The following is a 56,016-nucleotide window of genomic DNA, read 5'->3' as shown; positions in this document are numbered from 1 at the left end:
CGTCGATCCTCAGCTCCAGGGCGTCCAGACGCTGTTCATTCAAGGCCGGTACGAAGTCGTGGAGGAGGTCCGCGGGGAGATCCGAGAGCGGTTCGCCGCGCCACAGTGCCAGTGCCTCGCACAGCACCTGTGCCGCGCTCGCCGCCATTCCCTCCTTGAGCGCGGTGCGGCCCTGGAGGGCGAGGACGGTGAAACGGTGCAGGTCCAGTATGTCCGGGTCGACCTTGATCACGTAGCCGCGAGGGTGGGTGACTACGGGGGTACCGTCTGCGGGGCAGTCGAGAACACGGCGCAGGCGCAGTACGTAGTTCTGGAGCGTGTTGCGGGCCTCCTTTGGGGGCCGGTCGCCCCATAGTCGGCTCATCAGCCTTTCCACGGTGACCACTTGGTTGGCCTCGACCAGCAATGCGGCGAGCAGCAGCCGGAGTTTGGCCGCGCCGATGACCACCGGGTGCCCGTCACGCCGGACTTCCAGCGGCCCCAGGATCCTGAATTCGTACCGTGCGCTCACTGCTCCCTCGGTGATCCATTTCCCAGGTTCCGCGAGCATACGACACCACGTGACCGGAGCGCGACTGCGCGTAACCGTCGCGCGACTGGGAGGTGACCGGGGCGACGGCGGCGACTGAAACGGTGAGGCCTGTCCCAACGGCGCGTGTCTCTGGAGCCCGCAATGGCCTCAACCGGTCCCTCACAGCTGAACTCCTCGTCCCAGGCCGCAGCCGACCTGTCTCGGCCCGCGGTCACCTTGGGCGAGCACCTGAGTCACCAACTGTCGGAGGTATGCGACGCCGTGGGTGTCAGCCCGCCCGACGGCGGTTCCACACGATCCCTGCTCGATCTTCTGGGCCCCTCGGCCCAGCGTCCACTGGCCGCCGGCCCACCGTCGCCGTCCTTCGTCTCCGACGACCACTCTCCGGCCGAGTTCTCCGTTTCGTTCCCCACCGGAGACGCTCCGACCGTGCGAGTCGTGGTCGAGCCCGGGTGTGCCACGCGCTCCTTCGCCGAGAGCGCACGCGTGGGCCGACGGGCTCTCGAGGCGCTGGCCAAACGCTGGAGTTTCTCGACCGAGCCGGTGAACCGGGTGGACGACCTGTTCTTCCCGGCCACCGCCCAAGGTCCGTTCGCCTTGTGGTGCGCGATGGATCTACGCAAGGACCGGGCGCCCGGCGTCAAGGTCTACGTCAATCCGCTCTGCCACGGCCGCGGGCTGTCCGCACAGGTCACCGAGGAGGCGTTGACCCGGTTCGGATTCGGCCGGGCGTGGCCGGCACTGCTGGAGCATGCCGCGTCCCGGGGTCCCGACAGCGACGAGTTTCTGTTCTTCGCCATCGATGTGGGGGACTGGCAGACACGGCGGGTGAAGGTCTACATCGCCCACCACGGCTTCACCGTGACCGGCGCACAGGCGGTTTCCCGCCTGCTGCCAGGTGGCTGCACACAACGGTTGGGGGAGTTCTGCCACACAGTCGGCGACACCGAGTTCTTCGGCCGCCGACCGCTTGTCTCCTGCCTGTCCTTCACGGAGTGGGACATGGAGCGTCCCAGCGGTTACACCTTGCACGTGCCGGTGCGTGACTACGCCAGGGACGACCGGGTGACCCGGAACCGCGCCGCAACCGCCCTGCGGCGCTACGGCATGGACACCGGTGCTCTTGACCGCGCACTTGCCGCCATGACGCACCGCGGCCCGAGTGAGGGGGTGGGACTGATCTCGTACGTCTCGCTCGTCCAGAGCACCCGGCAGCCGCCTCGGCTGACGGTCTATCTCTCACCCGAGGTCTACGAAGTCCGGCCGCCCCAGGAGCCGACGCCCCCGCTTACCGATGCCTACGGGCAGTGAGCGACCTGCCGTCGCGCCAACGGATGCGTGGAACTCGCCCCGCGCCCAACAGGAGAACAGTCCTCATGGAGCCATACAGGATCAAGGCCGTCGAGCCCCTGCCGATGACCACGCGAGCACAGCGGGAAACAGCCTTGCAGCGCGTGCACTACAACCTCTTCGCCCTGCGCGCCGATGAGGTCACGATCGACTTGCTCACCGACTCGGGGACAGGTGCTCTCTCAGCGGCGCAGTGGGCCGCGGGCATGGCCGGTGACGAGTCCTATGCCGGTTCACGGTCCTTCTACCGCTTCCAGGAGGCGGTACGCGAGCTGACCTCCTATCCCCACATCCTCCCGGTCCACCAGGGCCGGGCGGCAGAACGCATCCTCTTCTCCACGCTGCTCGGCCCCGAGGGAATCACGCTCAGCAACACCCACTTCGACACCACCCGCGCGAATGTGGAACTGAGCGGCGGCCAAGCCGTGGACCTGCCCTGCCGTGAGGCGCAGGACCTCGACAGCGACGAGCCGTTCAAGGGCAACATCGACCTGCAGCGGCTCCAGGACGCTCTGCGCGGCCCGGACGCCTCCCGTATCGCCGTGGTGATCATGACGCTGACGAACAACGGCGGAGGCGGCCAGCCCGTCTCCATGGACAACCTCTCCCGCACCGCCGCGCTGTGCCGAGAACACGCGGTCCCCTTCTTCCTGGACGCCGCACGCTTCGCCGAGAACGCCTGGCTGGTCACCCAGCATGAGCCCGCTTACCAGGGCGCCAGCCCGCGCGAGGTCGCCGAAGAAGCCTTCCGTCTGGCCGACGGCTGCCTGATGAGTGCCAAGAAAGACGGAATCGTGCACATCGGCGGGTTCCTGGGCCTACGCGACCCCGCGCTCGCCGAACAATGCCAGCTGCTGCTCGTCGCCACCGAGGGGTTCCCCACGTACGGCGGACTGGCCGGCCGAGACCTGGACATGATCGCCCACGGCCTGACCGAGGTGACCGACCCCCACTATCTCCGCTCCCGGGCCGAGGCGGCCCTTCACCTCGCCTGCCTGTCCCGCAACGCAGGCATCAGCATCCTCGAACCACCCGGCCTGCACGCGATCTATCTCAACGCCGGCCGCCTCCTGCCCCACATCGCGCCGCACCGCTTTCCCGGCCACGCGCTCGCCTGCCAGCTGTACTTGGAGGGCGGCATCCGCTCCGTCGAACTGGGCTCCCTCTACCTCGGCAAGGAAGACGAGAACGGAAACCCGGTCACCACAGCCCCCTTCGAACTCCTGCGACTGGCCCTCCCCCGCAGGACGTACACGCTCAGCCACTTGAACCACGTCGGCGAAATCCTGGCGAGGACCGCGAAGAACAAGAACAGGATCCCCGGCTATCGCCTGGTCCAGCAGAGCCCGGTCCTCCGCCACTTCCACTCCGCACTCGAACCGTTACCGCTGTGATGGCAGCACCCGGTCGGTGCGTTCGGAGGGCGTACCCCAGCCGCGCGGAGCGCCTACGCGGCCATACGCTCGGCGATCCGCTCCCTGCCGGCCACCGTACCCATCAGCATCACACCGACCGACGACGAGATCTCGGACGACATCGACGACGCGGAGTGCGGAGAGCTGCGCCACACCGCCACCGTGGAAGTCACCCTGCCGAACCTCATGTCCGAGGAATCGGTCACCGCTGTGTACGAGATCGACCTCACGGCCCCGAACCCGGACACTCGCGGCGCCTTGGACATGGACCTTGGCTCGTGCACCTACGGTTGCCGACCACCCGGCCCCGTACCACCGTGCACGGTGCTTGCACAGTGAAAGGGACCGTGCTGCGGAAAGAGGTCGGCGAGGCGACGGACGAGCACGGATTCATGCACTTGCGCTTCAAGACCGAGGCGACCCGTCAGCTCTCCCGGATCACCCGGCCCAGCCACTCCGACGACCTGTTGAAGAGGCTCGACTCCAACGCCGATGACGTCCTGGGCACGGGCTGACCATATACGTGCAGGAGGGTGGCGTGCTCCGGCCAGAGGCCCAGGGCGGTTTCAAGATCCCGTGGTTGCGGGGCTGGTTGACGGTTCGTGGGGGGGGTGGGGAGCAGTGCAGGCGCGGGATTCCTGATCATTGTGGTGCTAAAAGGGGCCTGTGGGAGACTTTCACTTACGAGGCGCCCTGCTGTGAGCGGCGGATGGAAGCGTAAGAACTGTCATTTCCGCAGGTCAGCGGGTACCTCTTCTCATTTCGCCGTCCACAGGCCGACCGTTACGCGGTGGATCCAGGCTGAACAGCTGCCACAGTGGCGCGATTCCTCCCATCCCGTTCGGCGCTGATCGTCGCGATGACAGCTCCGCCGCCGACTGGGAGCGACATGTCAACGAGCAACGCCCCTGCCATCGGGCAGGGGCGTTGCTCGAGATGGTCTGTTTCAGGATGCCTTTTGGTCGGCGGGCTTCTCGATCTCGGTGGTCACCCGCGCCCCTCGGAAGAGCACCGGGAGCCACAGGAGACATGCCAGCAGAGGGACCGCGGCGTAGGTGGCCATGCCCACACTGGAGCCCAGCCCGTCCATGAGCGCGCCGAGGACGAGATAGCCGATGCCGATGAGCGCCGACTCCACGAATGCGATCATCGACAGCAGGCTCGCCCGGGCCACCTTCCGCGACCTCGCCACCGGCGTCCTGAAGATCCTGGGAGCCGACAACATTGCCAAGACCACCCGAGCCATCCGCGACGAACCCACCCGAGCCTTCACAAGTGAATCCTCGGCATCCCCAACACCTAGACCAACCAGGGAACTTGAAACCAACCTGCCAGAGGCCGTCGGCATGCTTAAAGGCGAAGGACTTCATGTCCTGCCATGGTATCGGCCCCGTCATCAACCCGCCTACACTGCATCCAAGTTGGCGTTCGTTCGTAAGAACCCCTTGCTGGGCCCCTCATTCCACCGGGGGGACCGGCCACCGACCCTGTTGATGCAGGATTGCGGCGGTGACCGTGACCACTGACGTGTGATGTTGATCGGTGTGAGTTCTGGTATCTTCCCCAACTCCTCCTCCGGCAACGATTCGACGTGTGCTTCGTCTCGGGAGCGTCCGACCGGGAGAGCAGTCGGGTTGATGCGGCGCCAAGTCCAACTCGACGATGGACAGTGACGGATTGGTCGCCGAGGGCAGGTCCTAATTGGAGGAGACGCTGCGGCTCACTTCTGGTCCGTCGTTCATACTCCAGCAACTGGTCAGGAAATGACTGGTGTTCGTTCAACTTGGGGAATGCGTCGGGAATCTGCCATAACAACCACGGTACATGTGGCCTCGCTTCGCGCTGAGAATTTGGTCAAGCTTCCATTTTCCGTCGTAGCGCACGAACATCAGGATTCCGTCCTCCTGGCCCCTGTTGTAGCATTTCGCCTGGCGGATCTCTCCATCGAGGACAACCGCGGCGCTTGGATCAATGGGAGCCGGTTCGTATCCATCTGGTGTGATGGCGGCGCGATCCTTCGTTACGAGAACGTGCGAAGCGTCAACGCGCGCGTTGCGCAGAGCGTGGGATCTTCCGGTCAGCCATGGATTTCTGTCGATGTAAGCCCCCAACCAGCCTTCGCATGCGTAAAATTCATCTACAGCAACATACAGCTCATTCGTATTCTGCACGTAGCCTTCGCGGAGCGAAGTGCTCAGCAGGGCACAAATATCTCTAAATTTTGCATGCCTGTCGCCACCCGGCCGCTCCGATATCGCCTCCCCGAGCAGCCGCAAATAGGTCTGGCCTACACGAGCAACCTGCTTTTGGCTTTGAACCGGCCGAGAATCCTTCCAATGCCCACACCCCAGAAATTCTTTCACCGCAACCGGAGAAGCCTTCACTTGGAGGTTCTCGCAGCTGACCAGATAGTTCCAAGCTGTGGCCGGATTTGACGGTCGCGTCGATTCGAGTTTCCCATTGCGCCACACCGCAAGGTCATACGAATGGAGTCTTAGGTCGCTGTCCAGGATTTCCATCGCGACATAATCGCCTACGCATAGGGTAGCTTCGATCTCGAGTACCGCCTCGTCGGGCAACTCGCGCCCGTAGATTGCCTTCTCCATTTCGGAGACCGAAGGGCACTTCTTGATGGCCTGCGGTGTCGGCCCGCTGCCGTTTCGACTGGCGGCAGCGGCAGGGTCTTTCGGGCTTCCTCCGTCACCGTTTGTGCATGCGGCGAGGGTAATACTCAGAAGTGCATGGGCGGCAAGCACGCCAATAATCTTCTTCATTCGCCCCCCAGGCGAGTAGAGCGCGTCTATTTCTTGCGATACCAGCCACTCTGATCAGACCCTAGGACCTGAACCCAAATTTCATCTGCATCACTCGGAGCGGGCGCCGCCCGAAGTTCTTTCGAAATCGGCTCACTCTTCATCTCTTTCGCCCCGTCCGACAGGTAGAGGACATCCAAAGTCCAGGTACAGAATCTGTCGGAAATAACATCCAACTTGAACGTAGAAGGCTTGGCCGACTTGCCGAGAACTTCTCCGCCGACTTGACTGTATGGTACGGATCCCCCGTTCTCCGGGTCCTCCACTGTGAAAACAGGGTCGTCCTCTCTGAGGTCGACTCGCAGCGGCGTTGGTACACTCTGCTCGCCCTGCACAGGCTGAAAGATAGTTACGTGAGGGTCCTTCTTGCACTCTTTGCTTCGCACCTTGAAATCCGTGACATTGATGAATGACTCAGATTTCTGACTCGACAGCCTCATGTAGTACTGAACGAGCCCACAACCCTCAGCGCAGGAGTCTCGAACAGGTTTGGCGCCGATCTCCTCCAGCACATCCGTCCCTTGTGCCGCCTCAAGCTCTTCCCGCTCGCTGGGATTGAGTTCCCGATCGAGCACATACATGCTCGGAGAACGCCTGCGCCAGTCTTCGGTGACGGTGGGGTCAAATACGGCTGCTTCATCATCTCGCTCCTGCGCTACATCCGCGGTCTTTTCTGCTCGTTCGCCTGTGCTGAAGATGTCCATCTTGATCTGAAGCCACGTTCCGATGACGGTGACCAATACGAGTGCTACCAGGGTGACGATGACTTTCTTTGCACCCCACTTCCAACGAGCTGACCCGCGCTCCGGGAGGGGTGTGTCCCCGAAAAATGCGTCAAAAATAGCGTCTGCGGCTCGACGTATTTGATTTCGGGCCCGCTGGGCCGGGGAAGGCGGCAGTTGAGGCGCTGGTCGGCCTGTGGATGGTTGAGGCACCGGTTGGCCCCCTGAGGCAGGGGATGGAGTCGGCTGGCCAGAATGGCCTGGCTGGACCGAATGCCCTGGCCGACCCTGGTCACCAGGTTGACCCGGCTGTTGAGGTCCTGTGGGCTGACTCACTAACCCGCTCCTCCGGCCTGGCCGCCTATCGCAAGCCTGCCGAGTTCGAAAGGAGTTCGGAGGGCAGTGGTCACGTCCACGGGAGTGGTGTATCGACGGCTACTGGGTGATTTCGCTTTAAGGTTATGTGGTGAGTTCGGTGGGCAGAGAAGTGTCGCCGGTTTCTGACCCGATCGGGTGAAGGCGGGCTTTTATCGAACTCGCTGACCTGTGCGACCCGTAAGCCATCGTGAACCACCCCGATGTCCGCCGAGTCATCGACTTCGGCGAGCAGGTCGCCCTGCTCCTTGTCGCCATCGTCCACTTCGGCACCATCGCGGAGAAGTCCGCGCAGGTCGTCGCCACCCTGCGCGACGCGCTACCGGAACGGCAGCTTCCTGGTGCTCCCGCACGCCATGGGTGAAGACAAGTCCACCGACTCGGCCTGGACTGCGGTCTCTGCCGGCCGAGCCTCTCTCTGTCAGCCTTGGGTGAGACGTCCCGTTCTGCGGGCTTAAGCCTGAGAGGGCACAATGAGCCCGTCGGGTCCGACCCGGCACCGAGGCCGAAGCGCCGCACTTTCACCTCGGAGTACAAGCTGCGGATCGTCGCCGAGTACGACGCCGCGCCCAGGAACGAGAAGGGTGCGGTCCTGCGTCGGGAACGGCTTTGCCACTCGCATGTCAAGGAGTGGAGGGCCGCCCGGGATGCCGGGGTATCTGCGGCAACGACGCCAGGAAGTCCGCCGCGGAGGCACCGTCTCGACTGGCGGATCAGGCAGATGCGCCGCTATCACCCGCCCGGATGGCCCGACCCGCTACGAACCACCCACGGCCATCAGTTCGCCGGCAACCAGCCCCAGCGCATCCAGGCCGTACAGACCCAGTGCGTGGTCTGCGAGCATCCGCCGGGGACCGCCGACTCCTGCACGAGCACAACGGTCGGCACTCCCCCGCCGCGGTCCACTTGCTGTGTGGGCCGCCTCGCCCACAGATGGGTGCATTGGGATTCAATTGCACAATTGATGATGATATGGGCCTGTCCAATGTTCCACGCTCGAACGGAGAACGCCCCACATGCGCATCCGCAAGTTCCTGACCGTATCCGCTGTGGCTGCCGCAGCAGTCCTCGGCAGCATTGGCCCAGCCACCGCCGAGGACGAAGAGAACAGCGGCAGCATCCTTCAATCCGCTTCCGGGAACGACCAGCCAGAGCGTGCCGGACATGAAATGCCGAGCTCGCTGCCTGAGCAAATCTCGAGGATTTCCCACCCCGGCGTGAATCGAATCGGGGGCGTTTCCGATCAACGCGAGATTCCGGCCGCAGAGAGTCCTGACGAAGGCGCAGCCGGAGGCCTACTTAGCAGGCTGATCGGCTGAGCGAATGGCGCAGGGCTCTGACCGCGACCGGCACACCCTTGATGTTCGTGGAGCGCCGACAGGGCCCGCGACGATACATCGTCAGATGCCAACGACGGCCACCCAAGCGGACGCCGTCATCGCACTCAGCCTGCGTTCGCCACGCGGGTTGCCGCAGAGTCAGCGGTCGACATAGCCCTCGCGGAGGGGCCGCCTGTCAGGTCCAGCACATGGATGACTGAGGCCGCCCACGGTCCCGGGTCAATCACGTGATTGACCCTGCGGGCCACCGTGATGGCACACACAATGGCTTCCCGAAATTCCTGCTGGTCTCCCTGCGCCTCCTCCAGGAGTTGCGATGCTTCTCCGCGAGTTCCAGCGCCCTCCAGCTACGTCCCAGTTGCCTGCCACGAGCCTCATCGCGGCTCGTCGAAGCCGATACGGCACTTCAGGGAACCCCTGATCAGAGCTGCACGCGCAGTGTCCTGCCGCAGTTTCCATTTTTCACCCGACCAGGGCGTGGAGCTCGAGGCTTCGCCGCGCACCGCCGCGCCGCTGGTCGGGGCGGGCCTGGACCGCATTGTGCACGCCGCGTACGCCAAGGCCTCGACCCGCTCGACCTGGCCGCCCGCGCCGAAGTCTCCCTTCACCTCGTCAATGGCGCGACCGGGCTCTCCGTCGTCGACCTCCTGGAACCCGTCTGAGCGGATCCGCCATCACGGTTGGCGGAAGCCGCAGTTGGGGTCGCGGGCCTGCTCGGTGTCGAAGGCGTCGAACCAGTCCTGAGCTGCGAGGGTGACCATGCCGAGCGCTTGGTTGACCTGGCTCTCGCTGTCCTCGAGGCCGTCGAGGCAGTTGTCGAAGCGCATCAGGACGTCGTGGTCCTGTTTACCGACCATGAGTGGGTCTGTGACGACTCTGAACTGCGGCGAAGCGTCACGGTCGCGTCAGCGATGCGGCAGTCCCAACCGGAGGACGGGGCAGGAGCTCAGGTCTGCTGGACGCGCGAACGATCGAGGCTAACGGCTTCCCTTGTCACTCCGCTCACCACGATGCCACTGCAAAACGCCATCCCGATCACCGCCAGGATCCACAACCACAAGGGCCCGGCCCCGAACAGAGCACCCTCGATCGCCACGAGGAGCGCGAAGTACGGGACCAAGGTGGATACGCCAAGGAACAGGCCGCCCCAGGTGAGCAGCGCCCAGACGTAGCCCGTGGCCACAACACCGGCGATCACCAGCGCGAACCAGGCTCCCAACAGCCACACCATCGGCTCGTACCGGAGGCCGAAGTGCGGACCCAGTCGCACGGTGTCGTCGCCTACGGTGATCCGGACCACCTTGTCGTGCCAGGCGTACAGGTCGAACCGGTCGCGGCGGTCGCGGCGGTAGGTGTCCTTGGACACGTCGAACCACTCCGTACGCTGTTCCTCGCGGAACCGTATGTCGGCCTGCACGCTGTAAGCCGGTCCGCACTTTTCCGCACCGCCGTAGCCAAGTGATTCGCATTCCTTCCGGGTCACTTTGTCCGTGATCAGACCGGTGCCGGGAACGAGGCAGTCGGAATCCGCGTCACCCTCGTCGGCCGGGCAGACGGACGCGTTGCGGTAGGTCTGCTGGCCCTCGTACTCGTCCGCCACCGGTACGGCGAGCAAGCCGGTCAGGGCCAGGAGGGCCGCGGTGACCATCGCGCGCAGCGACCAGGCTGTCCGCGGGCTCTCCCACAGGACGCGGCACCGCTGGAGCGACCCGGCGAGCCCGGGTTTCCCGCCCTCCACGACCCTCGGCGTACCGTCCATGTGCCTCCCCTCCCGACGGCCTCCCTCAACGGCCACGAGGACGCGGCCCCGAATGGTTCCCTCCGCTCGCGCGGCGATGACGATCTGTGCGTATGGGTTCAACTCGGGCACAGGGATGGGCATAATGCGGGGCAAGTAGGCTCGGCAACTCTCTTGTGCAGCGCGGGCGTTCGCATCGGACGTAGGCGTAACCGACGTACCGGCACACCTCGGGGGAGGTAGCCATCGCACCCTTACCGGAGTCACCTGACGACGGGCCCGAACAGGGCCCCCGGCCCTACGTGTTGCTCATGGCGGTCATCGGCGGGATCGGGGCCATGTGTGCCCTCGTCGCCGTCGTGCTCGGCGTCTCCACGGATCCCGCGTACCCGATGCCGGAGTCTTATCCGACCGGCACGGGACGGACGGCCCTGCCGAGCGGCTTCCCGACCGAGCTGCCCACCGACCTGCCCACGGACTACTGGACCAATCTCCCGACCGAGCTGCCGAGCGACCTGCCGACGAACCTCCCGACCGACGGCATCCCGAGCTTCCCCACCGACTTTCCCAGCCTGCCGAGCCTGCCCGACTTCTCGCTTCCGCCACTGGACGACGGCTCATGAGCGCCGGAACCGCGGTGGTTCCGCCGATGCCTACGCACCCGCCGGTGGCCCGGCGCGGGATGGCGGGGGCGATCGTGGTCGCGGTCGGGCTGTCGGTGGCATACGCCGTCGGGCAGATCCTGTTCTGGTCGGCGCCCGACCTGCGCCAGTGGTCCAACGTCATCATTGTGTTCCTGCCGCCTGAGCCGACGCCGTTCAAGGTGACGCGGGTGCTGCTGCTGAGCGGGTGGGGAGTCGCCCTCGTACTCGGCCTGCGGCTGTTCGTCCACTGGCGCGGCGGGGGCGGTGGGCGCGGCGGGATGGCCGTACGGAGCGTCCGTGCCTGCCAGTTCGGGATCCTCGGGGCGCTGCTGCTGCCGTTCGTCGCGATGCCGTTGGCGGCGTTCGGGAACGCTCTGCCGCAGCTGTTGCTCTGTCTGCTCACCAGCGGGGCGGCGCTGCTGTTCGTGCACCGGATGCAGTTGCTGCGGCGGATGCCCGGGTGGCTGTTGCTGAGCGGTTTCGGGTGGGGTGCGCTGATCGGCGGTGGCTTCGGGATCGTGATGATGACCTGGTACCAGCGGTACGCGCCGGGGTTTCTCCTCGACTATGAACGCCCGCAGGCCGAAGTACGCAGGTACATCACGCTGATGACGCTCAACGCGGCGGTGGTGACGGAACTGGGGAAAGCGGCCGGGGTCGCGGTCCTGTTCTTCCTCTTCCGGCGTCACTTCGACGGTGTGGTGTCCGGAGTGGTGATCGGTGCGGCGGTCGGCCTCGGATACAACCTCGTCGAGACGGTCAACTTCATGAGCCTGATCAACGTCGCCCATCATCCAACTCAGTTCTGGGACCGGCAGGTTGTCGGTCTTATGGCAACGCACGTGGCGTTCACGGCGCTCGCGGGGGCCGGGATCGGCGCAGCCCGGTGGCTGACTGAGCGGCGGGACCGGCTGCTGGTCGTCGGGAGCGGGCTGATGGCGGCGGTGGGCGGGCACTTCGAGACGGACATGGTGCTGATGCGGCTCGACCAGCACCGGTCGGGCTGGTTCGGGGACGACGACACGCTGAGTCTGCTGCTGGGCGTGCCGTTGCTGACGCTGATCACGTCGGGGGTGTTCGTGTTCCTGTACGTACTCGTACTGCGTCGCGGGCTGCGGGAGCAGGCTGCCGGGGTAAGCCGTGCGCTGGGCACGGAGGCGGCGTCCGGGCGCGGTGCGGTGACAGAGCCGGAGATCGGGCTGCTGCTGTCCCCGCGCCGGCGGCTGTTGCTGGAGCTGCAGGTGTGGCGGCGGGACGGTACGGCGGGGGTGCGGCATCTGATGCGGTTTCAGCAGGCGCAGCTGGATCTGGCGGTGCAGGGGTGGCATCGGGGGCGGGTGGGGGCTGATGCGTTCATTCCGTCCGAGCCTCAACTGCGGGCGCGAGTACTGGAGTTGAAGGGGCTTTCGGTGGGGGCGGAGGGGGTGTCATGAGGAGGACTGTGATCGCCGGTTTCGCTGTACGGCTGGCTGCTCTGTTCGCGGTTGTTGTTCTCCTCGTACTGGGTTCGCCCTCGTCCGCTTCCGCTCAGTGCGCGGCGCCCACGTACCACGGCGGGCTGCCAATGCGGGTCGGGAACTGTCCGGAGGGAGTGGCCAGGGGTGCGTCGGGAGTGGCGTGGGCGGTGGTTGTGACGGGGGTGGGGGTATGGCTGGCCCGTGTGGTGTGGCGGTCACGGTCTGCCGGTGACTCCGAACTCTCCCTGATTGATGAGGTATTCGGCGGGGAGGAGCGGGGCGAGGGCGGGGACGGCGAATGAAGCGGCGCTGGCTTTGTGCGCTTACGGCTCTGCTGCTGGCGTTTCTGGTGGGAGTCGCCGGGGCGCCGCCCAGCACAGCGGACGGCAACGACACGCGACCGCCGGGGGCGGCGGAGGGGACGAATCTCTCCGCGGACAAGGAATTCGGCAATCCCCTGCTGAGCCCGCCGCTCATGCCGGTCGAGCAACTGCGGTTCTTACTCGATCGCTTCCTCCCCAAGTGGCAGAAGGACGAGGCCTTCAACCGGTACCGCAACGGCGCCGTTGACTTCCTCAATCCGTTGCTGCTGACCGAAAAACAAATGAACAAGCTCCTGAACGACCCCCGCTACGTCTCCTTCAGGGCCCGCCAGGCCTGGCGGGCGTCGATGGTCGATCTCGAACCGATGAAGAGGTTCCTGGACCCGAAACTCGTCAGGCAGTTGAAGGAAGCGGGGGTCGAACAAATCCCCAGCATCGCCGCGCTGAGCGGTGACGGCCGCCACTCCGAGGAGTGGCTCCAGAAGCTGGAGGACGAAGTCGGAGCCACCCGGGAGGCGAAAATCGCCGCAGGGTCCGAACGCCAGCAGTGCGCCCTGTGCTCGCGCTACTACCCCCCAAGTACGCGAACCTTATTCGCACACTCGTACGACCTCAGCGTCAAGGAAACCGCCCAGCAGCCCAAGGACATAGCGAAGCTCGCCAAAGCAATGGCCGCTGCGGGAAAACCCGACGCGCAGAAGAAAGCCAAGGACAAGGTCGAGCGCGCGTACAAGAGGGAGAGGACGTATCGAAACGCCACCGCCGCACAGCAGTTGGGCGTGAATCTCGAAGGGGTGAAGGAGGCGGCGGAGAAAGAGAAATGGGACGTCAACGCGCTCAAGCCCCTCTTCGCCCTTCCCTCGGCTCCCCCATGCGCGCCCCCGAGCGCCCAGTCGCAGCGCCTCCCCGCACCGTCCACGCTCGTGCTCGCGGCAGCGAAGGCGGACGGCGCGTGCGACGAAGGCAAGGGCAAGGGAACGGCGGCTGCCAGTGCCGCCACCGGCCTGGGCGCCACCCTCACCGTCCCCGGCAAGAACAACGGCGGCATCGACTTCTCCACCATGGAACTGCGCTACCTGGCCGACCCCGGAGACGGCAGCGGCCTGCAGTACTCCTTCAGCGCGGACCGGAACCCCCTGAGGGGCGACATCCGCACGTCCACCGGCGTCACGGCCGCCACCCACACCTCCGACGCCTTCTTCGTCTGGCTCTCCCTGGACCCCGCCGACTTCTGGGTCAACCTCAACCCGACCGAACCGGACCGCATAGTCGACAACGAGCTGGGCCGTACGGACGCCGGACGAATCCTGCTGGAAGCCGACCTGCAGATGAAGAAGACCGTCGGCAAACTTATCCACCCGCACACCGCGCTCGGCCGACGGTACTGGGACAGCCTCCAAGGCGAGTGCATGTCGTCCCGCAACTGGATCACGCCCGAGCCGGCGACGGTCCACGAGGACGGCGACAAGCTGTACATCCTCGACGCCCCGCTCGACGTGAAGATGGAAACGCAGTACCTGTCGGAACTCGGTGGATCCGACGACGCCCCCATCACCTGCCCTCAGCAGGACCGTGCCTCCGACGAACACAACGAGGACCTGTACCGCACCCTGATCCTGCCCAAGCTGAAAAAAGCCGTGAACACCGCACCGGAGTACGCCGACCTGCGCCGCGTCTACCTCGCCCGGGTAGCGGCGGAGTGGTACCGCGAACGTAGCAGTACGAAGCACACGACGTACGGCGACCTGATCGACTCGGGCAACATCACGGACTGGCGCACCGCTGCCATCTGGAAGCCGAGGGACACGTTCGACAAGTACGTCGACTCGTACACCAAGGGCGAGTTCGATGTCACCGAGAAGACCGCGAACGGAGGCGCCAAGAACTACGTCTACGGCGGGGTCGACTTCTCCCGGGTTCCCCTCCAACAGCTCTCGGACACCCGCTTCGAAACGGACTTCGTGAACCTTCCGCAGGGTGTGGACCGTTCGCTGCGTACGCCATCCACGGACGCCGACACGGTCTGGCTCGGCGCCCCAACTCCCCGCCAGGCGGCAGGCCTCGGCCCACCCGGGAACTCGGTCGCGACAGGCACATGGGCCCTACGTCTCCTCCCGATCCTGCTGTTCCCCGGAGTCTTCCTCCTCTGGCGCCGCCGACGACGCCTGAACACAACCCCGTCAACAAGTCCGCTGCGACGGGCGGCAGTTGGGGGCACCCGGACACGGTCTTAGTTAGCGGTGAACCTCGGCCAACGTGACTTCAGCACGTGCCGACAGGTTGAGCGCAGGCAGGGCGGGTGCGAACCGGCGGGGCGACGACTCGGCTCGCGGAGTCACCCAGCTCGTCGCGCCAGATGCCGGCACAAGATCACCTTCTCCAACCCCTCGGCCTGGGGAACCCGATATCGACGCCATCACCGTCTCAGGCACCACGGCCTGACATGAGCGGGTCCGAGCCGTCCTGAAACCGCCGGATACAGGGGTTCCGTGCGGCGATGTGCCCTCGTCACCGTCCAACTTCACGCGACGCGGCCGCCCGAACCCCTCGACGGCTCGGCCGCTCCCTTGCCTGCCCGCACCCCGGGCACCATCCAGGCGTCCGGAGCGATCAGCCGACGAGCCGGACAGACCCCTGTCCGCTCATGGGCGACGCCCTAAGCAGGTCATACCGACGTCTCTCTCACCCTCTCAATTGATCGCACGTGTGCGCCTTAGGCTGTTGCGCAGTGCACGTTTGGTCTATGAGGGGTGCAAGTTATGCAGGACGGCGGCTCGTTAGGTGACCTGGTGGTCACGGCGCGGGACCGGGCTTTTTCCGGGCGGGTGGCGGAGCGGGCCCTGTTCCGGTCGGCGCTGGCGGGGGACCCGGAGGGTTCGCCTGTGCTTTTTCTGCATGGGCCCGGCGGGATCGGCAAGTCCACGCTGCTGAGGCGGTTTGCCCGTGAGGCTCGGGAGGCGGGGCGGCTGGTGGTCGAGGTGGACGGTCGTACGGTGTCCGCGACGCCGGAAAATTTCGAGGAGGCTGCAGGGAAGGCGGTGGGCAAGCCGGGAGCGGTGCTTCTGGTGGATACCTTCGAGCACTGCCAGGGTCTGGAGCATTGGTTTTGGGAGCAGTTCCTGCCGCGGCTGCCGGTGGGCTCGACGGTGGTGGTCGCTGGACGTGCGACTCCAGATCCACGCTGGGTGGCGGACCCGGGATGGGCGGAGCTGTTGCGTGTGGTGCCGCTGCGGAACCTGGCCGAGGACGAAGCCAGGACGTTTCTGCGCGTGTGCGGTGTCCCGGCCGGGGCACATCAGGCGCTGTTGTCGTTCACCGGAGGCAATCCGCTGGCGTTGTCGCTGGCGGCGGCGGTCGCTGTGCGGCAGGACGCGGACGGGACGCCTCGCGCTGCCGACTGGTCACCGGGCCGGGACGTGATCGCCACGCTGCTGCCGCAACTCGTCGGCGACTTACCGAGTCCGGCGCACCGCACGGCGCTGGAGGTGTGTGCCCAGGCCGATGTCACCTCCGAAACGCTGCTGCGGGCGATGATGGGCGAGGGTGCCGGCGAACTGTTCGCGTGGCTGCGCGCCCAGCCGTTCATCGAATCCACCGCGGCCGGGCTCTATCCGCACGATGTGGTGCGCGAGGTGCTGGCAGCCGATCTCCGCTGGCGTGACGCGGAGGGTTTCGCCGCCCTGCGCGGACGGATGTACAATTATCTGTTCGGCCGGGTCCGGGAGGTCCCCGCCGCACAGATGCTCCAAGCGATGAACTCCCTGGGCCACCTGGACCGGGCCGCCGGCAATCTGTCCGGCACCCTCGTGTGGCATGACCAGGGCACAGTGCGGGCTTTGCCATGTACGCCTGCCGATGAGAGCCGGGTGGTGGAGCTGGTGCATGAGGCGGAAGGCGCCGAGTCCGCCGCGATTGCCCGCTTCTGGCTGGACAGGCAGCCCGAAGCGTTCAGCGTCTACCGCTCGACCCGGACCGGTGACATCGTTGCCTGTTCCGCCCGGATGGAGTTCAGCGAGCCGGAGGGGGAAGACGTCGACCCGGTGATGGCCGCCGCCTGGGCCCACGTGCGCTCCAGCAGCCCACTGCGACCGGGCGAGCACATGGCCGTCACGCGATTCGTCGTGGACCCGGAGACGTACCAACGGCCCTCGGCCTTCATGAACCTGGTCACGTGGCGCGTGATCGCGGAGCTCATCCGGGCCGAGCGTCTGGGGTGGTCGTTCGTCGTGATGCGGGACGACGGGTTCTGGGACAGTTACTTCGAGCGCTGGGACGCGCTGCCGACCGATGTCATACCTGTGGTCGGCGACTACGGGTACCGCCTGTTCACCCACGACTGGCGCACCCAGCCCGTCGTGTGGTTGGAATTGCTGGAGGACACGGCTTCCGTCGCGGCGCCGGTGAGAACCTCGCAGGACCGGGAGGAACACATCATGCTGTCCCGGCCGGAGTTCGACACCGCCATAAAGGATGCCCTGCGTGTGCTGTGGTGGCCCAACGAACTCGCGGCGAACCCGCTCAGCCGCAGCCGCCTGGTCGCGGAGAACAGCGGAAGCCTCGACGACGTCGTGCTGAGCGCCATCGACACCCTGCTGGACGAGCGCGGCGGGGAGAAACGTCACCAGGCTCTCACGACCACGTACAGCAAGGCCGCCCCCACCCAGGAAGCCGCGGCCAGACGCCTCGGCATGTCCTTCAGCACCTACCGCCGGCATCTGACCGCCGCCGTGCAGCGCGTCAGCGACATCTTGTGGAGTCATGAACTGAGCGGAGAACCAATCACTGTCAGCCGGGATCGAACAGCCGAACGGTAAGGCACGCATTCCGCTGCCGACGGGGAACCTGACAGCCGGTGCCCCTTGATGATCTCGTCGCGAGACCGGTCCTGCCAAAGGCTTTGCAGCCAGCGGCTTCACCGCCTCGACGATGCGCTGTCACGTTGGCTGGTGACGTGGAATGATCTTCGCTCCCGCCATGACGTCACGCCGAACCGGAAACCTAAGTTGTCACCATGAAGCGATGTCGCCGGACTCGCTCCGGCCACCCGCAGCTCGGGCTCGTCGCTCTGCGGCGAACAACCCTCCCGACGCGGCAACCAACAGCTCATGCGGGCCTTCTTCCTGTCCGCGTTCGCGGCCCTGGCCGACCCTGCCTACTACGACAAGAAGATCAACCAGGGCCAAACACCGCCGAGTAGCCGAGGGGAGTCTCACCCCTCGGCTCTCACAGATCCGTGCGTAACAGTCTCCCGTTACACGGCTCTTGTCGTTCTGATCACCAACCTGACGCGGCCACCGTCGTGCAGCGCCAGTGCGTGAACATGCGGGGATACCGCTGAGCGATCTCCTGCAGCTTCGCAAGGGCCTTCCGCAGCGGCGCGAGCCGTTCGTACTTCTGGCGGATCCAACGCACCAAGTAGGCGTTGATGCGCTTCAAGAAGCGGGTCAACTCGCTCGGCCTGAACCGGCCGTAGTAGTTGATCCACCCCGCCACCACAGGATTGATCCTGCGGGCGAGGTCGGTGAAGGAAAGATCCGAGCGAGTATGCAGGTGCCAGGACCGCACCTCGCCGCTGATCTTCTTCAGAGCATCCTTGCTGATGCCGGGGTCGAACGACAAGAAGAGCTTGCCGTTGCGATCCTGACTGCACCTGGCGCGAAACGTGAACCCGAGGAATGTGAATGCCGTGGCTCCGAAGAAGCCCCGGCGCTTCCCGTCCTTGCAGTACACGATCCCGGTTTTGTCCGGATGCAGTCGTAACCCGACCTCGGCCATCCTGTTCTCCAGAGCGGACAGCACCTTGACGGCCTGCCGCTCCGAGACACAGTGCAGCACCGCATCGTCCGCATACCGTTCGAACCAGACGGTCGGGAACTCCCGGTCCATCCAGAGATCGAACGCATAGTGCAGGAACAGGTTCGCCAAGACAGGCGAGACCGGAGCCCCTTGCGGGGTCCCGCACTCGCGGTCCAGCAGGGAACCGTTGGGCATCTTGAGCGGGGCAGCAAGCCACCGCTCCACATACAACTTCACCCAAACGGCATCCGTGTGAGCTTCCACCGCCTTGACGAGGAGGTCCCAGGGCACGCTGTCGAAGAACTTGGCGATGTCGAACTCCACCACCCAGTCCCGTTTCCGGCAGCGTTCCCTGCAACGGTCCACCGCATTCAGCGCAGACCGCCCGGGCCGGTATCCAAAGGAATCTTGGTGGAAAACAGGCTCCACCCTTCGCATCAGATGCCTGGCCACCACGGTCTGAGCCACACGGTCGGCGACTGCGGGAATGCCGAGCATTCTCATGCCTCCGCCATGAGGCTTTGGAATCTCCACCGCACGCACGGGAGGAGGGAAGTATGAGCCCGATGACATCCGGTTCCAGACCCTATAGAGGTTGTTCCTCAGGTCCTTCTCGAAGTCGTCGATGCTCTGCCCATCCACTCCGGGTGCGCCCTTGTTCGCTCTGACTTCCTCCCACGCCTCCTTGACTTCCCACTTCGAGATATCGAACGGTTTGGCTGGTGACTTCAACTGGCCCATCGGACTCCTCCCGGAGATTCTCCGGTTGATACGACACACTCAGTCACGAACGACCCGGTCCCTTCGCTCCACCCCCGCTACAGGGGCTTCACCACTACTACGGACCGGTCCGCCGGCATGTCCCGCCCCGGTACTCAACCCCTCACAGTTTCGGCCGCTTGGAGCTCTCCCTGTCGCCCGCCCAGAAAGGCGGGCAGTGTCGGGACACGCCTTCTCCTGTTCCATGCGAAAGCAGCAGACTGGGCTCACGTCACCTGCATGCCGGACACCACCTGGCCAATAGACGGGCACCCGCCAGGCTTATCCCGGAGCTGGGTATACACCCCGGTTTTGATGCCACCTGAAGGTCTTACGACACGTCAGCAGTGATTCGTTTGCACTCGTCTTCCCAGTCCCCACCTGACACCTCTTGGGTGCCTTTTCCTCATCGCTCACCACGACGGTCTTCAGCCAACGCAGCATGAGGCGGTTTGAAGCCTCCCCCCGCAGGGCGACTCCGAAGGGCCACACCTTCATCTCTCGCACAGCATCGCTTCTGGGAGCTGCCCTACAAACAGATCCCTTTCACGTTCAGGACACAAACACCCAAGCCCTCCTCTGCCTCGCCAGACGACGAGCCGACGTGCTCTTCGCGATGCTCCGCGACGGCACCTTCTACGAACCCCACCCCACCCCCACGGGGTGACGATTCCCACAGGGGCACCCCCCGCACGCGGGCGCAAGTCCACAGGGCCAGATGTGCGAGGTGTGGCGGACACGACGGCGTAGCCGTGGAGCCGACTTCAGGCCGAATCCAAAGCGGGATCACGAGGAAAGGGACATGATGCGTTGCATAGCCCGGGCACGGGGCGGGGCGGCGTCATGGCAACGGGGGTCTGGCGATGCAGTTCTCCTATCCCAAACACGGCTGCCCTCCCCTTCGGCACCTCCCCCAGCGCACCTGGAAAATCGGGCTGCGCATGCGTGACCCCTTGCGTCACTGGCTAGCCGTCGCCGACGTACGACAGCAGGCCCTCTTCCTGCGGCGCCATCCCGAACTCCTTCGCCCCGACTGCCTCCGAGCCCTGCGGATGCGGCTGACCGCTCAGGACGCACGTACCCGCCACGGCCGGCAACTTGCCCTGGACCTGGCAGTGTTGACCAAGGCCGCAGCAACAGGTGCGGCGGGGATCGATGATGCCTATCTGGACGTCTACGGAGGCTTCGCCTCGGAGGAGCCGACCTGGCTGGCCGACACAGGCCGTCAACTCGGCGCCCTGCTGGACGAACGGTCACGGCTGCGCCGCACCAGCGAACGCATCCCGCTGCTGAGGGCAGCCCTGCAACGCGCCAACGGGCAGGCACTGCGTGCCGAGATCCGAGCCACCCTCCAACGCGAACTGGCCGACGCGCTCATCGAAGGAGTACGCGCCGGCCGAGCAGCGGCGTTCGAGGAAGCGGTCGACCTGTGCGACCGCGCCCTGGAGGTCTTCACGCCTCAGCGCTGGCCGCACCAGTTCGCGTACACAAGTCTGCTGGCATCGAGTGCGCAGATGGACCGGATCCTCGGCGACCTGCCCGCACACCACGAACGGGCTCTTGAGCACTGCCGCGATGCTCTCGGCGTGTTCGACCAGCACAGCTACCCCGTCGAACACGCCGACGTGCAGTCCGCTCTGGGCATCGTCTACCAGTACCGGCGCACGGGGGAGCGCCGCGCCAATCAGGAACGGGCCCTGGCCTGCTACACCGATGCGCTGGGCCTCCTCCTGCCGGACCAGTTCCCGCACGAGTTCGCCCGCACACAGAACTATCTGGCAACGGCCCTCTGGCAGCGCGAGTCCGACAGCCACGACGACAACCTGGAAGAGGCTCTGGCCTGCATCCACCGGGCTCTGACGGTCTGGAAAGCGCACGACTTCCCCATCCAGCACGCCCGGCTCCAGCACAACATGGGCATCATCTATCTGGACCGGGGACACGGTTCCCGGACGCAGAACGTGGAGCTGGCCCTGCACGCCGCGGAACAGGCGCTGTCCGTGTTCACTCAGGCCGACTTCCTCGTCCAGCACGGCCAGGGACTCCTCAACACCGCCGAGATGTACCTTGAGCGCCGTCAGGGCGAGCGGGAGCACAACGTCGAAGAGGCGGTGCGCCGCCTGCGCCACGCCGCCACCATCCGCACCCGGACGGCGTTTCCCAACGAGTACGCTGTCACTCAGTCGAGCCTGGCCGCGGCCTTGCGTATACGGGTCGCCGGCGACCGGGAGGACAACCTGCGCGCGGCTGCCGCCTGCTACCGCGAAGCCCTTACCGTCTGGACGCCCGAACAATCCACGCAGGACATGCGCGCCAACGCCCTGGCCCTGGCCGAGGTGCACGCCGAACTCGGCGAGTGGCCGGCCGCCCAGGAGACCTACCGACGCGCACTCGACGCGGAAGAACTCCTTCTTGCGGCAGGCACCGGCATCAGCGGACAGGACGCCGTGCTGCGTGGAAACCGTGACGCACCGACCCGGCACGGCTACGTCCTGCATCGTATGGGGCACAGTTCTCGGGCTGCCATCGAGATCGAGAAGGGCCGCGCCCAGAGCCTGACCCAGGCCCTCTCCCTCGATGCAGCACGCCCCGAATCCATCACAAGCCCATACCTACGCCACCGCTATACCGAGGCGCGCGCCGCCCTCTCCGAGGCACACAGACGCCTGAATGCTCCCCTGCCGCCGGGCGACACCGTGCAACGGCGTCAGACCGACCTGGAACGCATGCACGCCTTCCAGGAGACGAAGACGGTCTTTGACGACGTGGTAACGGCCGTTCGACAGGCCCAGGACCCGCCCGACTTCCTGTACGCCCCTCTGACCGAGGAACAACTCCTCGCGACGGCCGACAGTCTCGGGCCCGGCCACGCCATCGTCTACCTCGGCGCGACCCCCTGGGGCGGCCTCGCCGCAGCCGTCATGAGCGCCGGTGCCGACACCTCACAGCCGCCCGGCGTCCGGTGTCTCGACCTCCCTGACCTCACCTCCGACGCCATCGACGCACTGGTGGAGACGACAGATCAGGACGGCCGTTTCCTGGGCGGGTTCGCCGCCGCGCAGAGCGGGCGAGTACTGCAGCGCATCCAGAGGGAGTCAGCCGACGCCACCCTCGAAGAATTACTCCGAAGTCTGCCGCCCGGGCCACCGCACACCCTGCGCACCGCGCTGACGCAGGCGCTGGCCCACGCCCCCCTCGCCACGCGCCCCCTGAACACGCTCGGCGATGCGGAACGAAGGCTGCTCTCGGAGACCCTCGCTGAAGCACTCCTGCGGCTCGAACTGGCCAGGTCTTTCGCCGTCCTCGGCCGCATCGCCATGAAGCCGCTGGTCACCTGGCTCAGCGCCCATCGTGTCGACCACATGGTCCTCATCCCGTGCGGGCGGCTGGCAGCCTTCCCTCTCACGTCCGTCCTCCTCGACGATGGACGCAGCGTCAACGAATCCCTGCAGGTCAGCGTCGCCCTCAACGCACGCAGCCTGACACCGAGGCCCCTCTCTTCGCGACGCGATCACTTGAGCGCCCTGGGAGACCCGGCGGGAAACCTTCCCTGGGGCGAAGCCGAAGCACTCGCGCTGCACCGTCTCGCCGGCCACGCGCGTCTTGCCGCCGATGTGCGCACACACGACGCAGCCACCCGGGACTGGCTGCTGAACGCCCTGCGCACGAGCCGTGTCGTCACCGCCTCGTGCCACGGCTCCGTCGACCACGACCACGTCCTCGCCTCCTCTCTCCACCTGGCGCGACGTCAGAACCTCCTGCTGGGCGAGTGCCTCGACGGTGAACTCGACCTCACCGGTCTGGAGCTGCTCGTCCTTTCCGCCTGCCAGACCGCCACGCTCGACTGGAACGGCGCCCCCGACGAAGCACGCAACCTCGCCGCCGCCATGGTTCAGGCAGGAGCCAGGGGAGTCCTCGGATCCCTGTGGGCCGTAGACGACCGCGCTACCTATCTGCTGATGGTCCGCTTCGCCCAGGAATGGCTTCCGAAAATGACCACACAACGGCCCTCCTGGGCCCTGGCCCGAGCCCAGAAGTGGCTGCGGACCGTCACCAACGCCGAACTCAGCACATGGGAAGCTGGTGTTCCGGTATCCCCGCCCGGCACACCCCCGATCACCGCCGCCGCCCGTCAGGCAGCCGACCTGGGCCTGGACGCCTCGTCCGTCGGCATCCTGCGCGGACGAGGAGGCCGCCTCGCCGATGGAGATGCCCAACTCGTCATCCGCTTCGCCGCACGCCATGACAACGCTGAGGCCCGCCCCTACCGCGACCCCTTCTACTGGGCCGGATTCCAACTCCTGGGCCAGTGAGCACTCATCGCCAGCACGCCCGCGCCTCGGGAGGGACAGAGCATGACCAAACACACCGCCGCCCCGTCTCAGTCAGCACTACTCGTCCTTGAAGCCCTGACCGACGCCGCCAAGGAACGAGAGGACCACTTCCGGCAGAGCCCGCAGCGCCGGCAGGAGCCGGGCCAGGGCATGCCGCCCGAGCCTGACGGCCACACCCTGGCGGAACTGCAACTGTTCCAGGCCCGGTTGGAACATATACGTACCTGGGTCGCCGCCGATCCTGAGCTGCTGCGCATCGTCGACGCTCACCTCGGCCAACATGTCCGCCAGGCCGAAGCGCACCGGGTGCGACGAGAACGACAGGCCATGACACTGACGACGGCGGCAGGAGCCGTGCTCGGCTGGCTCGCCTCGGCCCTGACAGCTCCGGACACTCTCTGGAGGAGCCTGTTCTGATTCACTGAGCTCTTTCAGCGTTGCTGCTCGGGGGTGAGGATGGCGGCGGCGATTGACGTCATTCGATTCGGGCTGCATCGGGACCTGCGGAAGATCCGCCATGACTTCAGTCGTGCGATGCCGCGCTCGACTGGTGCCCGTGCCGCGGACAACGCGCGGTTGACCGTTCGCTCGGTTGGTGTGAGGCCGCGGCAGGTGGGGCGTCTGAGCGGTGTCGTCACCCACGGTCCGGCTCCCATGTAGGCACGGTCGGCGAGGACCGGGACGCCCTGGCGTTCGCAGACCCGAATGATCCGGTGGGTGCGGGCCGCGGTCAAGTCGTGCGCTCGGCCGGGCAGTGTGGGCGAGAGCCACAGCAGCCGGCCCTCCGGGTCGGTCACGACCTGCACGTTCACGCCGTGTCGGCGGTGCTTGGCGGAGTAGTCGGCCCGACCGTCACCCAGGCGGTCACACTCCGCGAGAGTGCCGTCGAGCAGGACGTAGTCGGGATCGGTCTCGCGCAGCACCTTGAGCAGGCCCGGTGCACGGTCGGCGAGCAGGCTGATCACCGCGGTGGTGTAGGCGTGAGCGGTGCCCACCGAGATACCGAAGCCGACGGCGATCTGGGCGAGCGTGTCGTGCTTGCGCAGGTACGTCAGGCGACGAGCGCAGGTTGGTGCGGCGGGAGATTGCAGCGGCGGTCACTCTCGCGGGTGACGATGAGCATGGTGCCCCACTCGATCAGGGCGTGGGGCAGGTCGAGTGAGGCAGAATAGGGGACCAACGCGACTCCTGTGCCCGCGGGTTGAGACTTCGAACACCTCCCCCAACGGCGCAGGAGTCTCGTGCGTTGCGCATCCCGGTGGCGTCACCCGCCCGGTGGCCTTCTGGACGGCTCATCGACACCAAGTCGCTCCGGAAATCGGCAGCGTCACGTCGGCGCGGGCACGACGATCACCACGCGAGTGGTGAAGACTGGACAGATGCGTCACGATCTCGGCGGACTCCTGTTCATAGCGCTCGGTCTCGCACTTGTCGCCGCCGGCTTCGTCTGGCGGGGACGTGTCCTGCGCCCCCTCTCGGTGAAACGGGCCCAGGCGGCCGTGATCCGGGAGCGATCCAGACACCTGCTGCGTTCAGCGGACGTGGCGATCGCCGAATCGCGCCGCCGGGCCGCACGCGGCGAACCGGCCATCGTCACGGTCAAGGACGTGACCAGGGTGGCGTGTCAACACTACGGGCACCTCTTCGTGGAGCGCGAAGAAGCAGCTGCCGCCCTCCGCCAGCGCTACGAGGCCGCCGACTGCCGGGTGGACTGCATGACAGACGCATTCAACTGACTGCCTTCTCGGCGAGTGCTTGATGCCAGGGGCACCAAAGCCGTCACCTGATCGGTGGTCACACTGAAAAAGCTCCCTACGTTGGTCTGTGGGAGGCGGTGAGCCCTTCGTATGGTTCACCCACCCAGGGACGCCGAGTGTGGTTCAAAAGGCTCTGCCGCTTGTGGCTCTCAGTGATTGGCCGCCCGGCGTCCCACGACGACTCGGCTGCCGATTAGGAATCACTGTCTCGCGCACCGATTCGGGAACCAGGGCCTCGGCGTTTGCCTGGCTCGTCCGGACTTGGGTCGGTTGATGTCGGCGGCGAGCCCCAGAAGTAGGCGAACACGGCCCCCGTGGATCATGGAATTCTCGACCCGCCAAGATCCACGAAGGTGCCGTGTTCGTCCCGCCCCGCTCACGAGGTCGGCGGCCCGCCCCGACGGCAATGTCGGTGGCCCGAGCGCGCGGCGCGATGCTATGGTCCGCCGCGTTGTCCTCAGCGAGACGGGATGGGAGGCGGGATTGTGAACCTTCGACCTGTCACACGTTTCCGTGCCATCAGGAGGACGAGCGGCGCCTGAGCGGAAACGACACTCCGTTTCCGAGGTAGGTCCATATTTTGTCTCGCTTGGCCAATCCGACAGACAAGTCGGCATCCACGCTTGATCGTTCATTCTGGAAACTGTTCTCCGCATCGGCCACCGTCAACTGCGCCGACGGAATCAGCAAGACTTCTCTGCCCTTGCTCGCTGCGTCGCTGACCGGCAGTCCAATACTCATCTCCGGCCTCACCGCGTTCGCGTTCCTGCCATGGCTGCTGTTCGGTCTGCCCGGCGGGGCGTTGGTGGACCGACTGGACCGCCGGCGAGCGATGGCGACCGCCACCATCATGCGTGCCGCCCTGCTCGGCGTCCTCGTCCTGCTCACCGTCGCCGGCGGCGGAAGCATCCCGCTGCTCTATGTCATCGCGTTCGCACTCGGCCTCTGCCAGGTGGTGTACGACTCGGCCGTGCGGGCCTGCCGCATGCCGCCTGCCACCAGGAAGCGGATCCGCCGACACCGCCTCCCCGGTTACCGCAGTGAGGAACATCTATCAGCGGCGGAGGGACCGCTTCGCCCAGGGCAGTTGCCGCACACGATTCCTCAGACGCGACGAACCCACTCCTGCCATCGACCCTGCAGCTCGGACCCTCTGCTCGAGGAACTCAGCCGCCAACTCTTCCCACCCACCGCCTCAATGCCCGATCTCGCCAGCCGTCGAGCCCCCGCGCCGGCGGCCGGTCTCCCGCAAAGCGTGAAGCCCAGGGACAGAAATAACGTTTCGGGGACCAAATGCTCTGTGTTACTGAAATGGGGTGCTTTGTGCGTAACCAACCATTTCGGTGATCGTTCCCACGACATGAAGATGCACCGAATGCTGACCGTCGGCGCTCTCGCGCTCGCTGCGGTCGCCACGTCCACCGCTGCCCAGGCCGCTGACCAACCCTCCACCCAGTCTGATCAGTTGCCCGCCGTGGGAGTCTGGCCGCGGTTGGATGGACTCCCTGAGACTGTGGCGCCGGGGGTGGTCGCTGTGGCGAAGCTGCTGGGCGTCCCGGTGGTGAATCCTCCCGCCCAGTCCTGAGAACCTGCCCTTGAGGTAGCCCGGGGCAGGAGTCGGCCTCAGTGCGGCGCGCGTCCAGCACGTGCCTGAAGCCGCCCCGGGGGGCGGCCAGTTCGGAGTCGGCCAGCCGCAGGCGGACGGTGGCGCTCTCCCCGGCGGGCACGCTCAGCACATGATGGACGGGCGCCTTCGTCCCGGTTCCCTCCGGGTTCACGGCGCCCGGCTCGCCGTCGACGACATGGCGGCCGATGCCGTACTTCACGTACTGCGTGGTGTTCGCGCTCCCCGCCCCAGCGATAGGCGCGCGAGCGGGCTCGGTCGTGGGTGAAGACGATCACGCGTCGCTGTCGGCGCTGTAGTCCTCCGTAGGGTCCCACTGCCTCTCGCTCAGATACGGGCCCCAGCTGCGCCAGGGCGCCGCCTTGTCGTCGGCCTCCGCGAGCCGCCGTCGTTCGGCGTCCGCCGCGCCACCACCGTGCGTCATCACCCGCCCTCCTCGCCACCCGGCATGTGCCTCCACGGTCGGCCCCGTCGTGCGGGGCCGCAATGGCAGGGCGTCGGGTGGGTGACGGTGGGTGCCGGCGAAGGCCCCTCAGCGGTGCGCCGTCGGGCTCGGTGAAAAGCATCTGGCACAGCCGGGTGGTGAACGCTATGATCATCGCGATGACAACTCATTCTGTTGACAGATTGGGGGACCCCACCGCGCAAGGTGAGTGCTGATGCTCACCCCACCCGCGATCGGGGATTCCCGCCTTTCGTTCTGGCTCCGCGTGCGCGAGTTCGCCGTGCCGCCCTCCATGATCGAGACTACGACCGCCCGGCGCCTCACTGGCGACTGGGCCGGGGCGTGCGCCGCCGCAGGATTCGATGTCGACCTCAATTTGCGCTCCGTGGCGCGCAGCCATCACCCAGAGCTAGCGGCCCGGATCCGGGCCGATCTCCGGTGCCTGGCCCCCGACCTGCTGCGCTGGCACCTGCCGAGGATCGCTCCCGACGGGCTGCTCCGTCCGGGACTGACCCTCACCCTGGCCCGCTACGACTTCTCGGGGCGGGACGGTGTGAGCCCGGTGCACCTCGTCGTGCGGACACCGCCGGCCTGGGCGGACGCCGGTCAGCGGATCAGCCTCGCGCTGTGGGACGGCTCCGGCGCGGACTACGGCGCCGACGCCGGCCGCCACCCGCATCCCCGTCCCAGCCGCCGGTTCCGCTTCGACCTGCACCGGCATCTGTGGGACGCGGGGCGTGCGGACGAGCTGCGCGTCCGGTCCGGGGCCGATCGACCGGCCGGTGCCAGTCACCCCGCCCTGCCGGCGGCGGTCCCGGACGGGTACCGCTGTGCCGTCGGCCGATGGGCGGCCGAGGCGGAGATACTGCTGCGTGCCGAGCAACGACCCGCCGGGCCGGTCCTGGTGCGGTGCGGGGGACGGCACCGGCTGGTGCTGGACGTGGGTGGTGATTCGGCGGCTTCGACGTCCGCGTCGGGCACTCTGCCGGAGGTCGCCGTGTGGTCGGCGCCCGCGCCGCCTGGCCCGTCCGAGGTCGGCGGGTCGACATCAGTGTGGCCCGAGCCGCCGGGGCTGTCCGAGGCCGACGGATCGACGCCTGTGTGGCCCCTGCGCGAGGTCTCCGCCACGGCGTCCGAGCTGCCCGTCCTGCCCGATGCGGCGACCTGGGTGCCGCCCGACCTGGAGCTGATCCGCGCCGGCGCGATCGACGCCGATCGGCTGCACCCGTTGGTGGCCTCGGCGCTGGTGCCGGGTCATGTACCGGCCGGCCCGTCCCGGATCCCGGATCCGGCGAGGCAGCCGCGCCTCGTCGAGTGCCGGGGAGCCCGGCACCGTATCGCCCTGGTCGACGGGGTGCTGGCCCCGCTGGACCACGACCCGGACGAGATCCGGCGGGAGGAGTTGCTGGTCGCGCTGACCGGCACCCCCCTCCCGTGCCTCCAGGCCATCGACGAGGCCCACCGTCACCCGGACTGTCTGACCGGCGTCCGCGAACGGCTGGTCCACGGTGACATCACCGGTGCACTGGCCGTCGTCGAGGGCCTGCTGGGTCCCGGCGCGCTGCTGCGCGACGGCGCGCTGCGGGACGCCCTGGAGGCGGCCGCACGGCAACGGATCACGTACGGGCTGTACCGGGCTGGTCTGATCGGACCCGGTCGCGCCCGGCCCGAGAACATCCGCCAACCCCGGGTGGGCCGCTCGCGCCCACGACACGGCACCGCCCGCTGAAGGTCCCGAACCTACCTGTCTCCCAGGGCTTTTGGCCCTGCCCTCACTCGTCGCACCACGAACCCAAGGTGACCACACATGCCCACTCATACCCCTGCCCCCGCCACCGACTCCGCTCCCTCCTCCCAACTCCGCGTGGCCGATGAGCTGTTGGCCGTACTGCGTGATACGACGACCGAACCGCGCCCCGACATCCAGCTGGAGGCCCTGACCCTGGCCGTAGCCGCCGACCTGCCCGTACTGCTGTGGGGTGAACCGGGGATCGGCAAGACCGCGGCCCTGACCCAGCTCGCCGAGTCCCTGGACCTGCCGCTGACCACGGTGATCGCCAGCGTGCACGAGCCGTCCGACTTCTCGGGCCTGCCCGTCGTAGGGGACGATCCGGCCGTGCACGGGGTTCCGATGGCGCCGCCGGACTGGGCGGTGAGGCTGGTGCGGGCCGGTCGCGGGCTGCTGTTCCTGGACGAACTGTCCACCGCGCCGCCCGCCGTGCAGGCCGCCCTGCTCCGGCTCGTGCTCGAACGCAGGATCGGTGCCCTCCAACTGCCGCCGGGTGTCCGGATCGTGGCCGCCGCCAACCCGCGCTCCTCCGCGGCCGACGGCTGGGAACTGAGCCCGCCGCTCGCCAACCGGTTCGTCCACCTCCAGTGGACCCACGACCACGACGTCGTCGTACGCGGCCTCGGCGGGACCTGGCCCCGGGCCACACTGCCCCGGCTCGACCCCGGCAAGGTGTCGCAGGCCGTGGACTTCGCCCGGCGCGCGGTCTGCGGGCTGCTGTCCGCCCGCCCCACGCTGGTGCACCGGCTGCCCAGCGGCGAGACCCGCCGGGGCGGCGCCTGGCCGTCGCCGCGGAGTTGGGACATGACCCTGACCCTGATCGCATTCGCCACGGCGGCCGGCTCATCGCGGGAGGTGCTGTCCCTGCTGGTCAGGGGGACCGTCGGGGACGGTCCAGGACTGGAGATGCTGGCCGGTCTGGACCGGATGGACCTCCCGGACCCCGAGACCGTCCTCGCCGACCCGACGGGGGTCGAACTGCCCGAGCGCGGGGATCTGCGCCAGGCCGTGCTCGACGGAGCGGTGGACGCTGTCCGCAAGCGCCCGGACAAGTCCCGCTGGGACGCGGCATGGACACTGCTGGTCCGGGCGGTGGAGACCGGGGCTCCCGACCTGGTGGTCGTGCCCGCGACCACTCTGGCCTCACTGCGCCAGGGCGACTGGGACGTCCCGGCGACGATCGAGCGACTCGCCGGTGTGGTGTCCCTGTCCCGCAGGGCGGACCAGGCGGCCGCCCGTTCCGTCCCGGAGAGGGCCGGCCGATGAACCAGGACACCACAGGGCCCTTGGACCTCGACAAGCTCTTCGCCGCCCGGCTGCACGCCGCGCGGGTCCGTCCCTACCTGGCCACGGCACTGTTCGCCCTGCACACCGTGGAGTCGCGGCACGTCCCGACCATGGCCGTCGACCAGCACTGGCGGTGCTACGTCTCACCATCGTTCGTCGACCGGACGCCGGTGGAGGAACTGGCCGGCGTCTGGGTGCATGAGGTCTCCCACCTGCTGCGCGACCACCACGGCCGCAGTGACCGGGTCGCCCGCCAACGCGGCTTGACCGGACCCGGGGAGCGGCTGCGGATGAACATCGCCGCGGACATGGAGATAAACGACGACGCCTTCGGCGACGGGCTGCTGCGGCCCGAGGGAGCCGTCCGGCCACAGACTCTGGGGCTGTCCCAGGGCGAACTGATGGAGGACTACCTGCGTCAGTTCCGGCTCGGGCCGCGCACGCAGGAGATGGCCTGGCTGGACTGCGGCAGCGGCGCCGACGGACTCGACCGAGAGTGGGACCTCGGCCCCGACGGCGCGAACGGTCTCAGCGGCCAGCAGCGGGACGCCGTCCGGTTCCACGTCGCGCAGGGCATCATCGGCCGCCCCGGGCGCGCCCCGAAGAAATGGCAGCGGTGGGCGGAGGAGGCGTTCCATCCGCCGCAGCCGTGGCGGGAGTTGCTGGGCGCGGCTGTCCGCTCCGCGGCCTCCGGCCCCGGCGTCGGCGAGGACTACACCTACGGCAGGCCGTCACGGCGCTCGGCGGGGGTGCCCGGAGTCGTCCTGCCCAGCCTGCGGCGAAGACCGCCTCACGTCTCGGTGATCATCGACACCTCAGGGTCGGTCAGCGACGCCGAACTGGGCAGCGCCATCCTCGAAGTCGCCGCGATCGCCCGCGCCGTGGGAGGCCGCCGCGACCTGGTCACAGTGCTGCCGTGCGACGCGTCCGCCCGGATCGTGCACCCGCTGTGCCAGGGCGAGGGCATCCCCCTGATGGGCGGTGGGGGTACGGATCTGCGCACCGGCTTCGCCAAGGCGCTCCGGTCGCCGCCGCGGCCCGACGCCATCGTCGTTCTCACGGACGGCCAGACGCCCTGGCCCACCTCACGACCGCCGTGCCGGACCGTGGTCGGGCTGTTTCCCCGGAGAGACGGGGCGCAGGGGTCGCGGGACGAGGACAACCCCGACTACGTACCGGACACCCCGCCCGCATGGGCCCGGGTGGTGGAAATCGGATCGGATCCTTCGGGGGGACGTCGGTGAGGTGCTGACGGGACGCCCGCGCGGTCGGCGGGGCGTCGCGGGGCCGGCGGGGCATCCGAGAGGCCGCTCGTCCGACGTCCTAACACTGTGCAGAGACGATCAACTCGACTGTGGGTGCTCCCCTGCACCCTGCTCGCCGCCGCGGCCGCGTTGTGGTGGCCGTGGGGGCCGGAGAAGGCGGCATCCGGGCCGGTGGCGAAGCCGGCCGCAGGACGCGCCTCGGCGCATCCGGACCCGGACGACTTCGACGGGGACGGTTTCGGGGACCCGGTGGTGTGGACCCGCTCGGGTCTGACAGTTCTGTACGGAGGGGCGAACGGGCCGCACGCCGACGTACGCACCGAAGTGCCCGCGTCCGCTTCGGGCGCCTTGGCCCGCCCTCGTTCCCTTCGCGCCGACCTGGACGACGACGGGTTCACCGATCTGCTGATGGCGACGGAGAGTGGCGTCGTCCGCGTGCTGTGGGGCGGCGCCGAAGGGCTCTCCGGGCCGGTCGACCTGTCCTTGAGCACGACGACCAGTACGGACAAGGCAACCACGACGGCCAAGACACCTCCCGCACTCGGAGACTTCGACGGTGACGGCACCACGGACCTGGCCCGTCCCGGCGACGCCACCGGGCCCGAACTCGTCTGGTACAAGGGGCCGTTCACCCGTTCTGGCAACCCCGCCGCCCGGCGCGAGGCAGCAGGACCGCATTCCGCCTCCAAGCAGCCGCCCGCCACCACGCCGGCAGCGGGTAGACCTCCGCATCCCCCCGCCGCGCGACGGCGAAGTGCACTGCCACCGCACCGGCTACTTCCTCATGCCGGACATCATCAACGTCATGCGTGGCCAGGGCATGGCCGGGGACCTGCTCGCCCCCCACCTGGTCCCGAGCCGAGGACACTTCGGTACCACTGTCCCGGAAGTCCGCGCGCTCATGGACGCCAACGAGCTGTTGCCGCCGCGCCTATAGATCGGCCCTCGTCGACGCCGCCAACCACACTGTCTGCGGCAAGGCCGAGGACCCCCAAGGGCGTCCCCGTCTACAAGCTGATGGTGGCTGAGCTGGTGGCATCATGATGCTCCTCACAGAGATCCCCATTCTGCCCGCCGGTTAGGTTGGCGGGATGAGCGATCAACTGAATGCAGAAGGCCAGGCGGCCCAGGTCGAGGCGGCATGGGGCCGCATCGTGGCGTGGCTGGAGCAGCACGCCCCCACCTCGTACGCCTCGCTGCTGCCCCCCGCGCCGGAGACAGAGATAGCGAACGCGGACGCGGCGCTGAGGCAGCACCTCGGGTTCGCCCTGCCGTCGGAGCTGGCCGCGCTGTGGCGGCTGTGCGGCGGTGTGGAGCACCAGTACATCGAGGCCAATGAGGAAGAAGGCGAGGTCGGCTCGGGGGCGTTCTTACCTGGCGGGATCCTGCTCGGCCCGGCGGATGCGCTCAGGCCGCGGCTGCCCGAGACCGGCCGCACCGACGGGTGGGGCGCCGCGGTGGTTCCGTGGCTGACCGGCGACGAAACAGACCCCGAGTCCGGGCACTACGTGGGCGCGGACGGCGTCGGCTACTGGTCGCTGCCGGACAACCTGGCCTGCGACAAGCCCGGCTATCCGTCGATCGCCGCCTATCTCGAAGCTGTGCACCACACACTCACCGAAGGGCCGACCGATGCCATGGGCCCAGATGTGCCCGGCGTGGTGTGGGGCTGCCTGATCTGGGATGACCCCCGCAGTCCGCTCCTGGACGATGCGCTGGAGCACTGGCGGCCCGTCCAGCCAGCTCATGGCGACCGATCCCGCCCGAGCATGGACAGCCCAGGAGATGGCGCATCGCCTCGCGCTCACAGCAACCAAACCCTTCGGTAGTCTCGCCGCTCAGCTCGGCACATGGACGCGCCGGGGGCTGCTGATGCGCACAGGCCCCAGCACCTACCGCCACACAATCCGAGATCTTGACGTCCGGCGTCACGCCTTGGCTTCGCGGCCTTGCCTGATCGACAACGGCAACTTCGACTCCTACTGGCGTAACCACACCGCGTGTGAGCATCAGGGTCTCTGTCCGGCACCGACCAGCAGGGATACGCGCTCACCGCTTGATCACTGGGCTTTCTTGAGAACAGACTGCACCAGTGGGCTCCGACCTGCCTGCGTTCCGTTACCACCCCGATCCGCTCGCCAGCGGGTCGATCCGCGAGAGCGCGGAGACATGTGTGTGCTGCAGCCGCCCCATGGGTTGGATCTACACCGCGACCTTCTACACCGCCCAAGAGGTCAGCGGACGCTTCTGCCCCTGGTGCATCGCTGACGGCGGCGCGGCTGAGCGGTTCGCCGGCGAGTTCATGGACTCCTACGGACTCGACGGCGTCAGCGAGGAGGTCGTGCACGAAGTGACCCGCCGCACTCCCGGCTTCCATGCCTGGCAGGATCCGCACTGGCTCGTCCACTGCTACGACGCGGCAGCCTTCATCGGCGAGGTCGGATACAGCGAACTGGCAGCCCACCCCGAGGCCCTCGACCGGCTCGGGCAGGACCTGCGCATGAACGGCTGGCACGACGCAGCCCAACTCGAGCAGTTCCTGACCCACCTCGGTGAAGGGGCCACGGCCATGCTCTTCCGCTGCACCGTCTGCGGCACCCACCTCGCCTACGCCGACGCCTCATAACCGCCACTCAGCCCGGCACGCCGCGAGCTCGAACCGATCATCCCCTAAAGGAACCGCACCCAATGCCAATATGACCGAGGCCTACAACCACCTCCATCGCCAAGGCGGCAGTTCCGAGGAGCTCCGGCACCGTGAGTGAGTGACTGTGCACTCGACGGGGCGAGGGCCTGCCTGTGCGGGAGGTATCGGGTGGTTATGCAGAGCGCTGGGGCACCTGGTGTCTCAGGCGCCGCGGGGCTCCGGCGCGCCGTATCGGGCGAGCATGGTCAGCACCGCTTGGTCGACCGCGTTGGCGATGGCGGAGTCGTCGGGCTCCCAGCGTGCGAGCAGCATCCGCGGCCAGAACACGTAGTTGGAGATCATCCCGAGGAATTGGGTCGCCGCCATCTCCGCATCGTCAAGCCGGGCTGTACCAGCGGCGTTCTCCGCCGCCAGGTAGCGGCGGACGGATTCGAAGTAGGGCATCTTGCCGAGCTTGAACTGGGTCTCGCCGAGCTCCGGGAAGCGCGGTACCTCGGCGATGACGATGCGAAAGAGGGCGGCCATGCCGGGCTGGGTGAGAAGCGCCGCGTATCGGCGTGCGATGGTCTCAAGCCCGGCGCGGAGGTTCCCTGGCTCGGGGAGGGGCGCTTCCTCGCCGTCGACCTTCCAGTATTCGGTGACGATCGCCTCGAACAGGGCCGCCTTGGTGGTGAACTGCTTGAACAGAGTCGCCCTCGACACTCCGGCCGCTTCGGCGATGCGCGCCAGCGATGTGCCGTCGTAGCCGGAGTCGAGGAACAGCTTCGTCGCCGCCTCGATGATGGACGTCCGCTTCTGCGCTGCCACGCGCCGGTGGTAATCCGAAGACTGTGCCGTCATGCGCTCCAGTATGCCCCTCGTCGCGAGGTGAGTCACTTGACTCACCCCTGGTTCCGCTCTTACCTTGAGAGGGAAGGTGAGTCACTCGGCTCACCACTAAGTGAGCCGAAGGAAGCATCATGGGACGCTTTGAGGGCCAGACCGTCATCGTCACGGGCGGCAGCGGGGGTATGGGCAGCAGTCATGTGCGGGGCTACCACGCCGAGGGGGCGAACGTCGTCATTACCGGCCGCGACGACGACGCCGGCCGCGACCTCGCCGCTCAGCTCGGTCATCGGGCTCTGTCCGTTCACCTGGATGTCGCCAGCGAGGACGACTGGGCGACGGTGGTGCGAAAAGTCGAAGGTCACTTCGGGCCGATCACCATCCTGGTGAACAACGCGGGCGTCCAGAACCCGGCGGCCCCTATCGAGGACACCGAACTCCGCACCTGGGAGCACACCTTCAGCGTCAACGTCACCGGCCAGTTCCTAGGCATCAGGGCGGTGGCTCCGTCGATGCGCAGGGGCGGTGGCGGAACCATCGTCAACATCGCCTCGACCATGGCCCACATCGGCACGGCCTTCTACGCCCCCTACACCGCCAGCAAGTGGGCCGTGCGTGGGCTGACCAAGACAGCCGCCCTGGAGCTGGGGCGAGACAACATCCGGGTCAACTCCATCCACCCCGGCGTCGTCTCCACACCGCTGATCAACGAACCCACCGTCGCAGGCCAGCCTGCCATCGCCGACTTCTACTCGCCCGATCCCTTCGCCATCCCCCGCCTCGCCGAACCCTCTGAGATCACCCGCCTGTTGCTCTTCATCACCTCCCAGGACTCATCTTTCGCTACGGGCTCGGAATTCGTCCTGGACGGGGGCCTGCTGCTCGGCCCTGCACTTCAACCCGAAGCCGACATCGCAGCTTGAGCTGGCATTGCGGTACGGAGCGTGCAGCCGATCGGCCGGTTCACACCAACCAGCCAGATCTGCCCGGAGTGTGGGGTCACGCACGGTCCCAAGCCCCTGCACATCCGGACCTGGACCTGTGCCGCCTGCGGTGCCGTCCATGACCGGGCCCACAACGCTGCCAAGAACGTGAGAACGGCCGCCGGACTGGCGGTCGCAGCCTGTGGAACGCAGGTCAGACCGGACGCGTCCCGGCGCAGCGCGACGAAGCAGAAAGCCACGGATTCCCGCCCGGAGACTGTGCCGCATAGCGGCACAGCGACAGACGAGAAGGCCAGAATGCTCGGGCTTCAGCCCGAGGAGCAAGTCAATCAGACAGGGGAACGATCGCCTGGATCGTCTTTCCCCCGGGGACGAGCTCGACATGCACGTGCGAAGCGAGTTCTCGTATGAGCTGCCAGCCCACTCCGCCGGGCCTCTGCACGTCCAGATCCCGCTCCTGCGGAACGCGCTGGCTGGCGTCGGCCACCGTCACGATGACGCAGCCTTCGCCCGGGTCCAGGCGGAAGTCGGTCAGACCCTCGGCATGCCGGATCGCGTTCGTCACCAGCTCGAACACCACCAGCAGCACCGCGTCGTTGCGGCCCTCGCTTCCCGGAGAGTACGCCCACAGGAAGCCGCGCGTGACGTCGCAGGCCCGCTCCGCCCATTGACGACTGCGACTATCGTCCCAGCGCGCGAGGTCCGCCTCATCGGGGAGTTGTGCCATCGCATCCTCCCGAGCAAGCTCCACGGGTCGTCATTCGCACGCTCGCCCCAACTCTCCTGTGCCACACGGTCGTCTCCGCGCTGCTCTGCCGAACCGGTCATGAGTGCGTCCAGGCCCAGGTCACGCAGCGGCAGGCAGACGACGGGGGGACGCGCCTGCCTGCCACTGCGTGAGTATCCGCCCACAGGGGGCGTGACTCCCGGGACCTTGTGACCGGTCCACCCCGTACAGCGCGAAGAATGCCGACGGTGTCACACCGGGCGGCCTGGCTGCCGGACGATATCGCCGTGCGGCTACGACCCGGTCCGCGATTGAGGTCGGGGCGGGCTGGCCTGGCGGCTCGGCTGATGGCCGATCAGTAGGCCGTCTACCGGGCGGGAACCAGTTCGGTGCTCGGCTTACGGCGGGTTGGCCGCCGGGCGGAGCGGTCCGAAGCCAGTGAAGCGGTCGCGCGATGGGGCTCGGCGTAGTCCTCACGCCGACCGCTGTAACGCTGGCGCGACCGCCCCTGCCGCCGTTCGGCATGGGCGTTGTCGACGCAGATCCGATCCGAGAACTGCCGTCGGCGCATCTCCCACATGCGGACTGATCGCCGAGCGCTGCGTCGCCCTTCGGCTTCTTCGGGCCAAGAGCCGCCCGACCATCGCTTCGTCGCTTTGGACGAAGCCTGCCGACGTGTTCTCGGCTGGGTCGCCGCGATTCCGGCCTCCGACCGCTGCGCGTGTGCGGGAGTTGCCGAGCACTCTGTGTACGTCCATCCCGGCGCCCGCGGCCGGGGCGTAGCCCGTGGTCACGACGCCCGCGTTCGCCACCACGACGTCGAGGCCGCCGAGTTCCCGTACGCCTCGGTCGACCGCCTCCTTGACCGCCGCGAAATCGCGGACGTCCACCTTCGCCGTCACAATGCTCCGGCCCCGGTCACGCACCAGCTTCTCGGTGGTCGCGAGTTCCTCCTCGGTCCCCAGGGAGTACGGCAGTTCACTGATCGGCGCGCAAATGTCGAGGGCAATGATGTCCGCTCCCTCTTCCGCGAGCCGCACCGCGTGATTACGTCCCTGCCCGCGGGCAGCTCCCGTGAGGAGCACGACTTTCCCGGACATCCTGTTCAAATTGATCCTCCCGCATGCCGCACGGCGCTCTCGCGGGACGGCGGTCTGTCGGGGTACGCGTTGCACACGATGGCCGCGATGATGATCTCCGACCGGTAGTAGGCCACTCGCTTGGAAAGCGCTGTTCGCGGTGGGGCCCTTCGACGTGTCGCAGCATCAAGTGTCGCGCGACAGCCTGACCCCGCCCGGAACGTTTGGGTACCGCGCTGGGTCAGCACTTGTTCGCAGCCATTCTCGGCAGGCTTCAGCCGTTCTCCTTTGCGGTCGCTTCACGTACGGCCGGGGCGATCTCGCCGGCCCAGCGGCCGAGTGAGGCGCTGCTCTGCGTGCCGTGGTCGGCCGAGAAGAGGGTGAAGCCCGACGCTCCATGCTCGAGTACGGCGTCCGTCAGTTCCTCGACCCACTGGTCGACAGAGCCGCCGATCCAGCGGCCGTCGGTGTCGCGCGTGGCAGGCAGTGGCCGGTCCGTGATGCGCCCGGGGAAGTTGAAGACCGTGCGGATCTCGCGCGGATCACGGCCCGCGGCCGCCGCCGCTTCGTCGATGACCGGTCGCGAGGTCCGGTAGCGCTCGCTGAGCCAGTCCGCCGCGTGGCCCGGGATCCATCCGTCGGCCACCCGCCCGGTGGCGGCCAGGGACTTGCGGCCGACCGAGCCGGTCCACACCGGGGGTGCGGCCACCGGAGACGGCTCGATCTCGTGCACCTGGTAGTGGAGGCCCTGGAAGGTGACCGGGGGGCCACCGCCCGACAGCCTCTTGATCAGGACGATCGCCTCTTCGAAGGCGTCCACGGCAGCGCCGGGTGAGAGCCGGTCCACGCCCATGTCGGAGATCCGGTCCCAGAGTCCGCCCGCGCCCATGCCGAGCACGACGCGGCCGCCGGAGAGCGCCGACAGCGAGGTCACCGTGCGCGCCAGGAGGGGAGCTGGCCGGGTCGGCAGGTTGGTGACGTTGGCGAAGCCCGCGATGCGCTGCGTACGCCCGAGGAGGAATCCGATGGTGGCGTAGGCATCCAGGCGCTCGCCGATGTAGGGGTGGTCCGACAGCGAGAAGTGGTCGAGCCCGTCTCGGTCGGCCTGCTGGACCATGCGCAGCAGCTCCGGCCCGTCGTCGATGCCGCTGTGCGCGCCGAAACCGAAGACGACTTCTTGAACAGACACTGCTCTGCCTTTCGTTCGATTCATTCGATGGGCCGCCGACGCGTGATCACCAGGCGTACGCCTCGGGCGCGGGCTTGGCTCCGTTCGGACCCGGCGGCGGGAACAGCTCGTTCAGCTCGGCCAGGGTGCCGTCGTCGAGGGTGATCTCAAGTGCCCGCAGCGACCCATCGAGCTGCTCAGCCGTCCTCGGGCCGACGACCGGCCCGGTCACGCCGTTCTGCGCGAGCAGCCAGGCCAGCCCGACATGGGCCGGGTCCTCGCCGAGATCGGCGCACAGCTTCTCGTACGCCTCGATGGTGTCCCGGTGCTCGGCGAGCGTGCCCGCCGAACGCCCTGTGCTTCCGCGGGAGGAGCCGCCCTCCTTCTGTTTGCGCAGGACTCCCCCGAGCACTCCCCCGGCCAGCGGGCCCCACGGGATCACACCGAGTCCGTACGCCCGTGCCGCGGGCAGCACTTCCAGCTCGACCCAGCGGTTCAGGAGGTTGTATATGGACTGTTCGGAGACGAGGCCGAGGAAGTGCCGTGACCGGGCGGCCTCCTGGGCCTGTGCAATGTGCCAGCCGGCGAAGTTGGACGAGCCGAAGTAGAGGACCTTTCCTTGTTGGCGAAGGACGGTGAACGCCTCCCAGATCTCCTCCCACGGCGTGTTCCGGTCGATGTGGTGCATTTGGCAGACATCGATGTGGTCAGTCCGCAGTCGTTTGAGTGACGCCTCGCAGGAGCGCCGGATCTGCAGGGCGGACAGGGACCGTTCGTTGGGCCAATCGCCCGTCGGCAGGTAGGTCTTGGTGGCAAGGACGGTCTTCTCCCGCCGACCGCCGACCGCGGCGAACCACCGGCCAATGATCTCTTCGGTGCTGCTCTCGCCCTGCCTCATGCCGTACACGTTGGCCGTGTCGAAGAAGTTGATGCCGTGCTCATGTGCACGGTCCATGATCGTGCGGCTGTGCTCTTCGGAGGTTTCCGTCCCGAAGTTCATGGTGCCGAGCACGAGCCGGGACACGGTGAGGCCGCTGCGGCCCAGGTGGGTGTACTCCATGGGTTCCAGCCCTTCAGGCGGTGGGGCCGAACTGGCCGATGAAGCGGCCGGTGAACAGGTCCGCTCCCTTGTACTCGGCCACCATCTCGGGCGACGCGACGAACGGGCCATCGGGAGAGGGCAGTTGGCCGACGCCGCTCTTCGGGCCGAGCGGGAGCAGGATCATGGGGAAGGGCAGGGGCTGGTACGTGGCCGTGGGCTGTTCGCCCTTCAGCTGGGCGTTGATGTTCTTGGCGACCACCTCGGCGTGCTGCATCGCGTAGCCGGCCATCTTGGCCTCCGCGACATCGGTGATGTCGCCGACCGCGTACACGTTTTCGTGTCCCTTGACATTGAGGAGTTCGGTCACGGGAACCTGGCCCTGCGGCGTACGGGTGGTGAGCTTGCCGTCCGCGAGGTAGTCGCTGTTGGTGCGCCTCCCGTAAGCGCGGAACCAGATGTCGGCGGGGATCTCGTCGCCGCCGCTGGTGGTGACAGTGAAGCCGCCGGCCAGTCCGGGCTCGGTGCCCGGCGGCGCCGTCAGGGCGGTTTCGAGGCGTAAGTCGATGCCGAGTAAGTCGAGTTGGCCGCGCAGGTCCTCGACCACCTCCGGTTGGAACCCGGGGAGCAGTTCCCCGGCCGGGTCGGCGATCGTCACGTGCTTGTCGGGCCAGACTTCCTTGATTTCCCCTGCCAGTTCGAGCCCGACCGGGCCCGCGCCGAGAATCAGCACCTTGTCGGCCTGGCGCAGTTCTTTGTGCGTCCGGCGCAGGTCGTCAAGCGCCTCACTGACGGAGTCGGACGTGGGCTTGGCGGGGTAGGTGTAGCTGGAGCCGGTGGCCAACACCATGTAGTCCGCGGCGACATGCTCACCGGAGGCCAGGGTGACACCGCCGGGGTCCACCGAGACCGCGCGGTCGCGTATCACCTTGCCCCGCGTGAGCAGCGTCTCGAAGGGGAAGAACATGCTGCCCGCCCAGTCGGGCCGCGTCAGCGCCCGCAGTGACGCGGCCGCGTTGACGAAGGCCTCCCGGGGATCGATCAGAACGACATCGGCCTCGGACTGCAGCGCCTTGGCGACCGCGGCGCCCCCATAGCCTCCACCGATGACTGCCACTGTACGACTCATAATGAGAAGCTCCACAGAGAGAAAGGGTTGTAGTTCGTGACACGAACAGTATTAGTTCGCACTACGAACTGCAACCCTCTTCCATGGAACAAGGCATCGGAACCTCAGGGCGTGCGGTCGGCGAGTCTCCCCTCCCCCGGTGCCGCGAAGAGGATCGGAACCTCGTTGTCCAGTACGACGCGGCCCAGCAGGCCGGCGAGCACGTCACGCTCGGCCGGGTCCAGGCTCGCGGGCAGCTCCTCGATCCGCCTGCAGGTCTCGTCGTAGAACTCCCTTGCCAGCTTGGCTCCTTGGGTGGTAAGAGCGACCCGCACCGCACGCGTGTCCCGCGGGTCCGCCTCGCGCCGGACCAGGCCGTTGCGCTCGGTGCGGTCCACCAGGCCGGTGAGGCTCGACTTGGCCAGCCGCAGCGTCGCCCCCAACTCGCCCATACCGTAGGGCCTTGCCATCAGCACGCACAGCAACTGCCCCTGCTGTGGGGTCACTCCGTACTCTCGGCCGGACTCGGCGTACACCGCGTTCACCAGGAACGAGCACTGCACCAGCGCGGCCACAATCCCGATTTGGTCACTATCACGCTTATCCACCAGGCCAGGGTAACACCGAACATCCTGATAGTTCGTGCAGCGAACTACAGGCCAGGAGGTACAACAGGCTCAGGAGTGGAAGGAGCAGTACGCACACCGGGCCGGTGTCGAAGGCACCATCTCCCAAGGTGTCCGGTGCTTCGGCCTGCGGCGAAGCCGGTATCACGGCCTGGCCGAAGCCCGGCTACAGCAGCAGCTCACGACACCGCGATGAACTTCCACCGCCTCAATGCGTGAAGCCGCCCCGGTAGACCTGGGGCAGGTCGGGAGTGTGCAGGTCACTGCCCCAGATCCCGGACAGGTCCACGTCCACCAGAACCTGTCCGGGTCCCGGGAGTGGGCACGGGCCGTTCCGACAGGACGATCCGACGCTGCCCGTCGAGCAGGATCACCGGCATGGTTGTCATGAGAGTCTCCAGTCCCGGACCCGGTGGGTCGTCGGCGTGGATCGAGGTCCGTCGTCCCAGACCGTGCAGGACGTCGGCCGTGTCAGCGCATGACCAGGCCGCCGTCGACGCACAGCACCTGGCCGGTCATCGCTGCCGCGTTGTCCGAGGCCAGGAAGGTCACGGCCGCGGCGGTGTCCTCGGGAACGAGTCGGCGGGCCAGAGCCTGCTGGGCCACAACGGCCTCGAACTGCTCGTCGCTGTTGACGGTGCGTGAACCGGGCGTGTCGGTGAGGCCGGGAGCAACAGCCGTGACGGAGATGCCCGAGGGGCCCAGAGTGCGGGCCAGCACGCGCATCATGCCCAACTGCGCTGCCTTACTGGTGATGTAGGGCAGCAGAACGGGATCGGGCGGCATCCACACGGTGTCCGACGTGATGAGGACGATGCGGCCGAACCCACGCTCGGCCATCCCTGGCGTGAACGCCTGACTCAGCCACAGCACGGACTCCACATTGACGCTCTGCACATGGCGCCACCTGCTCACGTCGACGTCGGCCAGCGTGGCCTGGTCGAACGCCGCCGCGCAGTGCACCAGCACGTCGCAGCGCCCGTACCGCTCGAGGATCTGTGCGGCGGCCGCTCGGGTCGATGCCTCGGAGGAGAGGTCGCCGGACACGTCGCCGTGCCGGTCGAGCGACAGGGCGTTCAGGCCGGCCGCACGCAAGGCCGTGACGATCGCGGACCCGATCGCTCCGGACCCCCCGGTCACGACGGCGACTCGCTGGTCGCCGTGCTCTGTTCTGTTCACTGCCGTCCCGGTGTCACTCATGCTGCCTGCCGCAAGTCCTTGAGTGCCCCGGCCCAGGCCTCGAGCTGGTCGAAAAGGGTGGTGGCCGCGTCGTCGTGCAGCGCCTGGGGGGCGAAAGACGAGTAGTTCTCGAAGTCGCTGAACAACGAGAAGCTCAACTGCTGGCGTACGTGGGCGATCTGCAGTTCGCTGCTGACGGCGCGCAGGTGCTCGATGGCGCGGGCGCCGCCGAGGGCTCCGTAGGAGACGAACGCGGCGGCCTTGTTGTTCCACTCGCCGTAGAGATAGTCGATGGCGTTCTTCAGCACGCCCGACGTGGAGTGGTTGTACTCGGGCGTGACGAAGACGAATCCGTCGAAGCCGGCGATCGTGGTGGCCCAGTTCTTCGTGTGATCGCCGGCGTACTGCCCCATGGACGCCGGCGCCGCCTCGTCGAGGTGGGGCAGCGGGTAGTCGAGGAGGTCGATGAGGGTGTAGTCCGCTCCGGAGCGTCCGGCCGCCTTGCTCACGACCCAGTCGGCAACTCCCTTGCCGTTGCGGCCCGGTCGGGTGCTGCCCAGTATGACGGCGATCTTCAGATCGGCCATGGTGGTGTCTTCCTTGTCTACGGGACGCCGTCCGCCTCCGCGGGTTCCCTGCCGGGCGCGGCGTCGTTCGTGGTGAGCGGTGGTGGTGCCGCGAGCAGCACCATGCCGTCGGCGTCGCTCCCGACCGGGTCGGCGCCGCGGTCCCCACCGGTGGTGCCCGCCCTCCCCCTCCCGCGGATGGGAGGGACGGGCGGGCTCACGGCGCTGAAAAGCGCCCGGAATGCCAGCCGGTGAAGGGCCTGGTTGCTCAAGGCGCAACCGGCTCGCGTGACCAGCCTCGGCTCCGGCCGTCAGGGGTGGATCTGGCTGCCGTATCCGAAGTCCAGGCGGAGGGACTCCATGAGCGAGAAGGCACTGGTGGTGGCGAAGACGTCGGCGGCGGCGAGGACACCGGTGTACTTGGCGGCGACGGGAGCTGCCGCCGTGCGGCACACCTCATCCAGCCAGACCTTGACCATGGCCCAGGTGTTGTTCCCGTAACGGGCGGCGTAGGGGGCTGTGTCAACGGTGCCCAGAGCCTGCTTGATGGACTCGGTGAGGTCGGCGATGAACGCCTGGTGCACGGTGACGTCGGCCCGCTTGCCGAGACGTCCCATGTGCCCGGCGATGAGGTGCTTCCAAGGATATGCCAGGGCCGTGTCGGGGGCCTTGACGTATGCGGCCACGTCCTCGCTGAAGTTGAGGTTGCCGAAGGGTGCCCAGCCGGGAGTTACGACGTCCACGAGCATCAGGGTGTCGTGGTCGGGGAACTGGATGAAGATGTTGTCCGGGGAGTGGTTGGGGCCGTGCCAGGTCAGTTTGACCCGCTCCCCGCCCACGTGCAGGGTGTAGCGGTCCTTGAATGTGACGTCGGGCGCGGGCTTGGCGGAGTCGTTGTCGCGCCGCAGGAGCCTGCGGTTCTCCTCGTGCCCGACCCGCACGACGTTCTTCCCTAACAGCGAGGAAGCGCCGATGTGGTCCGAGTGGTGGTGGGAGTGGACCAGGTGGGTGACCTTGTTGCTCACGCCGTTGGCGGCGGCTACTTCGTCGACGGCGCGCTGGAGATTGTGGCCGATGGTCGGCGGAGCATCGAACAGGACGACGCCGTCGCGGGTCGTCAGGAACGCGGCCTGGTAGGTGCCGTCCGTGACCCAGTACAGGTTTTTCTTGACCCGTCCGACGTAGTAGCCCTGGCTGTTCAGCGCCGGGCCGAGGGCGGACGCGGGAACCGGGGCGAAGTCCGGCAGATCGTCAGCGGCGGCGGCTGGGGCCGAGGCGGCCGCGGGAGTCACCCCCGCGGTCAGCGCCAGCGCGACGGGAGCCGCGGCGGCCGCTGCCGCCAGGAAGAGGCGACGGTTGGTACCGGGCGTTTCCGACTGTGTAGTTGTCATTCCGACTTTCCCTCACGAAGAAGATGTGCGTGACGCAGAGTTCGACTACTTCGGCTGCACGGACAGGCCGGGTGCACAGGGTGCTCGGGTGGCGCGGCAGGGACCACTCCCCCGGGCAGGCGGCATCAGCCGGCCCGCTTTACCAACAGCGTCCGCATCAGGGCGGGTCGGCCGACACCGATCAGGATTCGGTGATCTCTCCGAATCGTCCCCGTCTAGAAGCCTCCGCCGCCCAGGGCCGCCAGGAACGCCTGCGGGTTCCAGTACTCGCGGTAGTTGACGATGAGACCGTCCCGGAACGTGACAAAGGTGGCGTACGACATCTCGTAGGCATTCCCGTTGGCCAGGACCCGGCCGGAGGCGCTCCATTCCCCGATGGCCACATTCGGGTCGTCGGTCGCATAGACCTTCACCGAGGGGATCTTGGCCACGTCGATGACGTCGGGGTAGCCGCGCAGGTACTCATAGACGGCGGTGCGGCCCTCCAGCCGCGTCGGCGAGCCCTCGGGGGCGAAGGGGAACTCGGCGACGACGTCCTCGGCGCACAGGTCCGTCCAGCCCTTCATGTCCTTGGCGAGGAACCTGTCCAGGCTGCGCCGAAACAGGTCGACGGCGGTAAGGGTGTCGCTCATCATTCGCTCCGATCATTTGGCAGGGAAACAGGTGATATCGACGGCGAAGCGCCAGGGGATCGGGGGGCCGCCCGTGGGTACCGCATTGGCCGCCGGACGTCGACGCCGGCCGGGAGCCGGGTCAACAGGAACGACAGGGCAGTGTCGCCGGACGTCGGTGGGTGCGGCCCGGCGGTTGGAGACAGGGACTGCGGTGCAGGGACCGCCTCGGGCCGGTCAGCCACGGCTGGTTCCTCATGACTGGTGGACTGGTTCCCGGACGAGAGCGCCTGTGGGACCGCTCAACTCACCTTGAATTTGGAGACGTTGTCGGCCAGCCAGGCGTCGAAGCTCTTGAGCGCCGGGTTGAGCTTCCGCACCTTGTCCAGATCGCGGGCGCCGGTGATCTCCCGGTCGAAGTCGCTGAAGTACTGGAACATGTTGCCGAACTCCTCGGCGCCCATCACCTCGAGGGAGCGGAAGACGTCGAAGGGCACGAACCGGAAGCGCACCGGCTCGCCGAGCGCGGTCTCGAACTTCGCGGCGTACTGCGCGCCGGTCAGATGGTCGCCGGACACGCTGACGGTCTCACCGATGAACCTCTCGCCGCCCTTGAAAAGGGCGAGAGTGATCGGGCCGATGTCGTCGGGGTCCATTCCGGAGAGCAGCTTGCCCTCCTCCATGGGCAGGGCGAGTGTCAGTACACCGTCCTCGCCGCGCTGCGGACCGAAGGCCGTCACGAAGTTCTTGAAGAAAAAGGCCGCGTTCAGGAAGGTCGTCGGCACCCCTGCCTGCCGGAACAGGTCATTGGCCTCGCCCTTGGCGTCGAAGTGCGGCACGTTGTACGTGTCCTGGAGAACGGGCATCCGCTCGTCCTCCAGCGGCAGCAGCTCGCGGGTGTCCTCCAGCGTCGACCACACCACGTGCCGCAGTCCTGTGGCCTTGGCGGCCCGTACCAGGACGTTGATCTCCTCGGTCTCCTTCGCCGCCGAGCCGTGCGCCCAGAAGTTGGTGACCAGGAAGGCGCCGTAGGCACCTTCGAACGCCTGGTGCACGCTCGGCTCGTCGTAGAAGTCCGCCCGCACGACCTCGGCCCCGAGGGCGGCGAGTTCCCGGGCGGCGGGCGAGTCGGGGTTCCTGGTGAGTGCGCGGACCGCGAAAGCCGAATTCGGGTCGGCCAGGATCGCCCTCGCTACACCGCCGCCCTGGGCTCCCGTCGCTCCAGTGACCGCGATGACCTTCTTCTCGTTCATGTCCACTGCCTCTGCCGCTAGAACCCGAGTTGATTGTCAACTAACGCGACACATCATGGTGACGTGTCAACTTTTACCTTCGTGTGAACCGGTCAGTACGCGACGTGGGCGAGGCGGCGGGTGAGCTCACCCCTCTGCAACTCGTCGACGAGAGCGACGGCGTAGTCCTCGGTGCTGATGCGGCTGTTGCCCTCGCCGTCGGTGAGCAGTTGGTGATCGCCTATCCGGTACGCGCCCGTGCGCTCGCCCGGCTCGACCATCGCGGGCGGGGAGAGGTAGGTCCATTCCAGGTCGTCGGCGTTGCCCCGGACAAGGTCGAACAGCGCCACCTGGGCGAGGGTCCGCGGCAGGAAGTCCTCGGGGAAGCCGGGGGTGTCGACGACCCGTACACCAGGGGAGACCTCCAGGATGCCCGCGCCGCCCACCACCACCAGGCGACGCACCCCTGCCCTGCGTACGCCGTGCAGTACGCCGCGGCCCACCTCCAGCAGGGACTCGGGGGCCTCGATGCCGTCTCGTGGCGGTGCCACCGCCAGTACCACCGCGTCATGGCCGGCGGCCAGACGTGCGACGGTGTCGACGTCGCTCGCGTCCGCCGCGAGGGTGCCATCCTTCCCGCTGCGCGTGGCCCCGGTTATCTCGTGGCCCCGCTCGCCCGCCTCGGCGGCGATCCGGCTGCCGATCGTCCCGGCGGCTCCGAACAGCAAGATGCGCATGTCATGACCCCTAGAAATCGTCGTGCGTGCCGCACGCACGCCGTCCCCAAGAAGGTATCCATCGGGTACTGGTTACTTCAACGATCCTTAAGTACCCTTCGGATATGAAGGCTGCTGCCAATGACCCGGATATCTGCTGCCCGCCCCGGCTGGTGCTCGACCGCATCGGTGACAAATGGTCGGTGCTGATCGTGCTGCAGCTGAGCGACGGACCCAAGCGGTTCAGCGAACTGCGCGAACTGCTTCATCACGTGACACCCAAGGTCCTCACCCACACACTGCGGGGCATGGAACGCGACGGCCTGCTCACCCGGACGGTCTTCGCCGAGGTCCCGCCCCGCGTGGAGTACGAACTGACTTTGCTGGGCCACTCCCTACGGCCGGTCATGGAGCCGATCAACGCCTGGGCCGCGGAACACGTGGACGAGGTCCTCTCCCTGCGCAAGGCCCACGACACCCGCTCCGCGGACGAGTTCGTGGGCTAATCACCGAGCCGCAGCAAGGACAGGTCGACGGCGTCGGCGATGGCTTTCGCGCCGGCGTCGTTGACGTGGAGACCGTCGCCGCTGTTGTACTCCTCGCGGATCCGATCGGGTCGCTCCGGGTCGGCGACCGTGGCGGCGATGTCGAGGACGGCGTCGAAGGGCCGGTCGGGGCCGAGCAGCCAGGCGTTGATCCGGTGACGCAGGGCCTGACCGGCCAGGTTGTCCGCACCGTCGTACACCGTTCCCTCGTAGGGGCCGAGCGTGGCCGCCACGGCGACGAGGCCGGCGGCGTGGATGCGGTCGGCGAGCATTGTGTAGCCGGCGATGAGGTCGTCGAGGGCCGGCAGGACCGGGGGTTCGGGGAAGGACTGGGTGCCTGGCACGCCCAGGTCGTTGAGACCGATGTGGATGAGGACGTGGCTGACGCCGGGCACGTCGAGCACATCGTGTTCGAGACGGGCCAGGAGGTGTTCGCCGATGCCGTCGGTGAGGAGCCGGTTGCCGGAGATGCCCTGGTTGACGATCCAACCGTGAGGGAGACGACGGCCGAGCTGAGCGGGGAAGCTGTTGTCGGCGCCGGGCGTGGTGGCGAAGCCTTCGATCCAGGAGTCCCCGAAGGCCACGGCGATGGCGGTGCCTTCCGGGGCGAGAACGTCGACACCGGTGAGGAAGTGCCCGGTGGCCAGCTCCTCGGCGGCGGTGAAGGACGCGGCGGTGAGCTGGTTGCCGGGGACCGCGTACCCGACGTCGTAGGGGACCGCCGAGTAGGTGGTCAAGCCCGTGTCGTGCGGGAGATAGAGACTGAGGGCGAGTTCTTCCCCCGCGCTCACCTTCTGCTCGACGGGGTCGCTGACGACCTCGTCTCCCACGCCGATCGTGACAGTGTCGGCGCCCGCGAAGCGCAGCACGGTGTCGCCTGCGGGGACGATCGCGCTTGCTTCGGTGCGCCTGGCGAGGTGTGCGCCGGCTATCTCCAGTGGCTCCTTTCCGTAACGGTTGCTGAGGCGTATACGCAGGGCCTCGCCTCCGCCGGCGATTCGCAGCGGCTGGCGTACGGTCTGGTCGGCGAATCCGCGAAGTTCGAAGAGGGTGAAGTCCTTGTGGGGATTGATGACGGCGGATCGGTGGGCGGCGATCCAGACGGCGGACGAAGTGGTCATGGAAGCTCCGGTCGTGACGTGCCGCGCTGCGGCAGCGCGACTGCGAAATGCGGCCCGCCATGCACGAGACCATGGTGCCGTGGTCGATGACCGTGCATGGCGGGCCGCTTTTGAACTCGCTTCTATCTCACTTCGAACTCAGAAGAGTCCGTTCTTGTTGGCAGCCTGGAGATCCGGCGCAAACCAGGGCGCAGCGTTTTCCGGAGTGCCTACGATCTGCAGGACCTCCCAGTGCTCGATCGCCTTGCCTTCGGCGTTCATCTTGAAAATGTCCGCGCCGGCGATCCCCGTGTCGTCCGGATCGTCGTTGAAGAGATTGAGAAAGTTCGAGTGAACCCACACGTAGTCATCCACCGCGATGATGCGATGCCCAACCCAACGAGCGTGCGGGCGGTCCTTGAGGACGTTGTCGAAGAAACTCGACAGGCCTTCTGCGCCAGTGCTGAGGAGAGGGTCGTGCTGGATGTAACCCGGGTCCAGGAACTGCGCCACGGCTTCTGCCGGCCGCCTCTGGTTGATCATCACCTCGTGAAGGTCCACGATGTTGTTCAGGTTGCGGACGGCTCGGTGATCATTGGCATCGACCAATTTGAGCATTGTTCATCTCCTTTTGAAGCGTTTGTCTCAGTCTTCGGAGCCCCAGTGGCCGGGGAAGTACGTCTTCGATGCCCTAATGGCCGGGGAAGTCCGTGAACGTGGTCGGCTGCGGATTCGACCCCACCCATTCCCGAAGCTCGGGCTCGATCGGCCCGTGGAGTTCCACGGATCCAACTGCCGCGCATTCCGTCAACCGCTCCAGCAGTACCGCCGCACGCTCCATGTGCGCCATGGCCGCCGCGGAGTCGGCGTACTCCTCGATCACCAGATAGCTGCCGTCCTCGGCCGAGAACCACCGGTAGCTTTTGGTGCCCAGCTCGTCGTTCGCCTGCAGGCGCAGCGCGACCACCAGTTTCTCGAATTCTTCGTGCCGTTGTTCTCGGACATCGAACCGTACGCGCACGAAGATGCTTTCCTTGTCCACCTTGCCCCTACTCTTTTCAATCAATATGCGACGTGGATGGGGTGGTGGATATGCGCCCCCTTCTCCAGCTCGTCGACGAGGGCGACCGCGTAGTCCTTGACGCTGATCCGACTGTCACCCTTGCTGTCGACGAGAAACTGGTCACCGCCTGTCCGGTAGGCACCGGTGCGAACACCGGGCTCCAGCACCATGGGTGGGGAGATGTAGCTCCACTCCAGGTCATCGGCGCTGTCCCGGATGAGTTCGAGCAGCGCTATCTGGGCGAGTGCGCGCGGCAGCAACTCCTCGGGGAACCCGGTGGCGTCGACGGCCCGTACACCTGGCGCCACCTCGACGGCGCCCGAGCCGCCGACCACGACCAGGCGGCCCACCCCGGCCTTGCGCACGCCGTCCAGTACGCCCCGGCCCACCTCCAGGAGTGACTCGGTGGACTCGCTGCCGCTGCGTGGCGGCGACACCGCCAGCACCACCGCGTCCTGGCCGGACGCCAGTCGCGCGACGGTATCGGGGTCGCTCGCGTCCGCCGCCCGGGTGCCGTTCTTCCCGCCGCGAGTGACGCCGGTGATCTCGTGCCCCCGTCTGCGCGCCTCGGCGGCGACCTGGCTGCCGATCATCCCAGTGGCTCCGAACAACACGATCCGCATATCAATGGCCTCCCTGAAACGCTCTCAAAAGCGCCGTCGACCAGGAAGGTACCCACCGGGTACTGGTTACTTCAACGATCCTTGAGTTTCTCTCGGGAACCGTGCTGACCAGCGATGGGCGGGGTGGGGAAACGTCGGTGGGCAGGCAGCCGGCCGAGGTCCCTCCACCGCCGCCACCAGCGCTTCTGCTGCAATTGATCGCCGACATGCGCCTTGAACCAATGCGTCGACCAGGCCGAGATGGCGTGCTGTCTGGGGGTCGATCGCCTCGTGGTCGCCCGCGGTGAAGGCGTAGCGCGCGGTAGTCGTACTGTGCGGGTTCGTTCACATGAAAGGCGGTCGCCCCCAGCCGGACGTAACGCTCGGAAGTCAGGTTGCCGACGAGCTTCTCCAGGGTGGGCGCCCCCGGAGGATGGCTCCGTACTCACCGTCTCCGGTCACGAAGCCGTCGGTCCGCGAAGAGGTGAGAAGGGGGCACAAGGAGCGTGCTCGACCGTGGTGAGGGACCGGTGCCGCAATGCGGCGGCACCGGTCCCCTCACTGGACGCCGTTCACAGGACGGTTACAGGGCGATGAGCTGCCATTCCTGGTTGGAGCCGCCGGTGGACGGCCACTGGATGACCTGGGCGCCGTCCGCGGTGGAGGCGTCCTTGACGTCGGCGCACCGTCCGTTGCCGACGTTGACGAGCCGGTAGTAGCCGCTGGTCGCGGCGACCAGCTTCCACCACTGGTGGTCACCGCCGGTGTCGGCCCACTGGTCGAGCTGTGTCCCCTGCGCGGAACCGCTCGGGCACTCCAGGAGTTTGCCGCTGCGGACGTTGGACAACCGGTAGGAGCCGTCGCTGTTCGGCAGCAGCTTCCACTGCTGGTTGGTGCCGCCGGTCGAAGGCCACTGGATGATGCCGGCGCCATCGGCGCTGGAGGCGCCGTTGACGTCCAACACCTTGCCGCTCTTGCGGTTCACCAGCCTGAAGGTGCCCAGGTCCGCGGTGAAGGGCCGGTCGTAGAGCTCCAGGTTGCGGATGGACGCCCAGATCCCGGAGGGCATACCGGTGACCGTCACCCGTACGTAGCGGGCCTGAGCACTGAGCACGACGGTCTGCACCTGGCTGGTGCTGGTGGTGTCGGTGCGGTCGACGAGGGTCGTCCAGGTGGCGTTGTCGGTGGAGCCCTCGATGCGGTACCGGTAGTTGGTGCCGTCCAGCTCCCAGGCGATACGGGCGCCGGTGAGGGACTTGGCCGCTCCCAGGTCCACCTTCAGCCAGTTCCCGGCGCTGCCGTTGCTGGCGCACCAGCGGGTGGCGGTGGAGCCGTCGACGGCCTTGGCCGCGGTGTTGCCCTTGGATGTCTCCGCGCTGCTGGCGGTGGCGGTCTTGCCCACGGCGATGTCGGCCGGCTGCACGGTCCGGTCCAGCGTGACGCCGACGATGCTGTCCTCGGGGATGCGGGTGCGGTTGATCCCGGTGACGGTCACCTTGCCGTCCGAGCTGACGGTGTACGACAGGTCGGTGCCCGAGGCCACGTCGAAGACCCGGGTCACGTTCGCGTCCCCGATGGACGGGGTGGTGAACGAGGTGCCGCTGTAGCCGGACAGCAGGTGGACATAGAAGGTGCTGCCCTTGTAGGTGTAGCCGTACTTGCCGTCCAGAGGCTGCCAGGGGCCACCGGTGGTGCCGTACACGGCCTCGCCGCAGGTGGTCATGAAGGAACCGATCCTGCGCACCAGGTCCGCCTGGGCGGTGGGCACAGCTCCGGTACGGTCCGGGCCGACGTTGACCAGGCAGGTGATGTTCCGCACCCAGGCGTTGACCAGGAGGTTCATGGCCGTGCCGAAGCTCATCACGCTGGTGCCGGCCTTGTAGCCCCAGGCGCCACCGATGGTGAAGCACTTCTCCGCCACCTTGCCGGTGCGGATCGCACCGGAGGGAACGGAGGGACCTTCCTCGCTGGCGAAGTCTCCGATCCAGCCGGAGCGCAGGGTGGTGACCGCGTCCGGCTGGTGCTTGCGCACCAGGCCGGTCAGGCCCAGCGGCTTGCCGGTGGCGGCGTCGGTGTCGCCGGAGGCGGAGTCCACCGGCCACTCGTTGGCGGTGTCACGGAACTGGCCGGGCTCCCAGAAGAACGCGGCGTCCCGGTCCGAGCCCTGCTGGCCCAGCCAGCCGCCGTCCCACCAGATGTCGTCGATCTTGCCGTACTGCGTGACCAGCTCCTTGACCTGCTGGTACACCTCGTCCTTCATGATCCGCGCGTTCTCCTTGTGCGCGGGATCGGTGGCATAGCCCCACTTGTTGGTCAGGCAGTTGGTGCCGTAGACGTCGTAGTAGCCCGGGTATCGCCAGCTCAGCGGCGAGAAGTACAGGCCCACCTTCAGCCCGGCATCGCGCACGGCGGTCACGTACGGGCCGACGAAGTCCTTCTGCAGCGGTGCCTGCCCGGAGTGCCAGGCGTTGGCGTGGGTGGAAGGCCACATGGCGAAGCCGTCGTGGTGGCGGGTCGTGAGCACCGTGTACTTCGCGCCCATGTCCTTGGCCAGCTGTGCCCAGGCGGCGGGGTCGTAGGCGCTGGCCGTGAACTGCTCGCTGGTGGCGTCGGTGACGTACTTCTTGTAGTTCTCCGGCGTGACAGCGGCGTTCTCCATGTACCACTCGCCCTTGGCCGGGCCGGAGTAGGGGCCCCAGTGGATGAACATGCCGAGCTTGGCATCCTGCATCCACTGGATCTTCTCGTTGGACTGCTGCTCGACACCCATGTCGATCTTGGGGATGCGCAGCGGCGGGAGCGGCAGCGGCTCACCGGTGGTGGTGGCAGCGTGGGCGGGTATCGCCAGTGTCGGAGTGATAGCGGCGGCGACCGTCATGGCCGCGATACCGGCAAGCACTCTTCGTCGAGTGATCGGTTCTGACAACTGGATCTCTCCTCAGTGTCCACAGGACAGCACGGACCTTCTGCGGCTCAGCATCCGGGCCGGACAGATGGGATGTTCACCGACAGGTGGCTGCAGGGGAGCCGCTGGGAAGCGTGCACCTCGCCTGGCATGGACATCGGATGTATTAACGGGCATGAAACCCAGATATGTCCAGAGGATGAGGCAAAACCCCTACTCGTCACCTGATGTTCGATCATCCGCAAGTCGTCAGCACTCAATACCTAGGATGTCTAGCCAGCCGTTCAGGCCGTGGGGATCTTGCCGTCTTCCAGACCCGCCTTCCGGGCGGGCGGGCCCCGCCGATCCCGTCCGGATCATTGACGAAGGGCGACTTCACATCTAGCGTCCTCCGACGGAGCCGCACACAACCCAACATTTTGCACCGTGCCGACACGGTCGCCGTGTCCTCGCCCGATCCGTCGGCCCTCTGCGGATCGACCCCGTAAGTGATGCCCCGGCCTCAGTCCGCCCTTTGCGGACGCGGCCGTTGGGCGGCATGCGCCCCGTGCCGCTCACCGCCGGTACCGGACCTCATCGCCCGCCCGGCCCTTCACCTCTTCCAGAAGGAAACCTGATGCTCCGACGCGCCCTCACCTTGGTGCTAGCCGCCATCACGAGTGTGTCCGCACTGCTCATCACCGGGTCCCCCGCCCAGGCCGCCCAGGTCACCGTCACCAACGCGACGCAGTTCACCGACACCACGGGAGCCGTGGTGCACGCCCACGGCGGCGGGGTGATCAAGGTCGGCACCTCCTACTACTGGTTCGGCGAGAACCGCAACGCCGACAACACCTTCAAGGCCGTCTCCGCCTACCGCTCGACCGACCTGAAGACGTGGGAGTTCAGGAACAACGTCCTGACCCAGGCCAGTGACCCCGAACTGGCCGTCGCCAACATCGAGCGCCCCAAGGTCATCTTCAACAGCACCACCGGCAAGTACGTCCTGTGGATGCACAAGGAGAACGGCAGCGACTACAACCAGGCCCGCGCCGCCGTCGCCGTCTCCGACACCATCGACGGCGACTACACCTGGCAGGGCAGCTTCCGGCCGCCGAGCGGCACGACGTCCCGGGACATGACGTTGTTCAAGGACGACGACGGCACCGCCTATCAGATCACCTCCGCGGCCGGCAACGCCGACCTGCAAATCTGGAAGCTCACCGCCGACTACACCGGCTACGACACCCTGGCCGCCAACCCCTGGGCCGGCGCCTTCCGAGAGGCCCCCGCGCTGTTCAAACGCAACGGCGTCTACTTCATGCTCACCTCCGGCAACAGCGGTTGGAAGCCCAACCAGCAGAGGTACGCCACCGCCACCAGCATCGCCGGGCCCTGGACCGCCATGGCCGACACCGGCGACGCCACCGGCTACGGCTCCCAGACCACGTTCGTCCTGCCCGTCCAGGGCACCTCGGGCACCTCATACCTCTACATGGGCGACCGCTGGGGCAACTCCATGGACGGCACGGTCAACGACTCGCAGTACGTCTGGCTCCCGCTGACCTTCCCCACCAGGACCACCATGAACCTGCCGTGGTACCCGCAGGTGGCCCTCGACACCGCCGCCGGCACGGTCAGCGGTGTGGGCGGCGGCCCCTACTACGACCTGGTCGCCCGGCACAGCGGCAAGTGCCTCGACATCTCCGACAACTCAGCCGCCGACAGCGCGATCGCCGTCCAGTACACCTGCATCGGCGGCCTCAACCAGCAGTGGCGGCTGCAGGACGCGGGTGACGGATACGTCCGCGTCCTCGCCCAGCACAGTGGCAAGTGCCTGGATGTCGCGAACAACTCCACCGCCGACGGCGCGTTCGTCAACCAGTACCGCTGCGGCACCGGCACCAACCAGCAGTTCCAGTTCCAGGACCAGGGCAACGGCTACTACCGCCTCATGGCCCGGCACAGCGGCAAGTGCCTCGACGTGAACAACGCGTCCACCGCCAACGGTGCCCGCCTCATCCAGTGGCGCTGCAGCACCGGCACCAACCAGCAGTTCCAGCGGCGCACCGCCTAGTAGGGCTTGGTCAGGTGCGTATTGGTGTGGGTATGTCGTGGTGGCAGGTGGGGCAGGCACCGGTCCAGAGGGCGAGGAGTGTCTGCAGCTCGCGGACGACCTGGTAGAGGCTCAGGCCGGCG

General features: G+C 67.3%; 50 protein-coding genes and 7 pseudogenes (1 of these 57 only partly in view). 28 read left to right on the top strand and 29 right to left on the bottom strand.

Annotated features, from left to right (window positions below):
* Positions 1-511: the 5' portion of a BTAD domain-containing putative transcriptional regulator gene (locus tag ACTWQR_RS18580; RefSeq protein ID WP_443228206.1), read on the bottom strand. It extends 2,429 nt beyond the left edge of the window; the window shows 511 of its 2,940 coding nt (coding positions 1-511); the start codon lies at positions 509-511; its stop codon lies beyond the left edge, outside the window.
* Positions 512-673: 162 nt separating this feature from the next.
* Here ACTWQR_RS18580 and ACTWQR_RS18575 point away from each other — a divergent pair, with 162 nt between their 5' ends.
* Together ACTWQR_RS18575 and ACTWQR_RS18570 are read left to right on the top strand one after the other, a co-directional pair.
* Positions 674-1,843 carry a tryptophan dimethylallyltransferase family protein gene (locus ACTWQR_RS18575; protein ID WP_443228205.1) on the top strand — a complete coding sequence of 390 codons (1,170 nt, stop codon included), beginning with the start codon at positions 674-676 and terminating at the stop codon, positions 1,841-1,843.
* Between the two features lie 65 nt (positions 1,844-1,908).
* On the top strand, positions 1,909-3,276 hold the full coding sequence (locus ACTWQR_RS18570; protein ID WP_443228204.1) for a tryptophanase: 1,368 nt from the start codon (positions 1,909-1,911) through the stop codon (positions 3,274-3,276).
* Between the two features lie 53 nt (positions 3,277-3,329).
* Here ACTWQR_RS18570 and ACTWQR_RS18565 read toward each other — a convergent pair whose 3' ends face one another.
* A complete protein-coding gene (locus ACTWQR_RS18565; protein WP_443228203.1) occupies positions 3,330-3,470 on the bottom strand; it encodes a hypothetical protein in 141 nt (46 codons plus the stop codon).
* A gap of 162 nt (positions 3,471-3,632) precedes the next feature.
* Here ACTWQR_RS18565 and ACTWQR_RS18560 point away from each other — a divergent pair, with 162 nt between their 5' ends.
* Positions 3,633-3,812, top strand: coding sequence for a hypothetical protein (locus tag ACTWQR_RS18560; protein ID WP_443228202.1), 180 nt, complete (start codon positions 3,633-3,635; stop codon positions 3,810-3,812).
* A 431-nt stretch (positions 3,813-4,243) separates the two neighbouring features.
* Here ACTWQR_RS18560 and ACTWQR_RS18555 read toward each other — a convergent pair.
* Positions 4,244-4,465 (bottom strand): annotated as a pseudogene (locus tag ACTWQR_RS18555) (MFS transporter); the annotation flags it as partial.
* Between ACTWQR_RS18555 and ACTWQR_RS18550 the strand changes: the two are divergent.
* Positions 4,419-4,823 carry a hypothetical protein gene (locus tag ACTWQR_RS18550; RefSeq protein ID WP_443228288.1) on the top strand — a complete coding sequence of 135 codons (405 nt, stop codon included), beginning with the start codon at positions 4,419-4,421 and terminating at the stop codon, positions 4,821-4,823. The pseudogene ACTWQR_RS18555 and the gene ACTWQR_RS18550 overlap by 47 nt on opposite strands.
* A 252-nt stretch (positions 4,824-5,075) precedes the next feature.
* On the opposite strand, the gene ACTWQR_RS18545 is transcribed toward ACTWQR_RS18550, so the two are convergent.
* Together ACTWQR_RS18545 and ACTWQR_RS18540 are read right to left on the bottom strand one after the other, a co-directional pair.
* A complete protein-coding gene (locus ACTWQR_RS18545; protein ID WP_443228201.1) occupies positions 5,076-6,071 on the bottom strand; it encodes a hypothetical protein in 996 nt (331 codons plus the stop codon).
* Between the two features lie 26 nt (positions 6,072-6,097).
* Entirely contained in the window at positions 6,098-6,814 is a 717-nt protein-coding gene (locus ACTWQR_RS18540) for a hypothetical protein (protein ID WP_443228200.1), read from the bottom strand.
* Between the two features lie 583 nt (positions 6,815-7,397).
* Here ACTWQR_RS18540 and ACTWQR_RS18535 point away from each other — a divergent pair.
* Positions 7,398-7,571 (top strand): SAM-dependent methyltransferase, encoded by a 174-nt coding sequence (locus ACTWQR_RS18535; RefSeq protein WP_443228199.1) that lies wholly within the window; start codon positions 7,398-7,400, stop codon positions 7,569-7,571.
* A gap of 652 nt (positions 7,572-8,223) precedes the next feature.
* Positions 8,224-8,526 (top strand): hypothetical protein, encoded by a 303-nt coding sequence (locus tag ACTWQR_RS18530; protein ID WP_443228198.1) that lies wholly within the window; start codon positions 8,224-8,226, stop codon positions 8,524-8,526.
* Positions 8,527-9,221: 695 nt separating this feature from the next.
* Here the strand turns inward: ACTWQR_RS18530 and ACTWQR_RS18525 are convergent.
* Complete coding sequence (locus ACTWQR_RS18525) at positions 9,222-9,404, bottom strand: hypothetical protein (RefSeq protein WP_443228197.1); 183 nt, start codon at positions 9,402-9,404, stop codon at positions 9,222-9,224.
* Between the two features lie 89 nt (positions 9,405-9,493).
* On the bottom strand, positions 9,494-10,306 hold the full coding sequence (locus tag ACTWQR_RS18520; RefSeq protein ID WP_443228196.1) for a hypothetical protein: 813 nt from the start codon (positions 10,304-10,306) through the stop codon (positions 9,494-9,496).
* 290 nt (positions 10,307-10,596) lie between these two features.
* Here ACTWQR_RS18520 and ACTWQR_RS18515 point away from each other — a divergent pair, with 290 nt between their 5' ends.
* The 5 genes and pseudogenes from ACTWQR_RS18515 to ACTWQR_RS18495 form a co-directional block, all read left to right on the top strand.
* Positions 10,597-10,908 carry a hypothetical protein gene (locus ACTWQR_RS18515; protein WP_443228195.1) on the top strand — a complete coding sequence of 104 codons (312 nt, stop codon included), beginning with the start codon at positions 10,597-10,599 and terminating at the stop codon, positions 10,906-10,908.
* Positions 10,905-12,362 (top strand): PrsW family glutamic-type intramembrane protease, encoded by a 1,458-nt coding sequence (locus ACTWQR_RS18510; RefSeq protein WP_443228194.1) that lies wholly within the window; start codon positions 10,905-10,907, stop codon positions 12,360-12,362. Before ACTWQR_RS18515 ends, ACTWQR_RS18510 begins: the two co-directional genes overlap by 4 nt.
* Before the next feature lie 322 nt (positions 12,363-12,684).
* Complete coding sequence (locus ACTWQR_RS18505) at positions 12,685-14,943, top strand: hypothetical protein (protein ID WP_443228193.1); 2,259 nt, start codon at positions 12,685-12,687, stop codon at positions 14,941-14,943.
* A 525-nt stretch (positions 14,944-15,468) separates the two neighbouring features.
* Positions 15,469-17,523, top strand: a complete 2,055-nt coding sequence (locus ACTWQR_RS18500; protein ID WP_443228192.1) for an AAA family ATPase — start codon at positions 15,469-15,471, stop codon at positions 17,521-17,523.
* Positions 17,524-17,733: 210 nt separating this feature from the next.
* Positions 17,734-17,934, top strand: a pseudogene (locus ACTWQR_RS18495) (transposase); the annotation flags it as partial.
* A 49-nt stretch (positions 17,935-17,983) separates the two neighbouring features.
* On the opposite strand, the gene ltrA reads toward ACTWQR_RS18495, so the two are convergent.
* On the bottom strand, positions 17,984-19,246 hold the full coding sequence (ltrA, locus tag ACTWQR_RS18490; RefSeq protein ID WP_443228191.1) for a group II intron reverse transcriptase/maturase: 1,263 nt from the start codon (positions 19,244-19,246) through the stop codon (positions 17,984-17,986).
* Positions 19,247-20,205: 959 nt separating this feature from the next.
* Here ltrA and ACTWQR_RS18485 point away from each other — a divergent pair.
* Both ACTWQR_RS18485 and ACTWQR_RS18480 read left to right on the top strand, forming a co-directional pair.
* Positions 20,206-23,577: a CHAT domain-containing protein gene (locus ACTWQR_RS18485; protein WP_443228190.1), complete on the top strand. Its 3,372-nt coding sequence runs from the start codon at positions 20,206-20,208 to the stop codon at positions 23,575-23,577.
* Positions 23,578-23,619: 42 nt separating this feature from the next.
* On the top strand, positions 23,620-24,015 hold the full coding sequence (locus ACTWQR_RS18480; RefSeq protein ID WP_443228189.1) for a hypothetical protein: 396 nt from the start codon (positions 23,620-23,622) through the stop codon (positions 24,013-24,015).
* A 14-nt stretch (positions 24,016-24,029) separates the two neighbouring features.
* Here the strand turns inward: ACTWQR_RS18480 and ACTWQR_RS18475 are convergent.
* Positions 24,030-24,778 (bottom strand): annotated as a pseudogene (locus tag ACTWQR_RS18475) (transposase).
* 199 nt (positions 24,779-24,977) lie between these two features.
* Here ACTWQR_RS18475 and ACTWQR_RS18470 point away from each other — a divergent pair.
* Complete coding sequence (locus ACTWQR_RS18470) at positions 24,978-25,334, top strand: hypothetical protein (RefSeq protein WP_443228188.1); 357 nt, start codon at positions 24,978-24,980, stop codon at positions 25,332-25,334.
* A gap of 610 nt (positions 25,335-25,944) precedes the next feature.
* A complete protein-coding gene (locus ACTWQR_RS18465) occupies positions 25,945-26,940 on the top strand; it encodes an MFS transporter (protein WP_443228187.1) in 996 nt (331 codons plus the stop codon).
* Between the two features lie 313 nt (positions 26,941-27,253).
* Here the strand turns inward: ACTWQR_RS18465 and ACTWQR_RS18460 are convergent, their stop codons facing one another.
* The gene (locus ACTWQR_RS18460) at positions 27,254-27,403 is read right to left on the bottom strand and encodes a hypothetical protein (RefSeq protein ID WP_443228186.1); all 150 of its coding nucleotides are present in this window, start codon (positions 27,401-27,403) and stop codon (positions 27,254-27,256) included.
* A 235-nt stretch (positions 27,404-27,638) separates the two neighbouring features.
* On the opposite strand from ACTWQR_RS18460, the gene ACTWQR_RS18455 reads away from it, so the two are divergent.
* From ACTWQR_RS18455 to ACTWQR_RS18425, 7 genes and pseudogenes are all read left to right on the top strand, one after another.
* Positions 27,639-29,153, top strand: coding sequence for a hypothetical protein (locus ACTWQR_RS18455; protein WP_443228185.1), 1,515 nt, complete (start codon positions 27,639-27,641; stop codon positions 29,151-29,153).
* A 78-nt stretch (positions 29,154-29,231) separates the two neighbouring features.
* Positions 29,232-30,479 carry an AAA family ATPase gene (locus ACTWQR_RS18450; protein ID WP_443228184.1) on the top strand — a complete coding sequence of 416 codons (1,248 nt, stop codon included), beginning with the start codon at positions 29,232-29,234 and terminating at the stop codon, positions 30,477-30,479.
* Entirely contained in the window at positions 30,476-31,744 is a 1,269-nt protein-coding gene (locus ACTWQR_RS18445; RefSeq protein WP_443228183.1) for a vWA domain-containing protein, read from the top strand. The genes ACTWQR_RS18450 and ACTWQR_RS18445 overlap by 4 nt, the downstream gene beginning before the upstream one ends.
* An 87-nt stretch (positions 31,745-31,831) precedes the next feature.
* A pseudogene (locus ACTWQR_RS18440) lies at positions 31,832-32,329 on the top strand (FG-GAP repeat domain-containing protein); the annotation flags it as partial.
* A gap of 220 nt (positions 32,330-32,549) precedes the next feature.
* Positions 32,550-32,702, top strand: coding sequence for a hypothetical protein (locus tag ACTWQR_RS18435; protein ID WP_443228287.1), 153 nt, complete (start codon positions 32,550-32,552; stop codon positions 32,700-32,702).
* Positions 32,703-32,856: 154 nt separating this feature from the next.
* The gene (locus ACTWQR_RS18430) at positions 32,857-33,594 is read left to right on the top strand and encodes a hypothetical protein (RefSeq protein ID WP_443228182.1); all 738 of its coding nucleotides are present in this window, start codon (positions 32,857-32,859) and stop codon (positions 33,592-33,594) included.
* A gap of 263 nt (positions 33,595-33,857) precedes the next feature.
* The gene (locus tag ACTWQR_RS18425; RefSeq protein WP_443228181.1) at positions 33,858-34,391 is read left to right on the top strand and encodes a CbrC family protein; all 534 of its coding nucleotides are present in this window, start codon (positions 33,858-33,860) and stop codon (positions 34,389-34,391) included.
* Positions 34,392-34,613: 222 nt separating this feature from the next.
* On the opposite strand, the gene ACTWQR_RS18420 is transcribed toward ACTWQR_RS18425, so the two are convergent.
* Positions 34,614-35,252, bottom strand: a complete 639-nt coding sequence (locus tag ACTWQR_RS18420) for a TetR/AcrR family transcriptional regulator (RefSeq protein ID WP_443228180.1) — start codon at positions 35,250-35,252, stop codon at positions 34,614-34,616.
* A gap of 119 nt (positions 35,253-35,371) precedes the next feature.
* Between ACTWQR_RS18420 and ACTWQR_RS18415 the strand changes: the two genes are divergently transcribed.
* A complete protein-coding gene (locus ACTWQR_RS18415; RefSeq protein ID WP_443228179.1) occupies positions 35,372-36,160 on the top strand; it encodes an SDR family NAD(P)-dependent oxidoreductase in 789 nt (262 codons plus the stop codon).
* 21 nt (positions 36,161-36,181) lie between these two features.
* Positions 36,182-36,592, top strand: a complete 411-nt coding sequence (locus tag ACTWQR_RS18410) for a zinc ribbon domain-containing protein (protein WP_443228178.1) — start codon at positions 36,182-36,184, stop codon at positions 36,590-36,592.
* Here ACTWQR_RS18410 and ACTWQR_RS18405 read toward each other — a convergent pair.
* Positions 36,507-36,908 (bottom strand): ATP-binding protein, encoded by a 402-nt coding sequence (locus ACTWQR_RS18405; protein ID WP_443228177.1) that lies wholly within the window; start codon positions 36,906-36,908, stop codon positions 36,507-36,509. The genes ACTWQR_RS18410 and ACTWQR_RS18405 overlap by 86 nt on opposite strands.
* Before the next feature lie 635 nt (positions 36,909-37,543).
* Between ACTWQR_RS18405 and ACTWQR_RS18400 the strand changes: the two are divergent.
* Positions 37,544-37,693: pseudogene (locus tag ACTWQR_RS18400) on the top strand (GNAT family N-acetyltransferase); the annotation flags it as partial.
* A gap of 15 nt (positions 37,694-37,708) precedes the next feature.
* On the opposite strand, the pseudogene ACTWQR_RS18395 reads toward ACTWQR_RS18400, so the two are convergent.
* The 5 genes and pseudogenes from ACTWQR_RS18395 to ACTWQR_RS18375 form a co-directional block, all read right to left on the bottom strand.
* Positions 37,709-38,008, bottom strand: a pseudogene (locus ACTWQR_RS18395) (SDR family NAD(P)-dependent oxidoreductase); the annotation flags it as partial.
* 253 nt (positions 38,009-38,261) lie between these two features.
* Entirely contained in the window at positions 38,262-39,176 is a 915-nt protein-coding gene (locus ACTWQR_RS18390) for an LLM class flavin-dependent oxidoreductase (protein ID WP_443228176.1), read from the bottom strand.
* Between the two features lie 46 nt (positions 39,177-39,222).
* Positions 39,223-40,215: an aldo/keto reductase gene (locus ACTWQR_RS18385; protein WP_443228175.1), complete on the bottom strand. Its 993-nt coding sequence runs from the start codon at positions 40,213-40,215 to the stop codon at positions 39,223-39,225.
* A 13-nt stretch (positions 40,216-40,228) separates the two neighbouring features.
* Positions 40,229-41,323 (bottom strand): NAD(P)/FAD-dependent oxidoreductase, encoded by a 1,095-nt coding sequence (locus tag ACTWQR_RS18380; protein WP_443228174.1) that lies wholly within the window; start codon positions 41,321-41,323, stop codon positions 40,229-40,231.
* A 104-nt stretch (positions 41,324-41,427) separates the two neighbouring features.
* Complete coding sequence (locus ACTWQR_RS18375) at positions 41,428-41,886, bottom strand: MarR family winged helix-turn-helix transcriptional regulator (protein ID WP_443228284.1); 459 nt, start codon at positions 41,884-41,886, stop codon at positions 41,428-41,430.
* Between the two features lie 82 nt (positions 41,887-41,968).
* On the opposite strand from ACTWQR_RS18375, the pseudogene ACTWQR_RS18370 reads away from it, so the two are divergent.
* Positions 41,969-42,100: pseudogene (locus ACTWQR_RS18370) on the top strand (transposase); the annotation flags it as partial.
* A 299-nt stretch (positions 42,101-42,399) separates the two neighbouring features.
* Here the strand turns inward: ACTWQR_RS18370 and ACTWQR_RS18365 are convergent.
* The 7 genes from ACTWQR_RS18365 to ACTWQR_RS18335 form a co-directional block, all read right to left on the bottom strand.
* On the bottom strand, positions 42,400-43,128 hold the full coding sequence (locus tag ACTWQR_RS18365; RefSeq protein WP_443228173.1) for an SDR family NAD(P)-dependent oxidoreductase: 729 nt from the start codon (positions 43,126-43,128) through the stop codon (positions 42,400-42,402).
* A complete protein-coding gene (locus tag ACTWQR_RS18360) occupies positions 43,125-43,694 on the bottom strand; it encodes an NADPH-dependent FMN reductase (RefSeq protein ID WP_443228172.1) in 570 nt (189 codons plus the stop codon). The genes ACTWQR_RS18365 and ACTWQR_RS18360 overlap by 4 nt, the downstream gene beginning before the upstream one ends.
* Before the next feature lie 17 nt (positions 43,695-43,711).
* A complete protein-coding gene (locus tag ACTWQR_RS18355) occupies positions 43,712-43,894 on the bottom strand; it encodes a hypothetical protein (protein WP_443228171.1) in 183 nt (60 codons plus the stop codon).
* Positions 43,895-43,984: 90 nt separating this feature from the next.
* Positions 43,985-45,064 carry an MBL fold metallo-hydrolase gene (locus tag ACTWQR_RS18350; protein ID WP_443228170.1) on the bottom strand — a complete coding sequence of 360 codons (1,080 nt, stop codon included), beginning with the start codon at positions 45,062-45,064 and terminating at the stop codon, positions 43,985-43,987.
* 215 nt (positions 45,065-45,279) lie between these two features.
* Entirely contained in the window at positions 45,280-45,696 is a 417-nt protein-coding gene (locus ACTWQR_RS18345; protein ID WP_443228169.1) for a nuclear transport factor 2 family protein, read from the bottom strand.
* A 281-nt stretch (positions 45,697-45,977) separates the two neighbouring features.
* Positions 45,978-46,928 carry an NmrA/HSCARG family protein gene (locus ACTWQR_RS18340; protein WP_443228168.1) on the bottom strand — a complete coding sequence of 317 codons (951 nt, stop codon included), beginning with the start codon at positions 46,926-46,928 and terminating at the stop codon, positions 45,978-45,980.
* Between the two features lie 92 nt (positions 46,929-47,020).
* Complete coding sequence (locus tag ACTWQR_RS18335; RefSeq protein ID WP_443228167.1) at positions 47,021-47,644, bottom strand: NAD(P)-dependent oxidoreductase; 624 nt, start codon at positions 47,642-47,644, stop codon at positions 47,021-47,023.
* A 104-nt stretch (positions 47,645-47,748) separates the two neighbouring features.
* Here ACTWQR_RS18335 and ACTWQR_RS18330 point away from each other — a divergent pair, with 104 nt between their 5' ends.
* Positions 47,749-48,129: a winged helix-turn-helix transcriptional regulator gene (locus tag ACTWQR_RS18330; protein WP_443228166.1), complete on the top strand. Its 381-nt coding sequence runs from the start codon at positions 47,749-47,751 to the stop codon at positions 48,127-48,129.
* Here ACTWQR_RS18330 and ACTWQR_RS18325 read toward each other — a convergent pair.
* From ACTWQR_RS18325 to ACTWQR_RS18305, 5 genes are all read right to left on the bottom strand, one after another.
* The gene (locus ACTWQR_RS18325) at positions 48,126-49,289 is read right to left on the bottom strand and encodes a GDSL-type esterase/lipase family protein (protein ID WP_443228165.1); all 1,164 of its coding nucleotides are present in this window, start codon (positions 49,287-49,289) and stop codon (positions 48,126-48,128) included. The genes ACTWQR_RS18330 and ACTWQR_RS18325 overlap by 4 nt on opposite strands.
* Before the next feature lie 138 nt (positions 49,290-49,427).
* Positions 49,428-49,886 carry a nuclear transport factor 2 family protein gene (locus tag ACTWQR_RS18320; RefSeq protein ID WP_443228164.1) on the bottom strand — a complete coding sequence of 153 codons (459 nt, stop codon included), beginning with the start codon at positions 49,884-49,886 and terminating at the stop codon, positions 49,428-49,430.
* A gap of 73 nt (positions 49,887-49,959) precedes the next feature.
* Positions 49,960-50,310 (bottom strand): putative quinol monooxygenase, encoded by a 351-nt coding sequence (locus ACTWQR_RS18315; RefSeq protein WP_443228163.1) that lies wholly within the window; start codon positions 50,308-50,310, stop codon positions 49,960-49,962.
* A 20-nt stretch (positions 50,311-50,330) separates the two neighbouring features.
* A complete protein-coding gene (locus ACTWQR_RS18310; RefSeq protein WP_443228162.1) occupies positions 50,331-50,954 on the bottom strand; it encodes an NAD(P)-dependent oxidoreductase in 624 nt (207 codons plus the stop codon).
* Between the two features lie 562 nt (positions 50,955-51,516).
* Positions 51,517-53,859, bottom strand: coding sequence for an alpha-L-fucosidase (locus ACTWQR_RS18305; protein WP_443228161.1), 2,343 nt, complete (start codon positions 53,857-53,859; stop codon positions 51,517-51,519).
* A 595-nt stretch (positions 53,860-54,454) separates the two neighbouring features.
* Between ACTWQR_RS18305 and ACTWQR_RS18300 the strand changes: the two genes are divergently transcribed.
* On the top strand, positions 54,455-55,894 hold the full coding sequence (locus ACTWQR_RS18300; RefSeq protein ID WP_443228160.1) for an RICIN domain-containing protein: 1,440 nt from the start codon (positions 54,455-54,457) through the stop codon (positions 55,892-55,894).
* The last annotated feature ends 122 nt before the right edge of the window (positions 55,895-56,016 follow it).

Source organism: Streptomyces sp. 2A115, assembly GCF_052245575.1.
Taxonomy (GTDB): domain Bacteria; phylum Actinomycetota; class Actinomycetes; order Streptomycetales; family Streptomycetaceae; genus Streptomyces.
This window is presented reverse-complemented; position numbering and strand designations above follow the sequence as displayed.

Bases quoted from the DNA above. Each gene is read 5' to 3' on its own strand.
- ACTWQR_RS18575 (WP_443228205.1), top strand. From the start codon at position 674: ATGGCCTCAACCGGTCCCTCACAGCTGAACTCCTCGTCCCAGGCCGCA.
- ACTWQR_RS18570 (WP_443228204.1), top strand. From the start codon at position 1,909: ATGGAGCCATACAGGATCAAGGCCGTCGAGCCCCTGCCGATGACCACG.
- ACTWQR_RS18550 (WP_443228288.1), top strand. From the start codon at position 4,419: ATGAGCGCCGACTCCACGAATGCGATCATCGACAGCAGGCTCGCCCGG.
- ACTWQR_RS18545 (WP_443228201.1), bottom strand. From the start codon at position 6,071: ATGAAGAAGATTATTGGCGTGCTTGCCGCCCATGCACTTCTGAGTATT.
- ACTWQR_RS18540 (WP_443228200.1), bottom strand. From the start codon at position 6,814: ATGGACATCTTCAGCACAGGCGAACGAGCAGAAAAGACCGCGGATGTA.
- ACTWQR_RS18530 (WP_443228198.1), top strand. From the start codon at position 8,224: ATGCGCATCCGCAAGTTCCTGACCGTATCCGCTGTGGCTGCCGCAGCA.
- ACTWQR_RS18525 (WP_443228197.1), bottom strand. From the start codon at position 9,404: ATGGTCGGTAAACAGGACCACGACGTCCTGATGCGCTTCGACAACTGC.
- ACTWQR_RS18520 (WP_443228196.1), bottom strand. From the start codon at position 10,306: ATGGACGGTACGCCGAGGGTCGTGGAGGGCGGGAAACCCGGGCTCGCC.
- ACTWQR_RS18515 (WP_443228195.1), top strand. From the start codon at position 10,597: ATGGCGGTCATCGGCGGGATCGGGGCCATGTGTGCCCTCGTCGCCGTC.
- ACTWQR_RS18510 (WP_443228194.1), top strand. From the start codon at position 10,905: ATGAGCGCCGGAACCGCGGTGGTTCCGCCGATGCCTACGCACCCGCCG.
- ACTWQR_RS18505 (WP_443228193.1), top strand. From the start codon at position 12,685: ATGAAGCGGCGCTGGCTTTGTGCGCTTACGGCTCTGCTGCTGGCGTTT.
- ACTWQR_RS18500 (WP_443228192.1), top strand. From the start codon at position 15,469: ATGCAGGACGGCGGCTCGTTAGGTGACCTGGTGGTCACGGCGCGGGAC.
- ltrA (WP_443228191.1), bottom strand. From the start codon at position 19,246: ATGGGCCAGTTGAAGTCACCAGCCAAACCGTTCGATATCTCGAAGTGG.
- ACTWQR_RS18485 (WP_443228190.1), top strand. From the start codon at position 20,206: ATGCGTGACCCCTTGCGTCACTGGCTAGCCGTCGCCGACGTACGACAG.
- ACTWQR_RS18480 (WP_443228189.1), top strand. From the start codon at position 23,620: ATGACCAAACACACCGCCGCCCCGTCTCAGTCAGCACTACTCGTCCTT.
- ACTWQR_RS18470 (WP_443228188.1), top strand. From the start codon at position 24,978: ATGCGTCACGATCTCGGCGGACTCCTGTTCATAGCGCTCGGTCTCGCA.
- ACTWQR_RS18460 (WP_443228186.1), bottom strand. From the start codon at position 27,403: ATGACGCACGGTGGTGGCGCGGCGGACGCCGAACGACGGCGGCTCGCG.
- ACTWQR_RS18455 (WP_443228185.1), top strand. From the start codon at position 27,639: ATGCTCACCCCACCCGCGATCGGGGATTCCCGCCTTTCGTTCTGGCTC.
- ACTWQR_RS18450 (WP_443228184.1), top strand. From the start codon at position 29,232: ATGCCCACTCATACCCCTGCCCCCGCCACCGACTCCGCTCCCTCCTCC.
- ACTWQR_RS18445 (WP_443228183.1), top strand. From the start codon at position 30,476: ATGAACCAGGACACCACAGGGCCCTTGGACCTCGACAAGCTCTTCGCC.
- ACTWQR_RS18435 (WP_443228287.1), top strand. From the start codon at position 32,550: ATGCCGGACATCATCAACGTCATGCGTGGCCAGGGCATGGCCGGGGAC.
- ACTWQR_RS18430 (WP_443228182.1), top strand. From the start codon at position 32,857: ATGAGCGATCAACTGAATGCAGAAGGCCAGGCGGCCCAGGTCGAGGCG.
- ACTWQR_RS18420 (WP_443228180.1), bottom strand. From the start codon at position 35,252: ATGACGGCACAGTCTTCGGATTACCACCGGCGCGTGGCAGCGCAGAAG.
- ACTWQR_RS18415 (WP_443228179.1), top strand. From the start codon at position 35,372: ATGGGACGCTTTGAGGGCCAGACCGTCATCGTCACGGGCGGCAGCGGG.
- ACTWQR_RS18405 (WP_443228177.1), bottom strand. From the start codon at position 36,908: ATGGCACAACTCCCCGATGAGGCGGACCTCGCGCGCTGGGACGATAGT.
- ACTWQR_RS18385 (WP_443228175.1), bottom strand. From the start codon at position 40,215: ATGGAGTACACCCACCTGGGCCGCAGCGGCCTCACCGTGTCCCGGCTC.
- ACTWQR_RS18380 (WP_443228174.1), bottom strand. From the start codon at position 41,323: ATGAGTCGTACAGTGGCAGTCATCGGTGGAGGCTATGGGGGCGCCGCG.
- ACTWQR_RS18365 (WP_443228173.1), bottom strand. From the start codon at position 43,128: ATGAGTGACACCGGGACGGCAGTGAACAGAACAGAGCACGGCGACCAG.
- ACTWQR_RS18360 (WP_443228172.1), bottom strand. From the start codon at position 43,694: ATGGCCGATCTGAAGATCGCCGTCATACTGGGCAGCACCCGACCGGGC.
- ACTWQR_RS18350 (WP_443228170.1), bottom strand. From the start codon at position 45,064: ATGACAACTACACAGTCGGAAACGCCCGGTACCAACCGTCGCCTCTTC.
- ACTWQR_RS18345 (WP_443228169.1), bottom strand. From the start codon at position 45,696: ATGAGCGACACCCTTACCGCCGTCGACCTGTTTCGGCGCAGCCTGGAC.
- ACTWQR_RS18340 (WP_443228168.1), bottom strand. From the start codon at position 46,928: ATGAACGAGAAGAAGGTCATCGCGGTCACTGGAGCGACGGGAGCCCAG.
- ACTWQR_RS18335 (WP_443228167.1), bottom strand. From the start codon at position 47,644: ATGCGCATCTTGCTGTTCGGAGCCGCCGGGACGATCGGCAGCCGGATC.
- ACTWQR_RS18330 (WP_443228166.1), top strand. From the start codon at position 47,749: ATGAAGGCTGCTGCCAATGACCCGGATATCTGCTGCCCGCCCCGGCTG.
- ACTWQR_RS18325 (WP_443228165.1), bottom strand. From the start codon at position 49,289: ATGACCACTTCGTCCGCCGTCTGGATCGCCGCCCACCGATCCGCCGTC.
- ACTWQR_RS18320 (WP_443228164.1), bottom strand. From the start codon at position 49,886: ATGCTCAAATTGGTCGATGCCAATGATCACCGAGCCGTCCGCAACCTG.
- ACTWQR_RS18310 (WP_443228162.1), bottom strand. From the start codon at position 50,954: ATGCGGATCGTGTTGTTCGGAGCCACTGGGATGATCGGCAGCCAGGTC.
- ACTWQR_RS18300 (WP_443228160.1), top strand. From the start codon at position 54,455: ATGCTCCGACGCGCCCTCACCTTGGTGCTAGCCGCCATCACGAGTGTG.